The sequence below is a fragment of the Bradyrhizobium sp. ARR65 genome (genome assembly GCF_000472385.1).
Taxonomy (GTDB): Bacteria; Pseudomonadota; Alphaproteobacteria; order Rhizobiales; family Xanthobacteraceae; genus Bradyrhizobium.
The window spans coordinates 1-57,671 of record NZ_AWZU01000002.1 but is presented as its reverse complement, the minus strand read 5'-3'; the positions used below and the strand labels follow the sequence as shown (position 1 = coordinate 57,671).

Here is a 57,671-nt window from a genome sequence, read left to right as displayed (position 1 = left end):
CCGCGCCATCCTCCGCCACGGCGTGCCGGTCAGCCCACGCAACATCTTCCCTTCCAACATCCAGGGCCTGCCGACCTGGTACGAGGTGCGGGTAACCGAAGCCGGCCATCTCGGCGCGCGCGGCGGCGTCGACATGATGGTAGCAATGAACCCGCAGACCTGGGACAAGGACGTCGCCGGAATCGAGCCCGGCGGCTATCTGTTCTACGACTCGACCAAGCCGATGCCATCCTCGAAATTCCGCGACGACATTACGGTGATCGGCGTGCCGCTGACCGCGATCACCAATTCCACCTATACCGATCCGCGCCAGCGCCAGTTGTTCAAGAACATCATCTATCTCGGCGCGCTCTGTGCGTTGCTCGACATGGACCCGAAGCTGGTCGAGCAATTGATCGGCGAGCAGTACAAGGGCAAGGAGAAGCTCTTGTCCTCCAACGTCCACGCCCTGCATCTGGGCCGCGACTGGGCGCTGCAGAACCTGAAATGCCCGATCGGCTTGCGGGTGAAGAAAGCCGACAAGGTCGGCGACCGCATCTTCATCGAGGGCAACAGCGCGGCTGCGTTGGGAGCCGTCTACGGCGGCGCCACGGTGTGCGCTTGGTATCCGATCACGCCGTCGTCGTCGCTCGCGGACGCCTTCGCCGCGCATTGCAGAAAATATCGCCACGATCCGGAAACAGGCAAAGCGAAATACGCCATCGTCCAGGGTGAGGACGAATTGGCCTCGATCGGTATCGTGATCGGCGCCTCCTGGAACGGCGCCCGCGCCTTCACCGCGACCTCCGGCCCCGGCATTTCGCTGATGACCGAGTTCATCGGCCTGTCCTACTTCGCCGAGATTCCGGCGGTAATCATGGATGTGCAGCGCGCCGGTCCCTCGACGGGCATGCCGACCCGCACCCAGCAATGCGACATCATCGCCTGCGCCTACGCCTCGCATGGCGATACCAAGCATGTGCTGCTGTTTCCGGAGGATCCGGCGGAAGCGTTCGAGTTCGCGGCCACCGCCTTCGACCTCGCCGAGCGGCTGCAGACCGTAATCTTCCTGATGCTCGATCTCGACATTGGCATGAACCATCGCCTGTGCCGTCCGCTGAAATGGGACGATGCGCGGCAATATGACCGCGGCAAGCTCATGACAGCGGAGATGCTCGAGGAGGGACGCGACTTCGGCCGCTATCTCGACGTCGACGGCGACGGCATCCCCTATCGCACCCTGCCCGGCACGCATCCGACCAAAGGCTCCTACTTCACCCGCGGCACGTCGCGCGATCGCTATGCGCGCTATTCCGAGGAAGGCCCTGTTTATGCCGACAACATGCAGCGGCTCATGCGCAAGTTTGAGACCGCGCAGGACCTGGTGCCGCGGCCGCTGCAGGCCAATGCCGGCAAGCCGACCAAATACGGCGTGATCTATTTCGGCTCCACCGCGCCCGCGATGGATGAGGCGATCGGACTGCTGGAGGCACGGGGCCACCACCTCGATCGCCTGCGCATCCGCGCCTTCCCGTTCCATTCCAGCGTAGCGAGCTTCATCGCCGATCATGATTTCGTTTACGTCGTCGAGCAGAATCGCGACGGGCAGTTGCGCACGCTGATCGTCAACGAGAACGGCATCGACCCGGTGCGGCTGGTGTCGATCGTGCACTACGACGGCACGCCGATCACCGCGCGCTTCATTGCCAATGCCATCGGCGATCACCAGGATCACCTCAAGGTGACGCCTCTCCGCAAGGCCGTGTCATGACTTATATTGCAAAACCCAGATTTCATCACCCGGGCCTGAAGAAGAACGCGCTCGGCTTCACCCATCGCGACTACGAGGGCAAGATCTCGACGCTGTGTGCCGGCTGCGGCCACGACTCGATCACCGCCTCGATCATCGAAGCCTGCTTCGAGCTCTCGATCGAGCCGCATCGCGTGGCGAAAATCTCCGGTATCGGCTGTTCGTCGAAGACGCCCGACTATTTCCTTGGCAATTCGCACGGCTTCAACTCCGTGCACGGCCGCATGCCCTCGGTCCTCACCGGCGCCAATCTCGCCAACCGCGACCTGATTTATCTCGGCGTCTCCGGCGATGGCGATTCCGCCTCGATCGGCTTCGGCCAATTCGCGCATTCGATCCGGCGCGGCGTCAACATGACCTATATCGTCGAGAACAATGGCGTCTACGGCTTGACCAAGGGACAGTTCTCCGCCACCGCCGACCGCGGGTCGAAATCCAAGAAAGGCGTCATGAACACCGATAACGCCATCGATCTCGTGGCGATTGCGCTGCAGCTAGGAGCGACTTACGTGGCACGCAGCTTCTCCGGCGACAAGCGTCAGCTCGTACCCGTGATCGCGGGCGCGTTGCAACACAAGGGCGCCGCCTTCATCGACGTGATCAGCCCATGCGTCGCCTTCAATAATCACGCCGGCTCGACCAAAAGCTTCGATTATGTCCGCGAACATAATGACGCGGTGAACCGCCTCGATGTCATCACCGGTCGCGATCCGATCACCGTCGACTATGCCCCGGGCACCGTGCAGATCGTCGAGCAGCACGACGGATCGAGGCTCGCATTGCGCAAGATCGACGCCGATTACGACGTGCATGACCGTGTTGCCGCACAGGCTTTCCTGCAGAAACACGCCGCGAAAGGACAGATCGTCACCGGGCTGCTCTATGTCGATCCCGAGGCGGAAGACCTGCACAGCCACCTCAACACGGTGGATGCGCCGCTCAACTCGCTCGAAGCGCAGGATCTGTGTCCAGGCTCAACGGTGCTGGACAAGATCAACGCGAGCTTGCGGTAGCGCGGCTCTCAATTTGACGCGAAGAACGTCGCTCCCCTTGTCCCCGCTTGCGGGGAGAAGGTCGAGATGAGGAGGACTCTCCGCAATGTCGGTGGGTGGATAGTCCCCCTGTGTATCCGCACGACCAGAATTTGTGGGATGGAGGCGACTTAGCGCTTTGGCCGGTCGCCACCGACCAAAGCGCGTGGCGAGGTGAACAGAGCCCGCTGGCCCGATCGATCGAGGAAGGCGACTATGTGGCCGGCTTTCCGCTTCGCTCAGGCGGCCGCCCACTCAGGCGGCCGCCGGTTGTATCCGCGGATTGAGAACGTACTCCTTCAGGACCTTGTCGGTGCTGGCATCGACTTCCACCAGGGATACGTCGTAGCTCCAGAGGTCCGCCAGATGCTGCAGCACGCGCTTGGCATCCAGCTCGTTGAGCTGGGCGCCTTTCACGACCGTGTGGCGCAGCATCAGTCTGCGATCGCCGGCGAGATCGACATCGACAACCTCGATGTTGGGGTCGATGTAGCCGATGTCGTACTGGCGCGACAATTCGCGGCGGATGCGGCGATAGCCGCGTTCATTGTGGATGGCGTCCACCTTGATGCCGGCGCGCTCTTCCGGATCGTCATGCAGGTGGAACAGCCGTAGCTGACGGATCAGATTGGGGCTCAGGAACTGGCCGACGAAGCTCTCGTCCCGATAGTTGGCCCAGATGCCGCGCAGCACATCCTCGACATCGCCGCAGCCGGCTATTTCCGGAAACCACTCGCGGTCCTCGTCCTCCGGATTGGTCACGATGCGCTCGATGTCCTGCATCATCGCAAAGCCGAGCGCGTAGGGATTAAAGCCGGAGAAGCGTGGATCATCGAACTCCGGCTGGAACACCACGTTGGTGTGCGATTGCAGGAATTCGAGGAAGTTGCCGTCGGAGATGCGCCCCTGCTGGTGCAGTCGGTTCATCATCCGGTAATGAACATAGGTCGCGGTGCCCTCGTTCATAACCTTGGTCTGGCTCTGCGGATAGAAATATTGCGCGATGTGGCGCACGATACGCAGGAGCTCGCGCTGCCAGGGGGCGAGACGCGGAGCGCTCTTTTCCAGGAAGTACAGGAGATTTTCCTGGGGCAGGCCGAGCAGTTTGCGGCGTCGCTCGATATTGAGCACCTGGCGGCTCTTGGCGGGTCCGGTCGGAACCGTGCGCCACAGGTCGTTAAAGGCGCGTTCCTCATGCAGACGGCGCTTGCCCGCGCGCTTCTCTTCATCACGCAGGTCGAGCTTCTTCTTGCCGGGATAGCGATCGACGCCGTGCGACATCAAGGCGTGCGCGGCATCGAGCGTCTGCTCGACCGCGACATGGCCGTAGCGCTCCTCGCACTGGGTCACATAGCGCTTGGCGAACTCCAGATAGTCGAGAATGCCGTCGGCGTCGGTCCATTGCTTGAACAGATAGTTGTTCTTGAAGAAATGATTGTGGCCGAACGCGGCATGCGCGATCACCAGCGCCTGCATCGTCGCGGTGTTTTCCTCCATCAGGTAGGAAATACAGGGCGACGAGTTGATGACGATCTCGTAGGCAAGCCCCATCAGCCCCTTGCGGTAGGAGGCTTCGTGGAAGGCAAAGTGCTTGCCGAACGACCAATGCTTGTAGAACAGCGGCATGCCGACGGACGAATAGGCGTCCAGCATCTGCTCGGCGGTAATGACCTCGATCTGGTTGATATAGGTGTCGAGGCCGAGTTCGGAGCGCGCGATCTCCTCGCATGCATCGTGGATACGCTGCAGCGTGGCAAAGTCCCAATCCGCACCCTCGAAGAGACGTTGCCCTGTCATGAAGCGGCCTTCTCCTGCTTGGCGCGGCGCTGAAACAGATCATGGAAGACCGGGAAGATCTCGCTGCGGTCCCGAACCTTGCGCATCGAGAGCTCCGCGCCGTTCCCGCGCAGCCGCTCGTAGAGCGACCACAGCGAGGAATCCGGCATTTCGAACGAATAGCCGCCGGCCTCGCCGACCTCGAGATAGGCGAAGAACTGACAGACCGGCAGGATGTGCTCAGTCAGAATGCGGGACACGGGCTCGCTGTCGGAGATCGAGTTGTCGCCGTCGGATGCCTGCGCGGCGTAGATGTTCCAATCCGAGGGACGGAAGCGCGAGCGGACGATCTCGTGCATCGCCTGCAACGCGCTGGAGACGAGCGTGCCGCCCGAGGCCGGGCCGTAGAAGAAGGTCTGCTCGTCGACCTCTTCGGCGCGATCGGTATGACGGATGAACACGATCTCGACATGGCGGTAACGCCGCTTCAGGAACACGTAGAGCAGCATGTAGAACCGCTTGGCGAGGTCCTTCATGTGCTCGGACATCGAGCCCGAAACGTCCATCAGGCAGAACATCACCGCCTGCGCCACCGGCTTCGGAATGGTCTCGAACCGGCGGTAGCGGATGTCGATCGGATCGATGAAGGGGATTCGTTTGGCTTTAGCCTTCAGCGCCTCGATCTCGGCGATCAGCTCGGCGCGGCGCGCTTCGTCTTCGCATTCGGCGAGTTCCGCCTCGAGCGCGGCTATCTCTTGCGGCCGCGGCCGGCGCAGTGCCACGCGGCGCATCAGCGCACGGCTCACCGTGCGGCTGATCGAGATGTTGGCGGGCGAGCCCGAAGTGGCATAGCCGGCGCGCTGCAGACCCTCGCTTTCCGTATCGGCAAGCTTGCGCTTGGCGAGATCCGGCAGCTCCAGATCATCGAGGAACAGGTTGACGAACTCTTCCCGGCTCAGCACGAAGCGGAAGGCATCTTCGCTGTCGCCCTGCCCCGGCTGGGATTTCCTCCCGCCGCCTTCGTTCGAACGCGGCAGGATGTCACCCTCCACGAACTTCTTGTTGCCGGGGAGCACCATATCGCGCGTGCCGCCCTCGCGGCGAAAGCGCGGCTCGTCCATGCCGTCGAGCGCGATACTGACCTCGCCGCCCTCCAGGACATCCTTGATGTCGCGATCCTGCGAGGACTTCTTGACCGCGCTTTGAACCTGAGCCTTGGCCCGCCGCAAAAAACGCTGGCGGTTCTCGAGGCTCTTGCCTCCCGGGTTCAGGCGCCGATCGATGATATGAAAGGCCACTGTTACATCCGCCTCCGCCTATCCGGCCTGCTTCACGCGCATGTACCACTCGACCAGCCGCCGGACCTGCCGCTCGGTGTAACCGCGTTCGATCATCCGCGCGACGAAATCGGCGTGCTTCTTCTCGGTCTCGCCGTCCTTCTTGGACCCGAACGAGATCACGGGAAGCAGGTCCTCGACCTGCGAGAATATCCGTTTTTCGATCACCTCGCGAATCTTCTCGTAGGAGGTCCACTTCGGATTCTTCCCGCCGTTCTGGGCCCGCGACCGCAGCGAGAACTTGACCACCTCGTTGCGGAAGTCCTTGGGATTGGCAATTCCGGCGGGCTTTTCGATCTTCGTCAGTTCCTGGTTGAGCAGTTCACGATCCAGAAGCTGGCCGGTGTCGGGATCCTTGAAGTCCTGATCCTCGATCCAGGCGTCGGCATAGTCGACGTAGCGGTCGAAGAGGTTCTGGCCGTAATCGGAGTAGGATTCCAGATAGGCCTTCTGGATCTCGTTGCCGATGAACTCCGCGTAGCGCGGCGCCAGCTCCGCCTTGATGAATTCCAGATAGCGTTTCTCGAGCTCCTCGGGGAGCTGCTCGCGACGGATCGCGTGCTCCAGCACATACATCAGATGGACGGCGTCGGCGCCGACCTCCTGGGTATCGTGGTTGAAGGTCGCCGCGAGAACCTTGAAGGCAAAGCGGGTGGAAACTCCATCCATGCCCTCGTCGACGCCGGCCGCGTCCCTGTATTCCTGGACGCTGCGGGCCTTCGGATCGGACTCCTTCAGACTCTCGCCGTCATAGACACGCATCTTGGAAAAGAGCGTCGAGTTCTCGTGCCTGCGCAGGCGCGACATCACCGAGAAGCGAGCCATCGTATCGAGCGTCGCCGGCGCGCAAGGCGCATTCGCAAGCTCCGAACTCTGGATCAGCTTCTCGTAGATCTTGCGCTCCTCGGTGACACGCAGGACGTACGGGACCTTGATCACACAGATGCGGTCGATAAAGGCCTCGTTGTTCTTGTTGGCCTTGAAGCTCTGCCATTCGGCCTCGTTGGAGTGCGCGAGGATGATGCCGCTGAAAGGAATGGCGCCGATGTTTTCGGTGCCGATGTAATTGCCCTCCTGCGTCGCCGTCAGCAGCGGATGCAGCATCTTGATCGGCGCCTTGAACATCTCGACGAATTCGAGAATGCCCTGGTTGGCGCGATTGAGGCCGCCCGAATAGCTGTAGGCGTCGGGATCGTTCTGGGCGAAGGTCTCGAGCTTGCGGATGTCGACCTTGCCGACGAGCGAGGAGATATCCTGGTTGTTCTCGTCACCTGGCTCAGTCTTGGAGATCGCGATCTGGCGCAGGCGCGAGGGCTGAATCTTGGCGACGCGGAATTGCGAGATGTCGCCGCCGAAGGATTCCAGCCGCTTGTAGCACCACGGACTCATCAGGCCGGTGAGACGGCGGCGCGGAATGCCGTATTTCTCCTCGAGCATCGGCCCGAGCGTATCGGGGTCGAACAGACCGAGCGGAGACTCGAACACCGGGCTCAGCTCATCGCCCGCCTTCAGCACATAGATGGGATGCACTTCCATCAATTGCTTCAACCGCTCGGCGAGAGAGGACTTGCCGCCGCCGACCGGGCCAAGCAGATAGAGGATTTGCTTGCGCTCTTCGAGCCCCTGCGCGGCGTGGCGGAAGAATCCGACGATACGCTCGATCGTATCTTCCATGCCGTGGAAGCCGGCGAAGGCCGGATAGCTGCGTATCGTGCGGTTCAAAAAGATACGGCCAAGGCGTGGGTCCTTGGCCGTGTCGATCATCTGGGGCTCACCGATCGCCGCTAGTAGTCGTTCGGCCGCATTTGCATATCGCATCGGATCTGTTCGACACGATTCCAGATATTCCGCCATCGACATGTCGGTCTGGCTTCGCGCCTCGAACGATCGAGCGAAAGCATTGAATAGAGAATCGTTGTACATGATCCCTCTCTCTCCGCGATATGTCCCGCTGCACTTTGAAACGGGCTGAGTAGGGGTGCGTTCCTGCTCAACGACGAATCAAACTGAGCACGCTGCCTCTATTGAACGCTCGCTGAGCTCCTCTTCGCAATGCGTACCGCATGCAGTGATTGCCATATCAACAAGCAGTTCGCTCAATAGTTCGGCAAAAACCCTTCCAGCGCATTAGTTTTGGCCTATTGTAGCGGGTTCGCAACATCCGTACGAATCCGGAGATATGCTTTTCCGAGGCTTTTCCCTGCGCCGCACAACGGTTTGTGAAGACGCGTGAAGGCGCCTCCGCCCGACCAAAATGAACACGAAATGAACGCTTTTGAGCGTCGGCGCCAGGCAGCCGAACGTGACGCCCCGCGGCACGACGAATTTCCTACGCAATCGCCCGTCACCGCCAATCCAGTTTTGAAATGGGTGAGCGGAAGAGAAGCAATACTGGAAGATTAGCATAAGATGTCTGCGGAGTGTCGCGCTTGTTTTTGTTCTCGCGGAGGCGGCGTTTGCCGGCCTGCACGCACGGGCCACGCTTAGGACATGATTGCGACGACCAAAGCCGAGGCGTTCGATAAACAAATGTTGGCGCGGCACAGAACCGCAAGGTCTGTGCGCACATTTATGCGCCGCTATGACGCAGGTCGCCGGCATACCCCAAACAGGAAGTTGCCGCGGCGAAGCTCTGGAGAGCACCGAAATGCCGGCTATCCGCTCCGCCTTGGCATCACATACCGGCGACGGTTGCAATTGTGCGTTCGTCGAAAAAACAATGACGACATTCGTTTCGCTTGCGGGAGCCCGGCGATCCCGTCCGCGCCGATACGGGCAGCGTAATGCGCATCGCTGAGCTGCAGCAGCGGGGCCTCTTACCGCCTTGAATAGGATTGCGGCCCTAGCGACCCGCAGGCCCGGCATTGTCACGAAATTGTTCCGCAATTGCCGCTAAGTGGGGGCAGATTTTCTGGATCGAAGCGGCGCGACCAGCGTTACCTTTCCTCGGGCACTATTTTCCGTCCGCGGCGGTAGGCCGGTTGACAATCCATTGTGGCGCCAGAAAGCTGGCGGAGTTCCGGAAGTAGAACCAGCTCGAACGGAAAAAGGCATCATGAATCCCGTCAATCCCGTCAAAGCACTCGAAAAGCACGGCCAGTCGGTCTGGTTGGATTTCCTGGCCCGCGGCTTCGTCGCCAAGGGCGACCTAAAAGAACTGATTGACGAGGATGGCGTCAAAGGCATCACCTCCAATCCTTCGATCTTCGAGAAGGCGATCGGCTCCTCCGACGAATATGACGGCGCGATCGGCAAGGCGCTGAACCGCGCCGACCGGCCGGTGACTGAGCTGTTCGAGGAGCTCGCGGTGGCCGATATCCAGCACGCCGCCGACGTGCTGCGCCCGGTCTATGACTCGATGGACGGCAAGGACGGCTTTGTCAGCCTGGAGGTCTCACCCTATCTCGCCACCGACACCAAAGCCACGATCGCGGAGGCGCGCCGGCTCTGGAAAGACGTTCACCGAAAGAACCTGATGATCAAGGTGCCGGCCACGCCCGAGGGCTTGCCCGCCATCGAGCAACTGACCAGCGAAGGAATCAGCGTCAACATCACGCTTCTGTTCTCGCAAAAGGTCTATCTGCAGGTGGCGGAGGCCTATCTGACGGGACTGGAGAAGTACATCGAAGGCGGCGGCGATCCCTCCCATGTCGCCAGCGTCGCCAGTTTTTTCGTCAGCCGTATCGACACGATGGTCGACAAGCAGCTTGACGAGAAGATCGCCAAGGCCAACGATCCGACCGAAAAGGAACGGCTTGCCGCGCTCAAGGGCAAGGTCGCGATCGCGAACGCAAAACTCGCCTATCAGGAATACAAGAAGCTCATCGCGGATGCCCGCTGGGAGAAGCTCGCCGCCAAGGGCGCCAGGCCGCAGCGGCTGCTGTGGGCCTCGACCGGCACCAAGAACAAGGATTACAGCGACGTCCTCTATATCGAAGAGCTGATCGGTCCCGATACCGTCAACACCATGCCGCCGGCGACGCTCGACGCCTTCCGTGACCACGGGAAGCTGCGCGACAGCCTGGAAGAGAATATCGACGAGGCGAGGCAGGTTCTCAGCGAGCTGGAGAAATCCGGCATCTCGCTTGACGCCATCACGGCCGAGCTGGTGAAGGATGGCGTCAGGCTGTTCGCCGACTCCGCCGACAAGCTCTATGGCGCGGTCGCGCACAAGCGCGTCACCGTATTGGGCGGCGCCCTCGATCCGCAGCACCTTGCGCTGACGAGCGAGCTTGGCAAGGCGGTCGCCAAGGACACCGAGGAATGGCGTGCCTCTGCGAAGGTGCGCAGGCTTTGGCACCACGACGAGACGGTGTGGACCGGCACCGACGAGGACAAATGGCTGGGCTGGCTGACCAGTCCCGCCAAGGCCGACGTCGCCGATTACGAGGACTTTGCCCAGCGCGTGAAGGGGCAAAATTTTTCCGACGCTGTCGTCCTGGGGATGGGCGGTTCGAGCCTCGGGCCAGAGGTCCTTGCGATGACCTTCCCGAAAAAGCCGGGCTTCCCGAAACTGCACATCCTGGATTCGACCGATCCGGCCGAAGTGCGCGCCATGGAGGCGCGGGTCGATATCGGAAAGACCCTGTTCATCGTCTCCAGCAAATCCGGCTCAACCACCGAGCCTAACGCAATGAAGGACTATTTCTTCGATCGCGTCGCCAAGACGATCGGCGCCAAGAAGGCCGGCCACCGCTTCATCGCGGTCACCGACCCCGGCTCCTCGCTGGAGAAGACGGCGATCAGGCAGGGCTTTGCGCGCGTTTTTCACGGCGAGCCTTCCATCGGCGGCCGGTATTCCGTGCTCTCGCCCTTTGGCCTCGTGCCGGCGGCAGCCGCCGGCATCGACGTCCGCAGCCTGATTGCGCACGCGCTCTCCATGGTGCGCTCCTGCGCCGCCGACGTACCGCCCCATGAAAATCCCGGCGTGCAGCTCGGGCTGGCTCTGGGACAGGCCGGCCTTGAAGGCCGCGACAAGGTGACGATCATCTCGTCCAAGAAGATTGCCGATTTCGGCGCCTGGGCGGAGCAGTTGATCGCGGAGTCCACGGGCAAGGAAGGCAAGGGGCTGATCCCGATCGACGGCGAGCCGCTGGGCGAACCTCACCTTTATGGCGACGACCGCTTCTTCATCGATATCCGCACCGAGGGCGAAGACGACCCCGGCCACGACGACAAGCTCACGGCGCTGGAGAAGGCGGGGCACCCGGTGGCGCGCATCGTCATGAAGTCGATCGAGCACCTCGGCCAGGAATTCTTCCGCTTTGAAATGGCGACCGCCGTCGCCGGCGCCGTCCTTGGCATCAATCCTTTCAATCAGCCGGACGTCGAAAGCGCCAAGATCAAGACGCGCGAATTGACCGGGGCGTTTGAGAAAACCGGCAAGCTGCCGGCGGAAAAACCGGTGGTGGCCTCCAAAGCGGCCGATATCTTCACGGACGACGGCAACGCGACGGATCTGCGCAAGGCCGGCGCCAATGGCGAGCTCGGCTCATGGCTGAAAGCGCACCTGTCGCGCGTACAGAGCGGCGACTATGTGGCGCTGCTCGCCTATATCGAGCGCGACGCCGAACATATCGATGCCCTGCAGCGTATGCGGCTGAGGCTACGCGACAACCGCCGTGTCGCGACCTGCGCCGAGTTCGGCCCGCGTTTCCTGCATTCGACGGGACAGGCCTATAAGGGCGGTCCGGACAGCGGTGTGTTCCTGCAGATCACCGCCGATGACACCAAGGACCTGAAAATCCCCGGCCAGAAGGCCAGCTTCGGCGTGATCAAGGCGGCGCAGGCGCGCGGCGATTTCGACGTGCTGACCGAGCGCGGCCGGCGCGCGCTGCGCGTGCACCTCAAGGGCGATCTCGAAAAGGGCCTGAAAATGCTCGATGCGGCCATCGAGCAGGCGCTGGCTTAGAGGTGGTCACATGCAGCTTGGTATGATCGGCTTGGGACGGATGGGAGGCAATATAGTCCGCCGGCTGATGCGGAACGGACATACGGCCGTCGTCTACGACAAGGATTCCAGGGCGGTCGCGAGCCTTGCGGAAGACGGCGCAACGGGCGCCGCCACGCTGGAAGACTTCGTCGCAAAGCTCGACAAACCACGCACCGCCTGGGTGATGTTGCCGGCCGGCGCCATCACCGAGGCCACGATCGACGCGCTGTCGAAGCTGATGGAAAGCGGCGACGTCGTCATCGACGGCGGCAACACCTTTTGGCAGGATGATGTCCGCCGCGGCAAGGCGCTGAAGGAGCGCGGCATCCATTATGTCGATGTCGGCACCTCCGGCGGCATCTGGGGCATCGAACGCGGCTATTGCATGATGATCGGCGGCGACAAGGCCGTGGTCGACCGGCTCGATCCGATCTTCGCCAAACTCGCGCCGGGCGCCGGCGACGTTCCGCGCACGCCCGGGCGGGACGGCCGTGACCCCCGTGTCGAGCAAGGTTATATCCACGCCGGTCCGATCGGTGCCGGTCACTTCGTCAAGATGATCCACAACGGTATCGAATACGGCCTGATGCAGGCCTATGCGGAAGGCTTTGACATCCTCAAGAACGCCAACAGCGAGGGGCTGCCGCCCGACCATCGTTTTGACTTCGACATCGCCGATGTCGCCGAGGTCTGGCGGCGCGGCAGCGTCATTCCCTCCTGGCTGCTCGACCTGACCGCGACGGCGCTGGCCGACAGCCCCAGCCTGAGCGGCTATTCCGGCTATGTCGAGGATTCCGGCGAAGGCCGCTGGACCGTGAACGCGGCCATCGACGAGGCGGTGCCGGCCGAAGTCCTCACCGCGGCGCTGTTTGCGCGTTTTCGCTCCCGCAAGGAACACACCTTTGCGGAAAAAATTCTCTCGGCAATGCGCGCCGGATTTGGCGGCCATAAGGAGCCGCAACAGCACGCCGACCCGGCGCGGCAGAACGCACCCGACATCGTCAAACCCAAGGCCGGCCGTTCGTGACAGACTTCCAGCCCAACCAGAAGCCACCGCCCTGCGCTTTCGTCATCTTCGGCGTCACCGGTGACCTGACGCACCGCCTGGTGATTCCCGCCCTCTACAATCTCGCGGCCGGCGGGCTTTTGCCGGATCCATTCTGCGTGGTCGGCGTCGCCCGCCGCGGCATGTCGCATGACGCACTGCGCGACAGCCTCATGAAAGGCCTGCGGCAGTTCGCCACCCGTCCCGTGGACGACAAGATCGCGAACCGTCTGCTTGAATGCGTGACCTCGGTCGAGGCCGATCCCGGCGATCCACGTTCGATCGATCGCCTCAAGGAGCGGATCGAAAAGCTGGAAGCCAACCGCAATACCGGCGGCAACCGCCTGTTTTACCTTGCGACGCCACCCAACGCGTTCGCTCCGATTGCCCAACAGCTCGGCCGCGTCGGCCTGCTCAAGGAAGATCACGGCGCCTGGCGCAGGCTGGTCGTCGAAAAGCCGTTCGGGACCGATCTTGCCTCGGCGCGCGCCCTCAATGCGGAGCTGCTCGGCATCCTGGACGAGCACCAGATCTACCGGATCGATCATTATCTCGGCAAGGAGACGGTCCAGAACATCCTGGTTCTGCGCTTCGCCAACGGCATGTTCGAGCCGATCTGGAACCGGCATCACATCGATCACGTGCAGATCACGGTCGAGGAGAAGCTTCCCGTCGTTCCCCACCGCGGCAGCTTCTATGACTCGACCGGCGCGCTGCGCGACATGGTGCCGAACCATCTGTTTCAGCTCCTATCCCTGATCGCGATGGAGCCGCCGGCGCGCTTCGACGCGCATACGGTGCGTACGGAAAAGGGCGAGGTGCTGGCCGCGATCCAGACCGAGAGCGAGCAAGACGCGCTGAAAAATTCCGTGCGCGCCCAGTACACCGCCGGCAAGATCGGCGACACTGAGGTCCCTGATTATCGCAAGATCAAGGATGTCAGGCCCGACACCACGACGGAAACCTATGTCGCGCTGAAACTCAACATCGACAATTGGCGCTGGGCCGGCGTGCCCTTCTATCTTCGCACCGGCAAGTCGCTCAGCGCCAAGCGGACGGAAGTCGCGATCAAATTCCGCGAGGCGCCGTTCGCGATGTTCCAATGCACGCCGGTCGAGCAGCTCACTGAAAATTATCTCGTGATCGGCATCGAACCCACCGAAGGCATCACTCTGCAATTCAACACCAAGGTGCCGGGGCCGACGGTCCGGATCGACGGCGTGCAGATGAAGTTCCACTATAAGGACTATTTCAAAGCCGAGCCGGCAACGGGTTACGAGACGCTGATCTATGACTGCATGATCGGCGACAATATTCTCTTCCAGCGCGCCGACAGCGTCGAGGCCGGCTGGCAGGCTGTGCAGCCCTTCCTGGACGCCTGGAAGAAAGCCGGTGCGAAGGGGCTGGAATCCTACGCGGCCGGCAGCGAGGGCCCGCAGGGCGCAGTCGACCTGTTGAAGCGCGACGGCCGTAGCTGGCGGAAGCTCTGAAATGGGCTTGGGCGACCATCGGCGGCTGATTACAGTTTCCGATCCGGACGCGCTTGCGCAAACCGCCGCCGAGCGGCTGCTCACAAGAATCGCCGGCAATCCCGGACGGATCGCGATATGTCTGACCGGCGGTTCGAGCCCGAAGCGGCTCTATGGTCTTTTGGCGCAGGACCCCTATCGCAGGCGGATCCCCTGGGAGCGCGTACACTGGTTCATTGGCGATGAACGGCTTGTCGCGCCCGGCGATCCCCTGCACAACATGAGCATGGCGCGAGAGATCTTGCTCGATCGGTGCGCACCGGCCGATAACATCCATCCGATTCCGACCGATCATCCGAGCCCGGATGAGTGCGCCCGTCGCTATGAGCGCGAGCTGAAATCCTTCTATGGCGCCGAGCAACCGGACCCCGCAAAACCGCTCTTCGATGTCGTGCTGATGGGCGCCGGGCCCGACGGCCATACCGCCTCGCTATTTCCGGGTTATGCCGCGCTTGACGAGCGCGCGCGCTGGGTGGTGGGCGTGCCGACCGCGCCGGTCGAACCGCACGTGCCGAGGGTGACCCTGACCTTCCCGGCACTCGAGGCCTGCCGCGAAATGCTGTTCGAAGTGGCAGGCGGCGAGAAGCGTGCGATCTTGACGCGCCTGCTCGCCGGGGAGAACCTGCCGGCGAATCGCGCGCAATCGGTCGGCGAGACGGTCTGGCTGATCGACAAGGGCGCGCTCCCGGAGAGCTTTGGCGGTGAATGAGGGCGAGGAAATACCCTGCGCGCTGGTGGTCATGGGTGTGTCGGGATCGGGCAAGAGCACGATCGGCCAGGCCCTGGCGGCGCGGCTCGGCTGGCGCTTCGAGGATGGCGACGCCTTTCACCCACCGAGCAACGTCGCCAAAATGAGCGCGGGACAGCCGCTCACGGACGAGGACCGCTGGCCCTGGCTGCGCGCCATCGCCGCCGAGATCGACCGCGCCTCTGCGGCCGACGAGCGTGTCGTTATCGCCTGCTCTGCGCTACGGCACGCCTATCGCGACATCCTCGTGCACGGTCGAACTGACGTCCGGATCGTCTATCTTAACGGCACGGAACCCCTGATCGCGAGGCGGCTCGGTCGCCGCAAGGGCCACTTCATGCCAGCCGGCCTGCTCGCGAGCCAATTCGCCACCCTGGAGCCGCCAGGCGCGGACGAGCGCCCAGTGACGGTCTCGATCGAGCCGCCGGTGCAGGACATTGTCGATGCTATCCTGGGTCAGCTCGGTTTTGGCCATCCCGAGACCATCCTGCCGCGCCGGAGCCGCACATGAACCGTATCGAACTCGTGGTCTCCGACGTCGATGGCACGCTGTTGACCAGAGACAAAGCCCTGACCGACCGCGCAAGGGCCGCCGTGCATCAATTGCACCAGCGCGGCATCGGCTTCACCATCACCTCCAGCCGGCCGACCATCGGCATGCATTTTCTCGCCGCACCGCTGGCAATCAGCTTGCCGATTGGCCCGTTCAACGGCAGCTCGATCGTCGATCCCCAGATGAAGCCAATCGAGCAGCACCTGCTGCCCGCCTCCGCCACGCAGAGCAGTCTCGATCTGCTCGCCGAGTACGGCATCGACATCTGGCTGTTCACGAACGAGCTGTGGCTCACACGCAACGGCCATGGCGAATACGTTCCGCACGAGAAACGGGCGATCAAGGCCGATCCGACCGTGATCGACGATTTCACGCCCTACGTCACGCGCGCCTGCAAGGTGGTCGGCTCCAGCTCGGACCCCGACCTCTTGATCCGCTGTGAACAGCTCATGCAAGAAACCCTGGGCGGCCAGGCAACCGCCGTCCGCTCCCAGAGCTACTATCTCGACGTCACTCCGCCCGGCCACAACAAGGGCACCTTCGTCCAGGCCATCGCAAAGCGGCTCGGCATTGCGACCGACGCTGTCGCCAGCATCGGTGACATGCAGAACGATTTGGCGATGTTCGACGTCAGCGGCTTTTCCATCGCGATGGGCAATGCCACCGACGAGGTCAAGAAACACGCCGATCGCGTCACCGCCTCCAACGACGAGGAGGGATTTGCGATAGCGATGGAGATGATCCTGGAAGAAAATTCGAAGCGGTAGCCGTCGCCCTTCGCGTTCCTTGCATCGCACAAAATCAGCCGCCCGGGCGCACCATGCCCCGGGGATGGGCTTCTATTCATTGGCCGGCGAGCGGAATTCAGGCATTGTCAGGCGCCAGCCTTTTACCAAAATAGCTCCTCAGGGCGCCCGATGAACTGGATATTTCGCCCGTCGATCAGGAGGAAGATCGTCGGAATCGCGATCGGGCTGATCGCCCTGATGATATTTACGTCAGTTCTTTCCGTGTTCATGGCGAACACAGTCGGCCATCTGCTGGACGAGCTGCTCGCAAAATACATACCCGCCTACGGCCATCTGGCCCGGGTCGATATCCGCTCGCTCGAGCGCGCGCTCTCGTTGCGCCAGATGATGATCGCCCGGATGCAGAACCCGCCGGACGAGCAGGCCTATACGGCGCGGCTGCGTATGTTTCAGAGCAAGAATGCCGAGGTCGAGCAAGAGGCGGAAGCAGCGCGCAAGCTCATTATCTCCATTATCGAAGACCCCAGCACGCCTTCCGACAACGCTGCGTTGGGCCGCATCGAGACCCGAATTGAAGACGTCACCAACGATTTCCGTCGTCACTTGAACGACGAGGATGCGGCATTGATGCGGCAGCTCGAGGCGAAGAACTATACGGAGGTCAGAAACTCGCTTGCACGAGCCGATTCGCTTCGCGATGAATACACGCAGAAAATCGATGAAATACGCGCCGACATGCTGAAGCAGGTCTATGCCAGCACGTCGACCATCATCCGCAAGCAGCAACAAGCCATATTGATCTCCACGGCGGTCACCGCGCTGGCGGCAACGATCGGATTGGGCTTTGCCCTGCTGGTCAGCAGCGGCATCACGCGCCCGGTGCTCCGCCTGTTGCAAGGCGCGCGCGAGGTCGAGGCCGGTCATCTCGACCGGCCGATCAGCGTGTCGACGACAGACGAAATCGGCCAGCTCTCCGCCGCCTTCAATCGCATGGTCGAACGGCTCCGCCGCAACGAAAAGATCAGGGAAACCTTCGGCAGATATTTCGACCCCAAGATCGCCGAAGGAATGATTGGTGACACCGAGCTGAGCGCCACCAAGGGGCAGCGCCGCGTCATGACGGTGCTGTTCTGCGACATGAAGGGCTTCACGCCTCTGAGTGAGGGCGTCACGCCGCAAGGCCTCGTCAAGATCATAAACTGCTATCTGTCGACCATGTCCGGTCCGATCCGAAAGCACCGGGGAATTATCGACAAATATATTGGCGACGCGATCATGGCCTATTGGGGCCCGCCATTCGTGGACGAGAAGGACCAGGCCGGCCTTGCCTGCCTCGCCGCGATCGACATGATCAACAGCCTCGAGACCTTGCACAAGCGACTGCCTGATCTGCTCGACGTGCGCTCGATCTCCTTGGAATGCGATATCCGGATCGGCATTGCCACCGGCGAAGTGCTTGCCGGCAGCATCGGCTCGGAATTCATGATGAGTTACACCGTGATGGGCGATGCGGTGAATCTCGCATCCCGGCTCGAGGCGGTGAACAAGGAATACGGCACCCGCGCGCTAGTCTCGGAGGCTACGATAGCCGCGGCGGGCTCGATGGTGGAGGTAAGGGAAATCGATCGCTTGGCCGTGGTCGGACAAACCCATGCGCAGCCGGTGTTCGAGCTCATGGGCAGGAACGGGGCGCTTACGCCAGACCAATTGGCTTTGCGCGCCAGATATGCCGAAGGGCTCGCCGCCTATAGAGCTCAGAAGTGGGCGGAGGCCCGCAGCGCCTTCACGGCCGCGCTTGAGGCGGTCGACAACGACGGGCCTTCACTGGCGCTTTTGAAGCGGATCGACGATTTCCAGAGCAAGCCGCCGGCGGCCGACTGGAACGGCTCCTGGCACATGGAGCGCAAATAGCCTGATACGGCGGCTATTGCGAGCGCTGCATCGCAGGCTTTTCGCTGGAGATGCGCGCTTCGTCCAGGTTGTGGGCCGTATTGATCAGCGCGATGTGCGTGAGCGCCTGCGGGAAATTGCCGAGCTGACGGCCGACGTCCGAATCGAATTCCTCCGCGAGCAGCCCGAGATCGTTGGCGATCTTCACGATCCGATCGAACAGCACCTGCGCCTTCTCGATATTTCCAGCCAGCACATGGGCGTCGGCAAGCCACAGCGTGCAGGCGAGAAAGGCGCCCTCGATCGGCTGTCGCTCGTCGCTGACCTCGCGCGGATCATGGCGCAGGACAAAACCATCGCGCATCATGTGCTGCTCGATCGCGGCGATCGTGCCGCGCACCCGCGGGTCCGACGGCGGCAGGAATCCGACCGAGGGCAACAGCAGGATGCTGGCATCGAGCAGGCGCGAGCCGTAGGATTCGACGAACGTGTTCTGCGCGCTGTCAAAGCCCTTCGCACAAACGTCGCGGTGAATGCGCTCGCGCAGCGATCGCCAATTCTCGAGCGGCGCCTTGAAGCCGAAAGTCTCGGCACTCTTGATACCGCGGTCGAACGCGACCCAGGTCATCACCTTGGAAAACACGTAGTGCTTGGGATCGCCGCGCCGCTCCCAAATACCGTGATCCGGCTTGTCCCAGACCTCAGTGAGATGGTCGAGCACCGCGCATTCCAGGCCCCAGCTTTCCTCCCCGAGCTGCAGTTTGGTCATGCGCGACTGGTGAAATACGTCGATCAACTCGCCATACACGTCCAACTGAAGCTGCGCATGCGCGGCATTGCCGATCCGCACCGGCTGGGCGCCTTGGTAGCCGGGTAGCCAATCCGCCTCCCACTCCCAGAGCCGGCGCTGGCCCTTGATGCCGTACATGATCTGCATGTTGGCCGGGCTGCCCGCGGCGGCACGCAACAGCCAATTGTGCCAGGCCATGGCTTCTTCGGTGTAGCCCGAATTCATCGCGGCCAGCAGGGTGAAAGTGGCATCACGCAGCCAACAGAAGCGGTAATCCCAGTTCCTGGCGCCGCCGAGCTTTTCAGGCAATGAGGTCGTGGGTGCGGCGACGATGCCGCCGGTCGGATCATAGGTCAGCGCCTTCAGGGTCATCAGGGACCGCATGACGAGCTTGCGGTGCTCGCCCCGGTAAGTGGAACGGCTGCACCAGTCGGTCCAGAAATCTTCGGTTTCCTGCAACGCGGTTGCGGGATCGATCGGGTCGGGCGGCGGCAGATGCGACGGACCGTAGGAGAGCACGAAGGGAATGGTCTCGCCCGCGCCGACGTCGAAATCGGCGACCGTGGTCAGGTCCTCGCCTCGCGTCTCCACGGGCGTACGCAACACCGTCATATCCTGCCCACAGATCGCAAGCAACGCGGAGCGGTCCTCGCTGCGCTTGACCCAGGGAATGTCGTTGCCGAAGCCGAAGCGGATGATCAATTCCATCCGCATTTTGACCCTTCCGCGCAAGCCCCGCACCAGACGAACGATATCGGAGGCCTTCCCGCGCGGGGGCATGAAATCAATCAAGGCCACGGCGCCATCGGCAGTCTCGAACTGAGTCTCCAGAATCAGCGTGTCGTCCCAATAGCGGCGCGAGGATCTTGTAACCTCATCGGCTGGCGCGATCCGCCAGCGGCCGTTTCTCCTGTCGCCGAGCAGTGCGGCAAAGCAGGCGTCCGAATCGAAAGCAGGCCAGCATAACCAGTCGATCGATCCGTCGCGGCCCACGAGAGCTGCGGTTTCGCAATCGCCGATCAGGCCATAATCTTCAATTCTCGAGGACAATTTCGTTCACCGATGCCGTCCCGCTCTAGCCCTTGATGTGCGTGCGTTCCCCCGTTGCCGCCTTCAGCGCCGCGACGTCAACGGCCGAGGCGATCTGATCGACCGCAACGGGCACCCGCTGCCGCCAGTTCGGGTGTTCATTGATCGTGCCGGGAATGTTGGGCTGGTCGATGACGCCCAACAAATCCTCCAACGAGATCGCAAGCAGGCGCGATCTGGTCCGCGCCAGGAAGCTCACGACCGAATAGAGGTCATGCCCTCCGATGCCGCAACTGCGCAGCGCCTCGTCCAGCATGCCGAGCGCATACCAGCGCGCGTCCTCGCTTTCGCCCGGATCGATCCCGAGCGAGCGCTTCAGCTTGAGATCGCTGAACGAGCGCCAGCCGGCGTAACTTGCCAGATCGTGGGTGTTGAAGGTGATGAGCGCATTAGCCGAATAATGATCAATGCCGCGAAAGCGTCCCTGCTCGTCGCGCTCGAACATCATCACCTGGTAGGACCAGACGCCCCAATCAGCCATCTGCTCGCGAAAGCCCGCCGGCACCGTGCCGAGGTCCTCGCCAATGATGACGCAGGCGTGCGCGACGCTCTCCAGCGCGGCAACGGCAAGCAGCGCCTCGAAGGGCATTTGCACATAGGCGCCATTGTCGGGACGGAAGCCGCGCGGCACGAGATAAAGCCGCTTCAACCCGAGCACGTGGTCGAGCCTGATTGCGCCGGCATAGCGCATTGAGGCGCGGAGCATGTCGCGGAACGGCTGGAACGAGTGGAGCTCCAGGCCCGCCGCATTGAAGCCCGCCAAGCCCCAATCCTGGCCTTGGGTATTAAGGGCATCGGGCGGCGCGCCAACCGCGAGTTGTCGCGAGATCGCGTCCTGCTCGTTCCAGGCATCAAACCCATCGGATTGCACCCCGACGGCGACATCGAGATAGAGCCCGACCTTCATCCCGAGCCGACCGGCAAAATCCTTGCAGGCTTGGAGCTGCCGATCGGCCGTCCATTGCACGAATTCGATGAATTCGATCTCCCGCCCATCGGCGCCCGCGCGCATGTCGGCGCATTTGGCCTCGCTGGGGCGCCGCCACTCCTCCGGCCATTCCCACCATGGGATACCGAAACGGTGCCGCAGCACTTCGAAGCAGGCGAAGCGCTGCAAGAGCGCGCCACGTTCCTTGCGGAATTGGTCAAAATCACGCCGACGTTCGAGCGCAGGACTAGACGTGAAATGCTCGAAAGCAAGCCGCAGCGCCGACCACTTCAGCTCGGCAACCGCAACATAATCGACAACATCGAGCGCGCGCAGCCGCGTCAGCGTCTCGCGGTTGCGCGAAGCCGTATCGTGCGCCAATTCGGGGATTCTCTCCACATCGACATAGAGCGGATTGAGAAACAGCCGGCTGTTCGGCGCGTAAGGACTGCAATCCGCGGGTCGATCATCAAACAACACATGCAGCGGATTGAGACCGACGCCATCCGCGCCGAGGTGGCAGGCGAGCCTCAGCAGCGCTTCAAGATCGGTGAAATCGCCAATGCCCCAGTTGCGCTGGGAACGAACGCCGTAGAGTTGGACCGCGAGCAGCCAGCAGCGGTCGAAATCACCCCCGAACGCCCGGCGCGGCGTCACGATCAGCGGCAGGTCTTCGTTGCTCCCCGCAGCATCGGCCAAATGCAGGCGGTAGACGCCGATTGCGAGATCATTGGGCCAGTGCACGGCCGGCTCCGCCGCCTGCCCCTCTGCGACAGTTTGCCCGCCTGCGACAATTTTCCAGCGCAAGGCCGCCTCCCGGCTGAACTCGCTTTGCGAGGGATGTCCTTGTCGGATCACCACCGGGCCCGGCAAGAGGCGACACGGCGCCGACGCCGGCATGGCGTCGACAATAATCTGGAGCGCGGCCTGATCCGTCACACGGGCGCGACCTTGACCGTCGATATATTCGCTCTGGATTCCGAGATTTCTGGCTGTAGCGTAGATGTCCATTCGGCACGCGCTTTGCACGCGAGGCCCTCGCGGGCCGTCGCAAATTTCTCCAAATACCGGAAGAGGATAGCCGTGTCTAACTCTCAGATATCCTCGGCGTTCCCCGGGGAACCAATGGCCGGGAATAGGCTTTTTATATGGGTTGCGAGCGTCTCCTTGTCTGTCTGACGAAACGGGACCTCAATTCCATGTCTATGGCATCACCGTGAACAAAACTGCTCAAATTGTCGAGGGCGCCACGACCAGCGGCGCCTTCCATATTGAAGACGTCTACCCATTGATCGACGGCGGCCGCTTTCCGGTGAAACGGATCGTCGGCGAGCGTATCGAGGTGTGGGCGGATATCTATCGTGACGGACATGACGTCACTGCGGCGGCGCTGATCTGGCGACCCGAGAATGAGCGCGAGTGGCGCCGCACGCCGATGACTCTGCACAGCAACGATCGCTGGTTCGCCGCTTTCGTGCCCGACACGCTTGGTCGCCATGTTTATGCCATCGAAGCCTGGACCGATGAATTCGCGACCTGGCGCCACGGTTTCGAGTTGAAGCAGAAGGCGGGTGTCGACGTGAGCGTCGACGCCATCGAAGGCGCGGGCATGCTGACGAAGGCGGAAGCTCCGGACCCGGAGACAGCTGCCCTGATCGTCCGGCAATGCGAACTGTTCCTGCAGAACGGCGATAGCTCCGCCCTGCTCACGGCAGAGTTGCAGGATGCGATGGCTGCAAGTCAGGCGCGGCCGGACCTGACGCGGTCGCAGCTCTTTCCACTCGTGATCGACCGGCCGCGGGCGCGCTACGGCACCTGGTACGAGATGATCCCGCGCAGCCAGAGCACGGTCGCGGGTCAGCACGGCACCTTCAAGGACTGCATCGCGCGCCTTCCGGATGTCGGGGCCATGGGCTTCGACGTGATCTACTTCACCCCGATCCATCCGATCGGCCGGATCAACCGCAAGGGCCGTAACAATTCAGTGACCGCTGCGGAAGGCGATCCCGGCAGCCCCTATGCCATCGGTGCCGCCGAGGGCGGCCATGATGCCGTGCATCCGGAATTGGGCAGCTTGCAGGATTTTCGCGAGTTCGTCGCGGCCTGCACCGCGCTTGGCATGGAAGTCGCGCTTGATTTTGCGGTGCAGTGCTCACCCGATCATCCCTGGCTCAAAGAGCACCCGCAATGGTTCAGGCGACGGCCCGACGGCTCGATGCGCTATGCGGAAAATCCGCCGAAGAAATATGAGGATATCGTCAACCCCGATTTTGCATCGGAGGACGCCGGAAGTCTGTGGAATGCGCTGCGCGATGTCGTGCTGTTCTGGGTCGATCAGGGGGTCAAGATCTTCCGGGTCGATAATCCGCACACGAAGCCGTTGCGGTTCTGGGAATGGCTGATCAAGGAGGTGCAGCGCCGCCATCCCGACGTCATCTTCCTGGCCGAAGCTTTTACCCGCCCGAAACTGATGAAGGGCCTCGCGAAGCTCGGCTTCACCCAGTCCTACACTTATTTCACCTGGCGCACGCAGAAGTGGGAAATCGAGCAATATCTGAGCGAGCTCACCGGTTATCCGGAGCGGGATTTCTACCGCCCGAACTTCTTCACCAACACGCCGGATATCCTGCCCTACCATCTGCAGGGCGGCGAGCCCTGGATGTTCAAATCGCGCGTTGCGCTCGCGGGCACGCTCTCGTCGACCTACGGCATTTACAACGGCTTCGAGCTGCTGGAGTACGAGCCGATCCCGGGCCGCGAGGAATATCTCGATTCCGAGAAATACGAGATCAAGGTGCGCGACTGGAATAAGCCCGGCAATATCAAGCCTTATATCAGCGAGCTCAACCGCATCCGGCGCGAGAACTCGGCGCTGCAGCAGACCTCCAACCTGCGCTTCGTCGGGATCGAAGACGGCAACGTCACTGCGTTTGTGAAGCAGTCGGTCGACCAGACCAATACGGTTGCGGTGGCGGTCGCGCTGTCGCACGGCATTCACGAATTCTGGCTGCCGCTTGGTGATACGCTGGTCACCGTGAATGGCGAGCGCCGGCACGTGGCGGCGGTGGAGAACCTTGTCACCGGCGAACGATCCGCGCTGGATTGGGGCGGCATCCGCTTGCGGATCGATCCTGATCGCGACCCCGCGCTGTTCTTCCGCTGCCTTGCATGAGTGGCGCCATGAACGTGCTGTCAGCCATCGATACCGAAGAGCTACCCGTCACCGCTCTTGACGGCGACGAGCTCTGGTACAAGGACGCGATCATCTATCAGTTGCACGTCAAGGCCTTTGCCGACAGCAACAATGACGGCATCGGCGATTTTGCTGGCCTGACCGAGAAGCTCGGGTATTTACAGGATCTCGGCGTCACCACGTTGTGGCTGCTGCCGTTCTACCCCTCGCCCGGGCGCGATGACGGCTATGACATTTCCGATTATGGCTCCGTCAATCCCGATTTCGGGACGATGAAGGATTTCAAGCGCTTCATCCAGGAGGCGAAGAAGCGGGGCTTGCGGGTGATCACCGAACTCGTGATCAACCATACTTCCGACCAGCATCAATGGTTCAAGCGCGCCCGGCGCAGCCATCCCAATTCGAGCGCGCGCAACTGGTATGTGTGGAGCGACACCGATCAGAAATATACGGGCACGCGCATCATCTTCACCGATACCGAGAAATCGAACTGGACCTGGGATCCGGAAGCCGGCCAGTTTTACTGGCATCGTTTCTTCTCGCACCAGCCCGATCTCAACTTTGACAATCCACGCGTGGTCAGCGCCATCATGCAGGTGATGAAGCGCTGGCTCGATGCGGGCGTTGACGGATTCCGGCTCGACGCTATTCCTTATCTGTGCGAGCGCGAAGGCACCAACAACGAGAACCTGCCCGAGACCCACGCCATCATCAAGCGCCTGAGGGTCGAGCTCGACGCTTATTCCAAGAACAAGGTGTTCCTGGCGGAGGCCAATCAATGGCCGGAGGACGTCCAGGAGTATTTCGGCCAGGGCGACGAGTGCCACATGGCCTATCACTTCCCGCTGATGCCTCGCATCTACATGGCGATTGCGCAGGAAGACCGCTTTCCCATCACCGACATCCTGCGCCAGACGCCGGATATCCCGCCGAACTGCCAATGGGCGCTGTTCCTGCGTAACCATGACGAGCTGACGCTGGAAATGGTCACGGACGTCGAGCGCGACTATCTGTGGTCGACCTACGCGCATGACCCCCGCGCGCGCATCAATCTCGGCATCCGCCGGCGGCTTGCGCCGCTGATGGACAATGACCGGCGCAAGATCGAGCTGATGAACTCGCTTCTGTTCTCGTTTCCGGGCACGCCGATCATCTATTACGGCGACGAGATCGGGATGGGCGACAACATCTATCTAGGCGACCGCAACGGCGTGCGCACGCCGATGCAGTGGAGTCCCGACCGCAATGGCGGCTTCTCGCGTTGCGACCCCGCGCGGCTTTATGCACCGCTGATCATGGACCCGGTCTACGGCTATGAGGCGGTCAATGTCGAGGCGCAGTCGCGCAGCCTGTCCTCACTGTTATCCGCCACCAAACGACTGATCTCGGTGCGCAAATCGACGCTGGCCTTCGGCCGCGGCAGCATGACCTTCATCCGCCCGACCAATCGCGCGGTGCTGGCCTATGTCAGGCAGTACAAGGACGAGGTCATTCTCTGCGTCGCCAACCTCTCGCGCGCGGCGCAGGCGACCGAGCTCGACCTGTCGCCCTGGAAGGAGCGCATTCCGCTGGAAATGCTCGGCCGCACGCGCTTTCCGGCAATCGGCGAACTGCCTTACATGGTTACGCTCGCGCCCTACGGCTTCTATTGGTTCCAGCTGCAGGAGCGCGACAAATCGGAGCCGCCGCCGCCGCGCGCGCTGCCCGAATTCGAGACGCTGGTGGTGCCGGTCAATTCGACCTGGGTGTCGCTCGCCCGCACGCGCGGCGTATTCGAGCGCGACGTGCTGCCGGGGCACTTGGCGCGGACGCGCTGGTTCCCCGAGCGCGACCCGAAGCAAATCCACCCTCACGTGACGTCCGCGGTGCCGTTCTGCGACATCGGCGACAATCGCCCCTGGCTCGCATTCTTCGAGACTACGCTACACGGCATCACCAGCCGCTACGTACTGCCCATGCAGATCGAATGGGTGCGCTTCGATCGCGAGCGCTATAATCCCAAGGCGTTGGCGGCCGTGCGCCAGGGCGCGCGCGAAGGCACGCTGCTCGATGTTGCGAGCGATCATATCTTCATCGCCCTGTTCCTGCGCAATTTGCGGCAGCACCTTGTAGTCGACGAGAACGGCCTGAGACTGGAATTCCGGCCGACCAGCAAGTTTTCGGACCGGCCGATCCACCAGCCCCACAGCGTTCGCGCGGTCGAGACCGAACAGTCCAACTCCACCGCCCTGGTCGACAACGACTACGTCGTGAAGATCTATCGCAAGCTGGAGCCTGGCATTAATCCCGAGATCGAGGTCGGCCGCTTCCTCACCGAAGTCGCGGGCTTTGCCAACACCCCGGCGCTGCTCGGGAGCTGCGAATTCACCGAAGGCGATCAGCACAGCGCGATCGGCGTGGTCCATGCCTTCGTGCAGAACCAGGGCGATGGCTGGACCGTGACGTCGGCCTATCTCGATCGCTTCGTCGACGAGCAGCGCGTGCTGGCCGCGAGCGAGCATCCCAGTGAAAGCGAACAACTGCCGCCCTATCTGCGCCTGATCTCGCAAACCGGGCGGCGGGTCGCCGAGATGCACCTGGCGCTTGCGAGCAATTCCGAGCTTGCCGACTTTGTGCCTGAGCCGACCCGGCCGGAGGATACCGAGCGCTGGATCGCCGACGTCATGACGCGGGTCGAGCGCGTATTCGACACGCTGAAGCAGCGCCGCGATAGCCTCAAGGAGGCCGATCGTCCGCTGGTCGATCAACTGCTCGCGCAGCACCCCAGGCTGGAAGACCAGCTCCGGGCCCTGTTGCCGCCCGACATCGACGGGCTCAACATCCGCCATCACGGCGATTTTCATCTGGGCCAGATGCTGATCGTCAAGGACGATATCTTCATCATCGATTTCGAAGGAGAGCCGCGCCGGTCGTTGATCGAACGGCGGCGCAAGGCCCCGGCCGCGCGCGACGTCGCGGGCCTGATCCGCTCCATCGACTATTCGGTGACGGCCGCGCTCGAGCGCGCGCTGAAGGTGGCGGCGGACGAACAGGGCAAACTGGCCGCGGCGCTGGCCGATTGGCGCGACCGCTCGACCGCCGCCTTCATAGCCGGTTACCGCGAGATCATGACCAACCAGCGGCTGTGGCCGGCCGATCCGCGCGCCGCGCAAGAGCTCTTGAACTTCTTCCTGCTGGAAAAAGCGTTCTACGAGATCGAATATGAGCTGTCGCACCGGCCGGAATGGCTGCGCGTCCCGCTCACCGGAGCCATTCGCATCTTGACCCCCGAACCCGTCCACGAGGCCTCATGAACAAGCTCTCCGCGGAGGCCTACGCCATCATCGAAGGCCGCCACTCCGATCCGTTCCGCTACCTCGGCCTGCACAAGGAAGGCGACAAGACCGTGGTGCGCGCCTTCCTGCCCGAAGCCTCCAAAGTCGAGGCGATCGGCGAGCGCGGCGACGTCGCATCGCTCGCCCGCATTCATGACGCCGGCTTGTTTGCAGGCGCGCTGCCGAACGGCCCAGAACGCTATCAATTGCGCGCCCAGTTCGGCGACAACGTCGTCGATCTCGAAGACCCCTACCGCTTTCCTCCCGTCTTGAGCGACTTCGATCTCTATTTGCTCGGCGAAGGCACGCATCAGCGGCTCTATGACAAGCTCGGAGCCCACCCGCTCATACTTGACGACGTCGAGGGCATCGCCTTCGTGGTACTGGCGCCGAACGCGCGGCGGGTCAGCGTGGTCGGCGATTTCAATTTCTGGGACGCGCGGCGGCATCCGATGCGCGTGCGCGGCGTCGGCTACTGGGAGCTGTTCATCCCGCACGCCAAGGTCGGCGATCACTACAAGTTCGACATTGTCGGCCCGCAAGGCCAGCCGCTGCCGCTGAAGGCCGACCCGCTGGCCTTTGCGACGGAGGTGCGCCCCAAGACCGCATCGATCGTTTTTGACGAGAGCAAGATTCCGCATCCGCGTCCGCTGCCCGCGGGCATCAACGCGCTGGGCGCCCCGATCTCGATCTATGAGGTGCACCTGGGCTCCTGGCGCCGCAAGGGCAACAATGAGTGGCTGACCTATCGCGAACTGGCCGAGCAGCTACCCGCCTATGCCCGCGATCTCGGCTTCACACACGTCGAGTTTCTGCCCGTCAGCGAGCATCCCTTCGACGGCTCCTGGGGCTATCAGCCGACGGGCCTGTTCGCACCGACCAGCCGCTTCGGCCAGCCGCAGGACTTTGCCGCTTTGGTCGATGCCTGCCATCGCGAGGGGCTTGGCGTCTTGATCGACTGGGTGCCCGGACATTTTCCGGACGACCCGCACGGGCTCGGGCATTTCGACGGCACCGCGCTTTATGAGCACGCCAACCCGCTGCAGGGCCGGCACCTCGACTGGGGCACGTTGATCTACAATTATGGCCGCACCGAAGTGGTCAATTTTCTGGTGTCGAATGCGCTGTTCTGGCTGGAGCGCTATGGCGTCGACGGGCTTCGCGTCGACGCCGTCGCCTCCATGCTTTATCTCGACTACAGCCGCCCGGCCGGAGCCTGGATTCCCAATAAATATGGCGGCAGAGAAAATCTCGAGGCCATCGAGTTCCTGCGCCGCTTCAATACCGAAGTGTTCGCCCGTTTTCCGCACGCCACCACGGCGGCCGAAGAATCCACGGCCTGGCCACAGGTGTCGCGCCCGGTCGAATTCGGCGGCTTGGGCTTCGGCTACAAGTGGAACATGGGGTGGATGCACGACACGCTGCGCTACATCGGCAAGGATCCGATCTATCGCAGACATCACCATGGCGACATCCTGTTCGGCCTGCACTACGCCTTCTCGGAAAATTTCATCCTGCCGCTGTCGCATGACGAGGTCGTCCACGGCAAACGCTCGATCCTGGGACGCATGCCCGGCGACGAGTGGCGGCGCTTTGCGAACCTGCGCGCCTATTACAGCTTCATGTTCGGCCATCCCGGCAAGAAGCTGATGTTCATGGGCTGCGAATTTGGCCAGGAACGCGAATGGGCGCATGAACATTCGCTCGACTGGCACCTGCTCGAGCAGAAGAAATACGCCGGCATCCAGTCGCTGGTCCGCGATCTCAACCGGCTCTATCGCGCACTGCCCGCGCTACACGAGCTGGATTGCGATCCCGCAGGCTTCGAATGGCTGATCACGGATGACGCCGACAACAACGTGTTTGCCTGGATGCGCAAGGGCAATGAGGCGCGGGCGCGTTGCCTGGTCATGGTGAATTTCTCGCCAAATGTCTATTATAATTACCGCGTCCGCGTGCCGTTTGCCGGCAAGTGGTACGAGGTTTTCAATTCGGACTCGGCGCATTACGGCGGCAGCAATGTCGGAAATATCGGTGAGGTTCTCGCTTCAGAGGAGCTCGTACCCGAGCTCAGCCTCACGATCCCGCCGCTGGCAGCGATATTCCTGGTACCGGAAAACTAAAACATGCGATTGAGCGCCGGAACCCATGCCCGCCTCGGTGCAAGCTGGGACGGCCGGGGCACCAATTTTGCCTTGTTCTCCGCCAACGCCACCAAGGTCGAACTATGCCTCTTCGACAGCCAGGGCCGTCGCGAGCTTGAACGTATCGAATTGCCCGAACGCACCGAGGATGTCTGGCACTGCTATCTCAACGACGTTTCGCCGGGACAGCTTTACGGCTATCGCGTTCACGGCCCCTATGAGCCGGAGCATGGGCATCGCTTCAATCCCAACAAGCTCCTGCTCGATCCCTACGCCAAGCGCCTCGCAGGCAGGCTGGTGTGGAGTGACGCGCATTTCGGCTACCGCACCGGGAGCCCGCGCGAGGACCTTTCCTTCGACCGTCGTGACAATGCGCGCGGCATGCCGAAGGCCGTCGTGGCGGACGAGACCTTCAACTGGGGCCGTCGCGAAATCCGCCCGAGCATTCCCTGGGAGGAGACCATCATCTATGAGGCGCACGTCAAGGGACTGACGCAGAAGCGCGAAGATGTGGCGCCCAATCTGCGCGGCACCTATGGCGGCCTGTCATCGCCAGCTGTGATTGCGCATCTGAAGCGGCTCGGCGTCACCACGATCGAGCTGTTGCCGATCCACGGCTTCATCGACGATCGGGCGCTGGTGGAGCGGAAGCTTGCCAATTACTGGGGCTACAACACGCTCGCCTTCTTCGCGCCGGAGCCGCGCTATGCGCAGGACAATGCGCTCGATGCCTTTCGCACCACAGTGGCGCGCCTGCACGATGCCGGCATCGAGGTGATGCTCGACGTCGTCTATAATCACACCGCGGAGGGCAATCACCTCGGCCCCACGCTCTGCTTCCGCGGCATCGACAATGCCTCGTATTATTGGCTGATGCCGGACAACCCGCGCTATTATGACGACTTCACCGGCTGCGGCTCATCGGTGAATCTCAGTCATCCGCGCGTGCTGCAAATGGTGATGGACTCGCTCCGTTACTGGGTCGAGGTTTGCCATGTCGACGGCTTCCGCTTCGATCTTGCCACGACGCTGTGCCGCGGCCCGAACGGCTTCGATCGCCGCTCTTCCTTTCTGACTGCGGTGCGCCAGGACCCGGTGCTGGCAAGTGTAAAGCTCGTTGCCGAGCCGTGGGACCTTGGGCTCGGCGGCTACCAGGTGGGCGCATTTCCCTCGCAATGGTCGGAATGGAACGACCGCTATCGCAGCGCGATGCGGCGTTACTGGAGCGGCGAAGGCAGCCTGATCGGGGAGATCTCGGGACGCATGACCGGCTCCTCCGACCTGTTCAATCACGATGGCCGCGTGCCGCGCGCGAGCATCAATCACATCACCGTCCACGACGGTTTCACCTTGGCCGATTTGTTCAGCTACAACCAGAAGCACAATGAGGCCAATGGCGAGGACAACCGCGACGGCTCCAACGACAACCACAGCAATAATTGCGGCGTCGAAGGGCCGACCGACGATCCCGACATCCTCGCGCTACGGCGCCAGCTTCGCAAGAACCAGCTAACCTGCCTCTTTATGGCGCAAGGCGTGCCTCTCATCTTAGCAGGCGACGAGGTCGGCAACACCCAGTTCGGCAACAACAATGCCTATTGCCAGGACAATGAGGTGGGCTGGGTATTGTGGGATGGGCTCGGCCGCGAAGGTGACGATCTGATAGATTTCGTCGGCCACATGACCGAGTTGCGCCGCCGCTTTCCGCAGTTGCGCAACCGGCGCTGGCTCGACGGGCGGCGCTCCGATGGCTCCTTCGGCGTGTTGTGGCTGCGGCCGGACGCCGAAGAAATGAAGGAGGAAGACTGGAAGTTTCCCGAAGGGCGTTTTCTCGCCTATGTGCTCGGTCCTTTGGAACAAGGACGGCCGCCGATCTTTATCGTTTTGAATGCCGCCCTCGAAGAGATCGCCTTCAAGCTACCGACGATGACCGAATACAAGAGCTGGCGACAGGTCCTCAACACAACCGAGGCTAAACAAACCCCGGCCGATTTTGTCGCGGGCGCCGATCACAAGGCGCCACCCCGCTCGGTGCTGGCCTTTGCGGGTTCGGCATGAGGGCGCGGCAATTTGGCGCCAGCCTGACCGACGCTGGGGCCATGTTTCGCCTCTGGGCGCCAGCCGCAAGGCGCGTGGACCTGATCCTGGACCAACCGCAGCCAATGCAGCGCGGCCAAGACGGCTGGTTTTCCGCCGGCGTTGCCGGACTCAAGGGCGGCACGCGCTACAAATTTCGCATCGATGACGAGATCGATGTGCCCGATCCGGCCTCCGACTTCCAGCCGGAAGACGTCAACGGGCCGAGCGAGCTGATCGACCACAATCGCTTCCAATGGAGCGCAAGCGACTGGCGTGGACGCCCCTGGCACGAGGTTGTTCTACTGGAAAGCCATGTCGGCACCTTCACACGCGAAGGCAGCTATCGCGCCATGATCGGCAAGCTCGACCACCTCGTCGAGACCGGCATCACCGCGCTCGAGCTGATGCCGCTCGCCGATTTCGCGGGACAGCGCAACTGGGGCTATGACGGCGTGCTGTGGTACGCCCCCGACAGCGCCTACGGCCACCCCGACGATCTCAAGGCGCTGATCGATGCCGCACATCAGCGCGGATTGATGATGTTTCTTGACGTGGTCTATAACCATTTCGGCCCGGAGGGGAATTATCTCGGCCGCTATGCACCGAGCTTCTTCACCGACGCGCATACGCCTTGGGGTAGCGCGATCGACTATCGCGTGTCGGAGGTGCGCGCCTTTGCCATCGAGAACGCGCTGCATTGGCTGCGCGACTATCGCTTCGACGGCTTGCGGCTGGATGCCATCAACCAGATCCTCACCGAGCCGGGCGAGGTCCCGATGCTGCATGACTTGAGCCGCGCGGCCGGCGAACTCGCCGCCGAAACCGGCCGGCACATTCATCTCGTGCTGGAGAATGGCGACAATATCGCAAGCCTGCTCGACACCGTCGAGGAGCCGCCGCGCGGCAAGTACCGCGCTCAATGGAACGACGATTATCACCATGTCTGGCATGTGCTCTTGACCGGCGAATCCCACGGCTACTACGGCGACTATCAGCGTTCGCCGCTCGCCGACATGGCGCGCTCGCTTGCTTCCGGCTTTGTCTATCAGGGTGAAGTCTCGGAGTTTTGGGGCGGCAGGCCGCGCGGCGAGCCGAGCGGCCATCTCGCTCCCACCGCCTTCGTGAATTTCCTGCAGAACCACGATCAGATCGGTAACCGGCCGCTGGGCGATCGGCTCGAGTCGCTGGCTGGCGCAAAGGGCATCGAGGCGGCGCTGACTGTAACCCTGCTCGCGCCGATGACGCCAATGCTGTTCATGGGCGAGGAATGGGGCTCGAAAGCGCCATTTCCTTTTTTCTGCGACTTTCACGGCGAACTCGCCGAGGCCGTCCGCAAGGGACGTCGCCGTGAATATGCCTGGGCCTATGCGCGCTATGGCGAAGAGGTACCCGATCCGCTCGACATCACCACCTTCCAATCCGCCGTGCTCGACTGGCAATCGCGCCACACGCCGGCAGGACAGGCGCGGCTGGCGCTGGTGCAGCGGCTGCTCAAGGTGCGCCAACGCGAGATCGCGCCGCGGCTGTCGGGCGCGAGTTTTGGCAAGGCGCAGGCGCACGACGACGGCTTGTTGATGGCGGACTGGCGCATGGGCGACGGTGCGCGCCTGCATCTCCTGGCCAACCTGTCCTCCGCCGAGATCACCCACCACGCAACACAAAGCCAGGGCTCGCCGATCTGGGGCGGCGAACCCGGCGACCGGCTCCCGCCCTGGTCGGTGTTCTGGCGTCTCGGAGGGTGACATGCCTCCCGCCATCCCGCGGGCGACCTACCGCTTGCAGCTCTCCGCCGATTTCGATTTCGCCAAGGCGGCCGACATCATCCCCTATCTGCAAGCGCTCGGCATCACGCATCTCTATGCCTCGCCCTTCATGAAGGCGCGCCACGGTTCGACCCACGGCTATGACATTGTCGATCACACCAGGCTCAACCCGGAGCTTGGCGGGGAGAAAGGCTTTGAACGGCTGAGCCGGGCGCTGAAGGCGCACGATCTCGGCCTGATCCTGGATTTCGTGCCCAATCATGTCGGGGTGCATTTTGCCGACAATCCCCGGTGGCTTGATGTGTTGGAATGGGGCGAGGCCTCGCCCTATGCGGTCTCGTTCGATATCGATTGGGAGCAACTGCCCTATCGCGCACGCGGCGGGGTCCTCATTCCGATCCTCGGCTCCGCTTATGGAGAGGCGCTGGAAGCCGGCGAGATCGAGCTGCGCTATGATCCCGATGAAGGCAGCTTTTCCTGCTGGTATTTCGAACACCGCCTGCCGATTGCGCCAGAACGCTATGGCGAAATCTTGCGCGTGATCGTCAAGCACGCGGAGGCAGACAACAGCGAATCGGGCAGGCGCATGCTCGAGCTTGGCTCGCGCTACCGGGGCCTCCGTCATCCCAACCGCAAGGAAGCGCCCGCCTTCAAGGCGGAGCTGAGAGGCATCGAAGGCTCCGCCGACATCATCGCCCGCGGCGTTTCCGCCTATGGTGCAGGTCCCGGTCGCACAGCGCAAACGCTCGCCCTGCACCATCTGCTCGAACGCCAGCATTACAAGCTCGGCCATTGGCGGCTCGCTTCGAGCGACATCAACTATCGGCGGTTCTTCGATATCAACACGCTCGCCGGCCTGCGCGTCGAAGATGCCGGCACGTTTGAGGCCATCCACCGCCTGGTCAAGCGCCTGGTCGCTGAGGACAAGCTGCAGGGCATTCGGCTGGACCATATCGACGGCCTGCGCGATCCCGCGCAATATTGCCAGAGGCTGCGTCGCCTGATCCGCGAAGCGCAGGGAAAGCACACTGCGCCCCTCTATGTCGTGATCGAAAAGATCCTTGGCGAGGGTGAGCAGGTGCCCGCCTTCTCCGGCGTGCATGGCACGACCGGCTATGAATGGATGAACGCCATCACGCAGGTGCTGATCGAGGCCAACGGATTGCGATCGCTCGACGAGATCTGGCGCCAGATCAGCAACACCCCGCCGAGGCTCGATCCGGTGTTGAAGCAAGCCAAGCGGCGCGTGCTCGAAACCTTGTTGACCAGCGAATTTATCGTGCTGTCGCGCCTGCTTGCCAGGATTGCCAACGGTCATTATTCGACCCGCGACTATTCTGCAGACAGCCTGCGGCAGGCGCTGGAGCTCTACATCCTGCATTTCCCCGTCTACCGCACCTACATCACCGTGCCGGGCCCGACCGCACACGACCGAGCGCTGATCGACCGGACGATCGAGCTGGCGCGCGCGGACTGGTTTGCCGCCGATGACGGCATCTTCGATTTTCTGCGCGATACCATCACCATGGACCTGCTCAAGCCGGGGCGGCCGGCGCACAGCGCGCTGCGCGTGCGCCGCTTTGCCCTGAAGCTGCAACAGTTCACCGGTCCGGTGATGGCGAAGTCGCTCGAAGACACGGGCTTCTATCGCTACCATCGCCTGCTGGCACTCAACGAGGTCGGGGGCAATCCTGCCTCAAACGGGCTCTCGATCCCGGCATTTCACGCGATGATGTCGGCGCGCAACGAGCAATGGCCGCATGGAATGACGGCCACGGCAACGCACGATACCAAGCGCGGCGAGGATGCGCGAGCGCGATTGGTCGCGCTCACCGAAATTGCCGATGAATGGGCGGCGATCGTGGGCCGATGGAAGGTTTTGAACGCGCAGCACCTTTTCATCACGGGCGAGATGCGCGCGCCTTCGGTCACCGCGGAATACATGGTCTACCAGTCCCTTCTCGGCGCCTGGCCGGTGACTGGCCACGATCCGACCTTCCTGGAGCGCTTCCAGGCCTATGCGTTGAAGGCGGCGCGCGAGGGCAAGCAGGAGACGAGCTGGCTCAATCCCAACGCGGCCTATGAGGCGGGATTGCGAGACTTCATCGCACGCGTTCTCGATCCCTCCATCTCAGGCGAATTCTTGAGCGCGCTGGACGCGGTGGCCCAGCGGCTTGCGCTGCTCGGGGCACTCAATTCCTTGAGCCAGCTTTCGCTGAAAGCGACGCTGCCGGGCGTACCCGATTTCTACCAGGGCACCGAGCTCTGGGACTTTTCCCTGGTCGATCCCGACAACCGCAGGCCCGTCAATTTTGCCGCGCGCGAGGAGCTCCTGGCCATGATCGAAAGGCCTGACTGGGGCGGCCTTGCGGAAAAGTGGCGAAGCGGCGAGGTCAAATTCGCCTGGACACGGTATCTATTGAAATTGCGAAACGAACTCGCCGACGTTTTCACGCATGGTGATTATCGGCCGCTCGATGTCACAGGCCGTGATCGCAATCACGTTATTGCCTTTGCGCGACGCCGCGGCCGCGATGCGGCAATCACCGTGGCAGCAAGATCATTCGCACCATTCACGCAAGACGGCCGTACCTGGCCGCGCGCCGAACAGTTTGAGGGCAGCATCGATCTGCGTGGTTTGAGGCTCGAAGGCGCACAGGCGCGCAGCGGCGAGATCAGCCTCTCCTCGCTGTTTGTGCATTTTCCTGCCGCCGTCCTGAAAGCGCGAAGCGAAGCGCCGACCAAACGAATTCGACAGCGCGCGAGTGCCTGAAAAGCGAAAGGCCGTCCGGGATCGAACGGCCGGACGGCCCGGCGGATCTCGTGCCGACTCCAGGTCGGTTCCCTCCCTCCGCGCGTACTTCAGTATTTTGAGAGTTGGTTAACGACAAGTTAATGCCGGCGCGGAGCGACGATTTACACAGACTTCATTGCTGCAACGCGGCGAGATGAGGGTGTGATCGGAAGACCGTCGCGCCAGTGCGACGAAGCGAAGCGTTCGCGCGCAGAAGATGCTCAGCTCTTCTTGCCCAGAAGCAACTGTCCGCGATTGCGAATCGCAGCCTGCGCGACCTCGGCAAATCGCTGCAGCAGCCAGGGCAACATCACTTCCAGCCGAACTTGATCATCGGTGACATCGACCTGGCCTGAAGCGGTTTGCCCGAGCGCGCGCACACGAAAGAACATGCGGTTCTCCTCCCAGCGTTCTTCATCGACCTTCAGAACAGGCACGCTCGCAGCCGCACGCGTCAATCCGCCCTTGAGGCGGCGCGTTGCCTCCTCGCGGCCGAGCTGATGCGGAATCGAGACGACGAGCGGTGCGGACATCTCGGTGAAGTCCTTGCAACGCCCATCGATGTAATTGCCCACGGCTCGAAATAAAGATCACGGCGCGAATTATCGCATCGCAACACCGGAACCTTCAACTTTGGAATCGGTTTTCCGCCCGAGGCGCTCGCTCAACGGCGAGCTCGAGGAGGTGTTTATGTCGATTGGAACGATTGTCCTGATTATTCTCATCATCGCCTTGCTCGGCGGATTCTCCGGCGTCGGCGGCGGACCGTTCTATGGCACCGGCTATTACGGCGGCGGCGGACTCGGGCTCGTCATCATCATCCTGCTGATCCTGATTTTGTTGGGCAGGATTTAGAGCTCACTCCTTTTTCCCAGGCTGGATGGCCCGCGAAAGCGGGTGATCCAGTATTCCGCAGAGCCGCGGCGGTCCGCCTTCGCGGAGGATGACGGGCGAGTGCGCCGCAATCAGCCTGCCTTCTTCTTTGCGAGCTTCGCGATCGCCGCCTTGATCGAGTACGCCGCGTCATCGTAGCCCTGCCACGCTTTGCTTTTCGCAAGCAGCGTCGGCACAGTGCGCATGGTGAAGCGCTTCGGATCGAGATCGGCTTTCACCTGCGTCCACGTCAGCGGCATCGAGACGGTGGCGCCCACGCGCGCCCGCGGCGATAGTGGCGCGACCGCGGTCGACATGCGGTCGTTGCGCAGGTAGTCCAAAAAAATCTTTCCCTTGCGCAGCCGCTTCGACATGTTGAGGAGGTAGCGCTCCGGCGCGTCGCTCGCCATCCACCGGCAGATGCCCTGCGCGAAGGACTTTGCTTCTTTCCAGCTCACCTTGTCCTTGGCGCCGTGGAGCAGCGGCACCACGACGTGCAGGCCCTTGCCGCCGGTTGTTTTGCAGAAGCTCTCCATGCCGACATCGGCGAGGCGCTGCCGCATCTCCCTGGCGCCCGCAACCACCTCAGTGAAGTCGACGTCAGGCGCCGGATCGAGATCGAACACCAGGCGCCCGGGCGTATCGTACGCATAAGGCGCGCAATTCCAGGGATGCAGCTCAAGTCCGCCAATCTGCGCCACAGCGGCAAGTCCTTCGATCCGGTCGATCTGCAAATATGGCTTGCGATCGCCCGAGACTTTGGCGAGGTCCAGATATTTCGGCGTTCCCTGCATCGCGTGCCGCTGGAAGAAGCATTCGCCGGTGATGCCGTCGGGACCGCGGATGATCGAGCAGGGCCGGCCCTTGATGTGAGGCATCAGCCAGTCGCCGACCGCTTCGAAATAGCGGGCCAGATCGAGCTTGGTGATTGGCTCGCCATCGCCGCCGTCGGGCCAGAACTCCTTGTCGGGCTTCGAGATCACAACGCCCATCACTTCGGAGCCGTTGCGCTCCGGCCGCGCGGTGCGCTGCGGCGAAGCCGTGCTTGCGCGCGCAACCGGCCTGGCGACCTTGGTCATCACGGGCTCTTCCGCCTTGACCTCGCTCGCCGGCTTGTCCTGCCGCAAGCCCTTAAACGACGCCTGCCGGATATTGCCGTCGCCGGTCCAACCTGCGAATTCGATTTCGGCAACGAGCTCGGGTGTCAGCCAATGCACCTCGCGCGTCTTGCGCGGCGCGTTCTTGCCACTGAACGGATTCTCATCGGACTGCGCTTTTTTGAGCGCCGGCATGATCCGCCGCACCGTATCCTGTCCAAAGCCGGTGCCGACCGTTCCGACATAGGCAAGATGGCCGTCGCGATAGGCGCCGGCGAGCAGCGAGCGGAATTTGCCGTTGGTCGTCTTGTAGCCACCGAGGACGACCTCATGCCCCGGCCGCGTCTTCGTCTTGGTCCAGCTTTCCGAGCGGCCGGAACGATAGGGCGCGCTGAGCTTCTTGGAGATGATCCCTTCCATCGCGAGCTTTCGCGCCGACTCCATCACCGCCTCGCCGTCTGCCTCGAAATGCTCGACATAGCGGATGCATTTCGCCTTGCCCCGCTGCGCGTCAAGGACCTGCTTGAGCCGCGCCTTGCGCTCGGAGAGCGGCAGGCGCCGCAAGTCCATGCCCTCCGCGAACAGCAGATCGAAGGCAAAAAAGATCAGCTTGTCGGTTTTGCCGTCCGCGATTGCGGCTTGCAACGCGGAGAAATTCGGCACGCCTTTGGCATCGAGTGCAACGATCTCGCCATCGATCATCACATCGGGCAGCGCGCTTGCCTCCTTGGCGATCGAGGCAAACTTGTCGGTCCAGTCCAGTCCCTTGCGCGTCTTCAGAGTGGCCTCGCGGTTCTCGACCCGCAACTGCACCCGATAACCGTCGAACTTGATCTCATGGCCCCATCCGTCTCCGCTGGGCGGATGCTCCACCGAGGTGCACAGCTCCGGTGCCACGAAGTCGGGCATTAACGAGACCTTCCTGGCCTTCGCGGACGCCTTGGTTGTGGGACGGGCAGCGGCACCATCGCCGCGATTGGAATGCCAGACGGCGTCGGGCTTGCCGCGGCCGTTCTTTGCCGTCATGAACGGTTTGGGCGACCTGCCCCTTCCTTCCGCGATCTCTTCCATGGTCCGGCCTGAGGCGACGGAGCGATCTTCCTCAAGAATATCGTTGGCCTCGCCTTCGCGGACAAACTCGTCCCGGTGCTTGATGAGGAGCCAGTTGGTGCGCTTGCCGCCGGTGCGGTCATGACGCATGCGCACAAGCACCCAGCTCCCATGCAGCTTATCGCCGTCGAGCGTGAACTTCAGGTCGCCCTTCTTGAAGCCGCGTGCGGGATCGTCGCCTTCCCAATAGCCGCGGTCCCAGATCATCACGGTGCCGCCGCCATATTCGCCTTTTGGAATGGTGCCTTCGAAATCGCCGTAGTCGAGCGGATGATCCTCCACCTCGACCGCCAGCCGCTTGTCATGCGGATCGAGCGAGGGCCCGCGGGTCACCGCCCAGGATTTGAAGACGCCATCGAACTCGAGCCGCAGATCATAGTGCAGCCGCGTCGCAGCATGCTTCTGGATCACAAAACGCAACCGCTTGGATGGCGAGACCGGCGTCTCGCCCGACGGCTCGGAGGTCTTCCCGAAATCCCGCTTCTTCCGATAGGTAGAGAGCTCTCTCAGCAGCACGATCGATCTCGCTGGTTCGGACGGCGCGAAACTCTATCACGCACCTATCCGGAACCAAAACCCGCAACACCCGTTGGGGTTCCTGTAACGTGCTGGAAACGTTCGGAGATTGTGAATGGCCCCCCGCGCCTATTGGAAAGGCTCGCTCAAGCTTTCGCTGGTGACCTGTCCGGTCGTCCTTTATCCGGCAACAACTGCGGTGGCAAAGACCCGCTTTCATCTCATCAACAAAGAGACGGGCAACCGGCTGAAGCAGCAGATGGTGGATTCCGAGACCGGCGACGTCGTCGAGGGCGAACAGAAGGCGCGCGGCTATGAAATCAGCAAGGGCAACTATGTCGAGATCGACAAGGAGGAGCTGGACGCCATCCAGATCGAAAGTACGCATACGATCGACATCGACAGTTTTGTACCCAAGGACGAGATCGACGAACGCTACCTCAACCATCCCTACTACATCGCCCCGGACGGAGCGGCCGGTGTCGATGCCTTTGCCGTCATTCGCGACGCCATGAAAGACCAGGACCGGGTGGCGCTTGCCCGGATCGTGCTCACTAACCGCGAGCATGTGATCGCGATCGAACCCTGCGGCAGGGGCCTGCTCGGCACGACGCTGCGCTTTCCCTACGAAATGCGCGACGCCGGCGACTATTTCGAGGGCATCAGGAATCCAAGGATCACGAAGGACATGGTCGAGCTTGCAGGACATATCCTGCGCAGCAAGGCGGCGCATTTCGATCCCTCGCAGTTCAAGGACGAGTATGAAAACGCATTGAAGACGCTGGTGCGGCGCAAGGCCGCCGGCAAACCGATCAAGCTGCCCGAGCCGGAGGAGCGGCCAAGCAATGTCATCAATCTGATGGATGCGTTGAAGCAGAGCCTGAAGGGCAGAGCCGCCGCAAAACGGCCAAGCCATGCGGCAGAACGCCGTCGCACCTCGCACCGCCGCGCGGCAAGGAAGGCACAGCGCTCGCCCGCAAGACACCGCAAGGCCGGCTAAATCGCTATTGCGAGCCAACGGGTGGGCGCGAAGCTCCCTCCGATGAAAGGCTCCGCGAAGCAATCCAGAGCCGCGATTTGGGCTCTGGATTGCTTCGCCGCTTCGCTCCTCGCAAGGACGGAGCCTACCTCTTCGACTTCCGCTTCTTCGACGTCTTCCGCTTTTTTGCGCCCTTTCGCTTTTTCGAAGACTTCTTGGGCGGCACTTTCTTGCCTTCCCGACGCGCTTCCGACAGCCCGATCGCAATCGCCTGTTTGCGGCCCTTGACCTTGCGGCCCGAACGTCCGCTTCTCAATGTGCCGGCTTTGCGTTTCTTCATCGCGCGGCCGACCTTCGCGGATGCTTTTCTGGAGTATTTCCGTGCCATGGTGATCCTCCCGGTAGCGATGGTGTAAATCGTTGCCGCAGGCGTTGGTTCCACATTTGCAACAAGGACGACGCTAGTCGGGCGCGCGCAGGCGATAGCCGATGCCTGTCTCGGTCAGCACGAATTGCGGACGTTCGGGATCGGCTTCGATCTTCTGCCGAAGCTGACGCACATAGACGCGAAGATATTGCGCGTCGGTCAGCTCGTCCCAAAGCTCCTTCAAGAGGAAGCGGTGAGTCAGCACCTTGCCGGCGTGCTGCACCAGCACGCGCAAGAGCTCGTATTCCTTTGGTGACAGCTTTATATCGCGGTCGCCGACCTTGACCATGCGACGCACCAGATCGACCGAGAGGTCGCCTGTGCGAAACACCGGCCGCTCGCCCTGGACCTGCAATTGATGCCGCAGCGCCGCGCGCAGGCGCGCCAGCAGCTCGTCCATCCCGAAAGGCTTCGTCAGGTAGTCGTCGGCGCCGAGATCGAGCGCCTGCACCTTGCCGGCCTCATCGCCCCGGCTCGACAATACCACGATCGGCACGCTCTCGTCGCGTGCCCGGATCACCCGCAACAGTTCATGCCCCTGGATGTCCGGCAGACCCAAGTCCAGAATGATCAGCGCGGGGCGCTGCGCGAGCAATTCGAGCGCCGTCTTGCCGTTCGGCGCCTCGAGAATTTCATAGCCTTGGGTGGTCAGGCCCATCCGCAGCAATTTGCGGATCGGCGGCTCGTCGTCAATGACAAGCACCTTGATCAGGGGCGCACTCATGCCGCGGTGTCCAGAGTCTTGACTTGCGCCGGAATCGGCAAGCGGATGGTCAGCACGGCGCCGCGGCGGTCGCTGCGGTTGGCGGCAAAGATCTTGCCATGCATCGCTTCGATAAAGCCGCGCGAGATCGCAAGGCCCAGACCGGTGCCGGGACGCACATGGTCGGTCTTCTGTACCCGATAAAACTTGTCGAACACGCTCTCGAGCTCTCCCGGCGGAATGCCCTCGCCTTCATCGGCGACCTGCAGCGACACCGAATCCTTGTCGCGCAAAGTCCGGATCGAGATCGTGGTGTCCGGCGGCGAATATTTGGCGGCATTGTCCAGCAGATTGAACAGCACCTGTTCGAACAGCACGGCGTCAAGCTCCAGCATCGGCAGATCCGCGTCCGACTCCAGCGAGATCTTGTGCCGCGCCAGGATCTTGCCGGCGCGCCGAAGCGCGCTGCCCACGATCTCGCCGACATCATGGAGCGCGGTGTTCGGCACGATGGCACCGGATTCCAGCTTGGTCATATCGAGCAAATTGGCGATGAAACGGTTGAGCCGTTCGGATTCGTCGATCACCGTGGCCAGCAGGTCGCGCTTTTGCTGGTCGGAAAGACCGCTCTCGAGATCACGCATAGCGGACGCGGCGCCGAGCACTGAGGCGAGCGGCGTCTTCAAATCATGGGAGATCGAGGTCAGCAGCGCCGAGCGCAGCCGCTCCGATTCAATCGTGCGCTTGACCTGATCCATGTCCTCCACCAGCAGGACCCGTTCGATCGCAAGCGCTCCCTGGTCGACCAGCGCGTCGAGCAGCCGGCGCTGGTCCGGCGTCAGCAATGGCCCGGTTCGGTCGTTATCGATGCCGATCACGCCGATCGAGCCGCGGCCGGTGCGCATGGGCAGGAACAAGCGCTTGGCGCCCGGCAGCGTGTCCGAACCGCGGCCCGCGGGCCGGTCGTTGCTCCACGCCCAGTTCGCGGCGGCAAGATCGGCCTGGTCGAGCTGATCCTCGGGCGGATAGCCGGCCTTCACCGTCAGCACGCCCTGTTCGGGCAGCAACAGCACGACGCGGACCTTCAGCATCAGCGCGGTCTGATACGCGGTTGCCCACAACACGTCATCCAGAGTCGCCGTACCCGCAAGCTTGCGGCTGAATGCATAAAGTTGTTCGGTCATCCTGATGCGGCCGATCGCCGTGTCGGCTTGGGTGCGCACGCGGCCCGCGACATTCGACACCAGGATCGCGATCAGCATGAAAAAGAAGAAGGCCGCGATGTTGGTCGGGTCGGTGATCGTGAAGGTATAGACCGGTGGCAGGAAGAAGAAATTGTAGCACAACGAGGCCGCGACGCTCGCCAAGAGCGATGGCCACAAGCCGTAGCGCACGGCAACCACTACCACGGCGGTCAGGAATACCAAATCGACGTTCTCGACCCCGAACCATGGCTGGATCAACTCAGCGACGGCAAGACCAACTGCCGAGATAGCAAGCGCCATCAGATAGGGCCGCGCATTAAAGGGTTCACTGCGCGCGGCCGTCTGCACCGTATTCTTCAGAACCGGCGCCGCCGGCAATTCCTCGCCGGCGATCACGTTGATGGTGATATTCCCGGCACGCCGCACCAGATCATGCACCACCGAGCCGCGCATGATCTCGAACAGTCGCGAACGTGTGGATTTGCCGATGATGATCTGCGTGACGTTATTGGCCTGCGCGAATTTGATGATGTCGTCGGCGATGCGCCGCTCCACGCCCGGAATGGTGAGGGCCTCGCCCCCCAGCGCCTCGGCGAGCCGCAAGGTATCCGCCAGCCGATCACGCTCCTCATCGGTCAGTTGCAGGCTGCGCCGGGTTTCGATGCTGATCGCGGTCCAGGGCGCGTGCACCCGATCGGCCAGCCGCTTGGTATAGCGCACGAGCCCCGCCGCGCGCGGGTCCTCACTGACGCAGACCAGGATGCGCTCGCCGGCGGCCCACGGCCCGGCGATCGCATTGGCTTGCATGTGCGTGAGTAGCTGCTCATCGACCCGCTCGGCGGTGCGGCGGAGCGCCAGCTCGCGCAGGGCGGTCAGGTTTCCCGGCGAGAAATAATGCTCCAGCGCGCGCTCGGCCTGTTTGGGGACATAGACCTTGCCCTCCTTCAGCCGCTGGATCAGATCGTCCGGCGTGAGATCGATGAGCTCGATCTCATCCGCACGGTCGAACACCGAATCCGGCACGGTCTCGCGCACCCGCACATGCGTGATCTGGGCGACCACGTCGTTGAGACTTTCAATGTGCTGGATGTTGACCGCCGTATGGACGTCGATGCCGCGCGACAGCAGCTCCTCGACGTCCAGGTAGCGCTTGGGGTGGCGACTGCCTGGCGCGTTGGTGTGGGCCAGCTCGTCGACGACAGCGATCTGCGGGTGGCGTGCGATCACTGCATCAAGGTCCATCTCCTCGATGATCTGGCCCCTATATTCGAGCCGCTTGCGGGGAATGATTTCGAACCCACGCAGCAATGCCTCTGTCTCCGCGCGGCCGTGGGTCTCGACGAAGCCGATCAAGATATCGGCCCCGCCCTTCAACCGGGCATGCGCGCTCTGCAGCATCTCGTAGGTTTTGCCGACTCCAGGCGCGGCGCCGACGAAAATCTTCAGCCGTCCGACGCCGCCATGCTCGCGCTTTGCTGCCTGCAGCAGGGCTTCCGGCAGGGGCCGTTGTTCGGGATCGCGACGCTGATTTGCCATGGACTATTATAGGCACAGGCAAGGTGGCTGCGCGAGCCTCGCATGCCTCATTTGGCCGCCGCGTCGAGCGCAAGATTCAGCGCCAGCACGTTGACCCGTGGCTCGCCGAATAATCCGAGCAGGCGGCCTTGCGTGTTCTGGGTGACCAGGTCGCGGACGCGCTCCTGCGGCATGTTGCGCGCCTTTGCGACCCGAGGCACCTGGAACAGTGCAGCCTCAGGCGAGATATCGGGATCGAGGCCGCTGGCCGATGTCGTGACGAGATCGACCGGGACGGGGCTCGCAGGATTTTCCGCTTTCAGTTTTTCGACGCCCTCCTTGAGACGATCGCTGAGCACCTTGCTGGTCGGACCGAGATTGGACCCGCCCGAATTGGCCGCATTGTAAGGCGCCGCTACGGTCTTGGTCGAATCGTTCGGGTCCGGCGCCGTAGTTGCGGACGGACGGCCATGGAAATATCCCTCACTCTTGAACTCCTGGCCGATCAGGGCGGAGCCGACCACCTTGCCGTCTCTATCGATTAGGCTCCCTTGCGCCTGCTGCGGAAAGATCGCGCCGGCGACGCCGGTCATGACGAGCGGATAGGCCACGCCCGTGATCAGCGTGAGTGCCAGAAGCACAAATATCGCGGGACGAATTTCTCTTAACATGTTTGTCTCCTAATGTCGTCCGTCATTACGCGGCGATGCCAACGGGTCCGACCCATGGCCGGCCCGGGCTCGCCTCCTCCAGGCGCCCTGGAATGGCACCTGCGTAATATTCCGCATCTCCTTCATCCCTTCGCTCGCAATGCCGATCAGGCCAAATGCAGGGCCGCGACCGCGAGGTCGATGGCCTTGATGCCGATGAAGGGAATAACGATGCCACCCAGACCGTAGATCAGCAGGTTGCGCCGCAAGAGCGCGCCGGCACCTATCGCACGGTAGGCCACGCCTTTCAGAGCGAGCGGAATCAGCGCGATGATGACTAGCGCATTGAAGATGATCGCCGACAGGATCGCGCTCTGCGGGCTCGCCAAGTGCATGACATTGAGCACGCTGAGCTGCGGATAGAAGGCAAGGAACATCGCGGGGATAATGGCGAAATATTTCGCGACGTCATTGGCAATCGAGAACGTCGTCAGCGCACCGCGCGTCATCAACAGTTGCTTACCGATCTCGACGACCTCGATCAGTTTGGTCGGATTGGAGTCGAGATCGACCATGTTGCCGGCCTCGCGGGCGGCCTGCGTGCCCGTGTTCATGGCAACGCCGACGTCGGCTTGCGCCAGCGCAGGCGCGTCGTTGGTGCCGTCGCCGCACATCGCCACCAGCTTGCCCTTGGCCTGTTCGTCGCGGATCAGCTTCAGCTTGTCCTCGGGCGTCGCCTGGGCAAGGAAGTCGTCCACTCCGGCTTCGGCGGCGATAGCGGCCGCCGTCATCGGATTATCGCCTGTTATCATGATGGTGCGGATGCCCATACGACGCAGTTCGGCAAACCGCTCGCGGATGCCTCCCTTGACGATGTCCTTGAGGTGCACGACGCCGAGCAGCCGGCCGTCCTTCGCTACCGCAAGCGGCGTTCCGCCCGACTTGGCGATCTCGTCTGCAATCGACTGGACCTCACGCCCCACGTCCGATAGCGCCGCCGGCTGCACCATCCGCGCAACGTTGCCGGAGGCCACGAGCTGGGTACCGTCAGTGACATAGTTGAGGATGGCGTCGACCGCGCCTTTGCGCACCGACGAGCCGCCCGCATCGACGCCGCTCATGCGGGTCTGCGCCGTAAACGGAACGAAGATAGCGCCAAGTTCGCCCATATCGCGACCGCGGATACCGTACTTCTCCTTCGCGAGCACGACAATCGAGCGACCCTCCGGGGTCTCGTCGGCGAGCGAAGCAAGCTGCGCCGCATCCGCAAGCTCCTGTTCGGTCACGCCGAGCACGGGGCGGAAGGCGGTGGCCTGACGATTGCCAAGGGTGATGGTGCCGGTCTTGTCGAGCAGCAGGGTATCGACGTCGCCGGCAGCTTCGACCGCGCGGCCGGACATCGCCAGCACGTTGAAGCGTACCAGGCGATCCATGCCCGCGATCCCGATCGCCGACAACAGCGCGCCGATGGTGGTCGGGATCAGGGTCACGAACAGCGCGACCAGGATCACGACCGAAATCTGTCCGCCCGCATAGGATGCGTAGCTGGGGATGGTAACGGTCGCAAAGACGAAGATGATCGTGAGCCCCGCGAGCAGGATGTTGAGCGCGATCTCATTCGGCGTCTTCTGCCGCTCCGCACCTTCGACCAGCTTGATCATGCGGTCGATGAAGGTCGAGCCCTGCTCGGCCGTGATGCGGACGCGGATCCAGTCCGACAGCACCTGGGTGCCGCCGGTGACGGCCGAACGGTCACCGCCGGATTCGCGGATCACCGGCGCGGATTCCCCGGTGATCGCCGCCTCGTTGACCGACGCAACACCTTCAATGACTTCGCCGTCGGACGGAATGATGTCGCCGGCCTCGACCAGAACGATGTCGCCCATCTTGAGGCTGGTGCCGGGCACCAGATGATAGGTCCCGTCGGAGCCGTTCAGCAGCTTGGCCTGGCTTTCCGTTCGCGTCTTGCGCAGCGATTCAGCCTGCGCCTTGCCACGCCCCTCGGCGACCGCTTCGGCGAAGTTGGCGAACAGCACCGTGAACCACAGCCAGAGAATAATCTGGAAGGTGAACCCGAGATCGGCACTCCCTGTCACGAGATCGCGCAGAAAGATCACGGTGGTCAACGCAGCCACGATCTCGACCACGAACATCACCGGGTTCTTCATCATTACTCGCGGATCGAGCTTGATGAAGGAGGCCTTGATCGCGGGCACCACGATCTTCGGATCCAGCATCGTAGCGACTGGCATCCGCTTATTCATCTTAACGACAGGTTCCATGGATGTAGCTCCAAATGCGCTCGCTCAGAACAGCGCGCCCGCGGTCATCGCGAGGTGTTCGACGATTGGCCCAAGCGCGAGCGCCGGGAAGAAGGTGAGGCCGCCGATGATCAGGATCACGCCGACGACGAGACCGACGAACAGGCCGCCAGTGGTTGGGAACGTACCCATCGACGGCGGAATCGATTTCTTGCCGGCCAATGACCCCGCGATCGCCATCGCGGGGATGATCATGAAGAAACGGCCGACGAACATCGCGCATGCGAGCGTCAGGTTGTAAAAGAAAGTGTTGCCGGAGAGGCCCGCGAATGCCGAGCCATTATTCCCGGTCGACGAGGTATAAGCGTAAAGCACCTCGGTAAAGCCATGCGGGCCGGCGTTGTTCATGGCGGACACCGGTCCTGGCAACACCACGGCAACCGCGGTCCAGCCGAGATACATCAGGGGCAGCACCAAAATTGCCAGCATCGCCATCTTCACTTCGCGCGCCTCGATCTTCTTGCCAACATATTCCGGCGTGCGGCCGACCATGAGCCCTGCTACGAAAATCGAGATGGTGACGAAGAGCAGCATGCCGTAGAGACCGGCGCCGACGCCGCCGACGATGATTTCGCCGAGCTGCATATTGATCAGCGGGATCATGCCGCCGAGCCCGGTGAAACTGTCATGCATGGCGTTGACCGCGCCGCATGATGCGGCAGTGGTGATGACAGCAAACAGCGAGGAGGCAACGATGCCGAAGCGGACTTCCTTGCCCTCCATGTTGCCGCCGGTCAGCCCCAGCGTATGCATCATCGTGGTGCTATTTGCTTCCGCCCAATAAGTGATGGCGACGCCGGCGATGAACAGCACGCCCATCACGGCCAAAATCGCCCAGCCCTGGCGCTGGTTTCCGACCATACGGCCGAACACGTTCGTCAGCGCGGCGCCGATCGCAAAGATCGAAATGATTTGCACGAAGTTGGAGAGCGCCGTGGGATTCTCGAAAGGATGCGCGGCGTTGGCATTGAAGAAGCCGCCACCATTGGTGCCCAGCATCTTGATCGCGACTTGCGAGGCAACCGGGCCGACCGCAATGGTCTGCTTCGCGCCTTCCAATGTGGCGGCTTCGACGTAATCGCCGAGCGTCTGCGGCATGCCCTGCCAGACGAGGAAGAGCGTGTAGACGATACAGATCGGCAGCAGCACATAGAGCGTGCAGCGGGTGATGTCGATCCAGAAATTACCGACGGTTCGCATCGAGGCACGTGCAAAGCCGCGAATCAACGCGACCGCGAGCACGATGCCGGTAGCCGCGGACAGAAAGTTCTGATGTGTTAGACCGACCATCTGCGTCAAGTAGGAAAGCGTGCTTTCTCCACCGTAGTTCTGCCAGTTGGTGTTGGTGATGAAGCTGATCGCCGTATTGAACGACAGGTCCTCGGCAACAGCGGACTGACCGGCCGGATTGAACGGCAACAATGCCTGCAGCCGCATCAGCCCATAGATGATGAGGAAGCCGCCGACATGAAAGAGCAGCATGGCAGCCGTATAGGTCAGCCAATGCTGCTCGCGCCTCTCATCGACGCCCCCGATCCAGTAGATACCTGCCTCCACTGGACGCAATACCGGCGACAGGAAGGTGCGCTCGCCGTTGAAGACCCGCGTCATGTACCAGCCAAGCGGTTTGACCAGCGCGACTATGACGATGCAATAAAGGATGATTTGAAGCCAACCGATCACGGTCATGGGAGTGAGCCTTTGGGAAGACGCGCTTTCAGGACCGGCGGATCAGAACCGCTCGGGTCGCAGTAGGGCGTAGGTCAGGTAGATCAAGAGGCCACAGGAGACGAGGCCAGCGAGCGAATAGTCGAATATCATGGCTTGATCCGTTACAGCCGTTCGCAGGCATAGGTGTAGCCAATCCCGACCGCGAAGAATAACAGCGCCAGCGCCAGCATCAGGACATCCATCATGGCTTGCTCCTTGTTGCACCAAATCGGTGCGCAATGATTTGCTCGACTCCGGAAGGGACGGCTTGCGAAATCAACGACCCTAGTCGTGACCGTGCGCCTGCCGGTATCGCTGGCCGTGAGGTGCCACTCCGCGCATATGTTTTCGAGACGGGGGCATCGGCCACGTTATAAGAATCTTATAAAGATTCAGCGTCCCGGAACGACCATCCGATGCGCGTCCGCGTTAGAAGCGCTCGATTTCATCGGCCGATCAACGCAGTTGCAACGTCACTCGGTCTACATGCGGAGGACCAGCCACGGCTAGAACCATAAACATCCGCCGGTCTTGCGACATTTACGCCTCGCCTATATTTCGCTGCCTCGCCTCATCTCGTTTTCAAACGCGCTTCTGACCATCTTGTCGACAGGAGCCGCTCGTTGAGGGCTGGCACTTGTTCATGCGTGATGATGTCATGCCGTTTTCCGAACATTCTGATCCTCTTGCCATCTGTGACCGGCTCCGCAATGCAACAATCGTCACGCCGGGGCTGATGATGGAAATCGTCGAAGCCGCTTGCCGGCGTCTTCCAGCCGGCAGACAGACCACCAACCCGGCGCGGATCAGAGGCTTGATCGATGCGCACGCCTGGACCGACGCGGCGCTGGCCTTGGTCGATCTGGAACTGCCGTCATGGCGAATCCGCCGCATCGCCTATGATGCCGGCGACTGGTACTGCGCGCTGTCGCGGCAACGCGAACTTCCAGATTGGCTGGATCAGTCGATCGAAAGCAGGCACGCCGACCTGGCGATTGCAATCCTGAGCGCGCTCGTTGAAGCCCAAATCACCGAAAAGCAACCTTCGGGGCCCGGCGTTCCGGCCGCTCTTCGAAACATGAGTTCAGATCACATTTCGCTTTGCTGCGAGAACTTCGCGTAAGTCGAAAAGAGTCAACATCGGAGGCCGCATCGTGGCGCAGCCGCAAAATCTACCGCAACAGAGTTCAGGCCAGGTGCTGGCCCGCTTCGGAGCGCGAATGGCGATACTGTTTGCCTTTGCCGCCTTCGGCAGCATCGGCCTTGCCAGAAGCCTTGCGACGCTGATGTGGATGGCAGTCGTGTTCACCGCGCTGCTTGCGATCATCAAGCGTGAGCAGCCCTTTACAGGCGCGCTCAACCATTGGGACGAGGTGGTGGCCTGTGCAGCCGTGTTCTGCCTGGCCAGCGCCGTCAGTCATTCAATGCCGGTCTGACGCCGGGCTCTTATGCAACGCTTATGCGATCGGCGTCCCGGCTCTCTCGAATTCATACTTGGCCAGAAAGATCTTGGGCATGCGCGAGTCAAGCATGACTGCGGCCGAGCGCCTTCGGACATCGGCAGAAATTGATGATGGGCCAAGCGGCCGGCTGCAGTGGAGCATGGTGATCATGACCTTTGGAAGGACTAATACCATGAAGCTCTTCGAACCTCCCTCCCGCAGCTCTGCTTCATCTACCCTCGTCCTCATCGGCAGGAACCGCCGCGGCGAATGGGTTGCTCGTGAACAGCACGGCCTCTTCGGCGGCCTGTTCATCAACCGCGCGCAAGCCATTAAATATGCGCTGTTCGAGAACGGCCATCATCCGGAAGCTATCGTGGAGCTGCCGCGCGATGTCGAGATCGACATTCTCTCTCCGAGTCCGCGGCTCGTCGCGTTGGGCGAGCCGGCCCAAGCTGATGTCGCTGCAGCGCTTCCGCCGATCGCGGATCGACAGTGAAGAGCGATACCTATGGATCAGACGGGTTCAGCCGAATGGCACGCGAGGATGCTGCAAGCCTGGCATCTGGCGCTTCTGCGCTTTGCCGTCATGCGAGACAATGCCGACAGGCTAAGCGTGCTTGCTATCGCCAATGAAATGGACAGGCTTGGGCGACCGCAGGATACGACGTCGGATTTCGGTTTCTTTCGCAGGATCAGCGCAGAGTTCTGCGCGGCTGTGCTCGCATCAAACGATGCTGCCACGCACGTATTGCGACAGCACCTGGCCCGAATTGACAGTCCCCGCTTGCAGCGCGCCCTTGCCGCGGCGCTCGAAATCGACCAGTGCGCGCCGGCGCCGATCAAGCGAGCCGTGAAGCCCGCGGGCGCGCTGTGGAAGGGGCTCCCTTCACGAAGCAATATGCGCGCCTGAACTCTGGCCATTGCCCGCAGCGCGCTATCCACCCTCTTTATAGCTTTCCTGCATATGCGTGCCGGCCTTGCTATTTGCCGCAGCAGCGCTTTGGCGGAATCATCGCGCTGAAGATGGCGATCTACTCTCTCGCGCTTTGGTTTTGGTGCACCTGAGACGCCGACCACCGCTTGCAAATTCGCGGCGTCGCGCCGAGGTCAAGCGGTCCGCCTTTGGGTGGGAGGGGCGACTTATTCCCGAATTATTTCAAAAAATTTTACTGACGTAACGCGAAACCAAACGGCCCGGGATGATACTCAATGAGTGATGTTGGAAGTGCTCCTTACAAAGCGCGGCCGGGCGCGATGGGAATGGCGGGTCTGCGACTCGTCCGGCAAGACCATCATGGGCGCCTCGGAAATCAGCCGCGCCGAGGCCAAATATCAGGGCGAACGGGCCCTGTTTCTGCTCCTGTTGACGACCGCCAGGACCCTTGATCCCGGCCAGGTCGCCGTGGGGCTCGCCCCGATTGCGGCACGCCGGAGCCGTCCAAAGCGGGATCGCGATGTCGGCGACGCCGCAAGCCGACCGCCCGGTCTGTAACCGGGCAGGTCCGGCGCGGCCTACTCCGCCGCAGTGCGTATCTCGACCGGTTCGACCCGCACCGCGCAGAATTTGAACTCCGGAATTTTTCCGAACGGATCGAGCGCGGGGTTGGTCAGCAGGTTGGCCGCCGCCTCCGCGTAACAGAACGGCATGAACACCATGTTCTGCGGCACGTCGCTGTCGGCGCGCACTTTCACTTCCACCGCGCCGCGGCGCGTTTCCAGCCGAATGAAGTCACCGGGCGAAAGCTGCATCCGCCGCATGTCCTTCGGCGACATGAAGGCGACCGCCTCGGGCTCGATCTCGTCGAGCACGGTGGCCCGCCGCGTCATGGCGCCGGTGTGCCAATGTTCGAGGACACGTCCCGTCGACAGCACCATCGGATATTCGTCGTCGGGCAATTCGTCCGGCGGCCGCACGTGCGCCGGCACGATCTTGCCGCGCCCGCTTTCGGTGGGGAAACCGGTCGTGAAGATGATCTCGTTGCCGGGCCTCTCCGGATCGTCGGCCGGATAGGTCACCGCGCCTTCGCGCACCAAGCGCTCCCAGCTAATGTTGTCGAGCGAGGGCATCAGTTGCGCCATCTCCGCGTAGACATCGGCCGGGCCATTGTAATTCCAGGGCAGTCCCATGCGCCGCGCGATCTCCTGGATGATCCAGAGATCCTGCCGCGCATCGCCCGGCGGCTTGATCACCTCGCGCGCGAGCTGCACGCGGCGGTCAGTGTTGGTGAAGGTGCCCGCTTTCTCAGCAAAGGCCGAGGCCGGCAGGATGACATCGGCATGGAATGCGGTCTCGGTGACGAAAAGATCCTGCACCACCAGATGCTGGAGTTTTGCCAATGCCTCGCGCGCATGCTGCAGGTCGGGGTCGGACATCGCGGGATTCTCGCCCTCGATATACATGCCCCGGATTTCGCCGGCGTGGATCGCATTCATGATCTCGACCACGGTGAGCCCGCGCACCGGATCGAGATCTTGCTGCCACATCTTCTCGAACGCACCGCGCAGATCGGCGCGGCCGACCGGCTGATAGTCGGGCAGGAACATCGGAATGAGACCGGCGTCGGACGCGCCCTGCACGTTGTTCTGGCCGCGCAGCGGATGCAGGCCGGTACCGGGACGGCCGACCTGACCGGTGATCAGCGCAAGCGCGATCAGGCAGCGCGCATTGTCAGTGCCGTGCACATGTTGGCTGATACCCATGCCCCAGAAGATGATGGAAGCACGCGAGCGCGCATACAGCCGCGCCACCTCCCGCAGGGTCTCCGCCGGAATGCCGCAGATCGGCGCCATCTTCTCCGGTGTGAAATCCTTGATCTTGGCCTTCAGCTCCTCGAAGCCTTCGGTATAGCCCGCGATATATTGCTCGTCGGTCAGGCCCTCGGTGATGATGGTGTTGATCATCGCGTTCAGAAGCGCGACGTCGCTGCCCGGCTTGAAGGCGAGATGCTTGTAGGCATGCCGCGAGAGCGCTTGCCGGCGAGGATCCATCACGATCAGCTTGGCGCCGCGCTTGGCGGCGTTCTTGATGAAAGTCGCCGCGACCGGGTGGTTTACCGTTGGATTGGCGCCGATGACGATGATCACCTCGGCTTCGAGCGCAGCGGAGAACGGCGCCGAGACCGCGCCCGAGTTCAAGCCCTCGGTGAGTGCAGCCACGGAGGAGGCGTGGCACAGACGCGTGCAGTGGTCGACGTTGTTGGAGCCAAAGCCGGTGCGCACCAGCTTCTGGAAAAGATAAGCCTCTTCGTTCGAGCCCTTGGCCGAGCCGAAGCCGGCGAGCGCCTTCGGCCCCTTCTCGTCTCGGATCTTGACCAGGCCTTTGGCGGCGATGTCGAGCGCCTCTTCCCAGCTCGCTTCACGGAAATGGGTGAAGGGGTTGGCGGGATCGACCTGGTCGTTTGCATCCTTCTTCGCATTCGGCAGCCGCACGAGCGGCTTGGTCAGGCGATGCGGGTGATGGATGTAGTCGAAGCCGAAGCGGCCCTTGACGCAAAGGCGATTGTGATTGGCCGGGCCGTCGCGGCCCTCGGCATAGATCACCTTCTCGTCCTTGACGTTGTAGGTCACCTGGCAGCCGACGCCGCAATAGGGGCAGAGCGAGTCGACCTTGCGATCCGGATAGACGACGCGGGTCTGCTTTTCATCCAGCATCACCGCCGGCATCAAGGCGCCGGTCGGGCAGGCCTGCACGCATTCGCCGCAGGCAACGCAGGTGGATTCGCCCATGGGGTCGTCGAAGTCGAACACGACCTTGGCGCCGTGGTTGCGATAGGCCATGCCGATGACGTCGTTGACCTGGACCTCGCGGCAGGCGCGCACGCACAAGCCGCATTGGATGCAGGCATCCAGATTGACCCGCATCGCCGAATGGCTGACGTCTGGTTCCCAGCGCTCGGCCCCGGGAAAGCGGCTCTCGGTGACGCCCACCTTTTCGGCCCAGTGCCAGAACTTTGAATCCGGATCGTGCGAGGTCTCGCGCGCGGGCTGGTCGGCGACCAAGAGCTCCATCACCATCTTCTGCGCCGCAACGGCGCGGGAGCTCGCGGTCCTCACCTTCATGCCGACGGTCGGCGTGCGCTTGCAGGAGGCGGCGAGCACGCGCTCGCCTTCGATCTCGACCATACAGGCGCGGCAATTGCCGTCGGGACGATAGTCCGGCGCCGGCGAATAGCAGAGATGCGGGATATCCTGGCCTTCGCGCTTGGCGACCTGCCAGATGGTCTCGCCGGGTTTCGCTTCGACCAGTTTGCCGTCGAGCTCGAACTGGATTTTCGTCATTCCGCTGCGTCCTTGAACTCGTCCGCGAAATATTTGATGACGGAAGTAAGTGGATTGGAGGCCGCTTGGCCTAACCCGCAAATCGATGCATCCCGCATCGCCTGGCTCAATTCTTCGAGCAATTGCCGGTTCCAGACCGGCCGTTCCATGAGCTGCGCCGCCTTCTGAGTTCCGACGCGGCAGGGCGTGCACTGGCCGCAACTCTCATCCTCGAAGAAGCGCATCAGGTTGAGCGCGGCCGTCCTCACGCTGTCGTGCTGCGACAGGATGACGATCGCCGCCGAACCGATGAAGCAGCCGTATTTCTCCAGCGTACCGAAATCGAGCGGGATGTCGTCCATCGACGCGGGAAGGATGCCGCCGGAGGCGCCGCCCGGCAGATAAGCGTAGAAGGTATGGCCGTCGGCCATGCCGCCGCAGAACTCGTCGATCAGTTCACGTACCGTAATGCCTGATGGTGCGAGCTTCACGCCGGGGTTTTTGACCCGGCCGGAGACCGAATAGCTGCGCAGGCCTTGTCGACCATTGCGGCCGTGGCTCTTCCACCAATCGGCGCCTTTCTCGACGATGTCCCGCACCCACCAGAGGGTTTCGACATTGTTGATCAATGTCGGCAGGCCGAACAAACCGACCTGGAACGGATAAGGCGGCTTGTGCCGCGGCAGGCCGCGCTTGCCCTCGATGCTCTCGAGGAGCGAGGATTCCTCGCCGCAGATGTAGGCTCCGGCGCCGCGGCGCAAATGCAGGACCGGACCGCCCGGCGGCAACTTCGCAATTTCGCGATCGAGGATGTCGCGACAGGCCGGATATTCGTCGCGGATGTAGATGTAGACGTCGCTCGCCTCGACGATATGTGCGCCGATCAACGTCCCCTCGAGAAAGCGGTGCGGATCGCGCTCGAGATAATAGCGGTCCTTGAACGTTCCGGGCTCGCCCTCATCGCCATTGATCGCCATCAGCCGCGGTCCCGGCTCGCCGAGCACGGCGCGCCACTTGCGTCCGGTGGGGAACCCCGCGCCGCCAAGGCCGCGCAGGCTCGCGTCGTCGAGTTGCTTCAGCACATCTTCCTTGGACAATTCGCCCGCGCGCAGCCGCTGCAGCAGCTTGTAGCCGCCATCCGCGACATAGGCCTCATAGCCGATGTATTCGGGCAGATGCGCATGGGTCTCGCCGGCTTTCGCGGCCGCGAGGACGCTCTCGACGCTGGCATGATCGACGAAGTTGTGGCCGATCTCGGCCGCAGGGGCCGTATCGCAGCGGCCGACGCACGGCGCACGCACCACGCGGATGCCCCGCCCTGATTTGCTCTGCAGGTCCTGCAGCAATTGTTCGCCGCCCATCATGGCGCAGGTCAGGGAGTCGCAGACGCGGATGGTCAGCGGCGGAATGTTTGGTTCGCCCTCCTTCACCACGTCGAAATGCGCGTAGAAGGTCGCGGTCTCGAACACTTCGGCAAAGGATAGCCGCATCGCTTCCGCGAGCGCCGCGAGATGGGCCGCGGAAATCTGCTTGTAGGTGTCCTGGATCAGGTGCAGGTGCTCGATCAGAAGATCGCGCCGCCGCGGCCGGTCGCCGAGCAACTGCTCGATTTCATGGGCGGCGACCGGATCGACTTGGCGTCCCTTCGGCGTCGCCTTCGCCCGTTTCCGCCCCTGACCCGGATGCTCGAACGAGCGAACCTGATGGACGTCATGACTCATGAATGTGTCTCGTTCCCTCACGTCTGTTTAGAACGACTCTAACTGCTGGCATGCCAGATGCCAAGAAGAAATTATAATGTCTGAATAATGATTTAAGGGGCGGAGAGGGCTGCTGCCATGCCCCTTTTGGATGACGGCCCGCGCCGGGCCCTTCAAGTCTTTTCCATGCAGTCGGCGATGTAGAACCAACGGTCGTCGCCGGCAAGTCCCTTGGCCTTCACCTCCTTGCGGCAGGCGGCGAGCTTGGGCTTGTTGGTGCTCCATTTGGCCTTCATCGCCTTCAGCTTTTGGACCGTCAGCTTCATCTTCGAGGGCTTGGCCTCGCTGCTGGCCGCTGGTGCCGTGGCGGTCTGGGCGGATGTGGTTTGAAGATGGACGGTCAAGATCAGGATCGCCACAACGCAACCGATGATGCGAAACATGAATTCCTCCTGAAATGATTTTTTGCTCTTCAGATCGGAGGGACGCGCGCTCTGCGGGCGTCCCTCCGTCAAGCAAGCCGCTGGCCAGAAATGGCGGTCAGAAGATATTGGCCGCGCTCAGCAACGTGCGGTAAACGCCCCAGGCCAGCGGGATGCCGACGAAGGCCCAGAACAGCGCGGCCTTGAGGTCGAGACCGCCCTTGCCGATGCCGAACGAGCCATGCTGGACCGCGGCCTCCTTTTGCGC

At 62.4% G+C, this 57,671-nt stretch carries 40 protein-coding genes (1 of these 40 running past the window's edge); 22 read left to right on the top strand and 18 right to left on the bottom strand.

The window, feature by feature from the left end:
- Together F758_RS0102920 and F758_RS0102915 are read left to right on the top strand one after the other, a co-directional pair.
- Positions 1-1,750 carry the 3' portion of a 2-oxoacid:acceptor oxidoreductase subunit alpha gene (locus tag F758_RS0102920; protein WP_024506441.1) on the top strand. Its footprint begins 98 nt before the window's first position, so 1,750 of the gene's 1,848 nt are visible here — the last part of the coding sequence; the start codon falls outside the window, past its left edge; the stop codon is at positions 1,748-1,750.
- Positions 1,747-2,802, top strand: coding sequence for a 2-oxoacid:ferredoxin oxidoreductase subunit beta (locus tag F758_RS0102915; protein WP_024506440.1), 1,056 nt, complete (start codon positions 1,747-1,749; stop codon positions 2,800-2,802). Before F758_RS0102920 ends, F758_RS0102915 begins: the two co-directional genes overlap by 4 nt.
- A 273-nt stretch (positions 2,803-3,075) precedes the next feature.
- On the opposite strand, the gene F758_RS0102910 is transcribed toward F758_RS0102915, so the two are convergent.
- The 3 genes from F758_RS0102910 to F758_RS0102900 are packed head-to-tail and all read right to left on the bottom strand — an operon-like array spanning position 3,076 to position 7,856.
- A complete protein-coding gene (locus F758_RS0102910; protein ID WP_024506439.1) occupies positions 3,076-4,617 on the bottom strand; it encodes a SpoVR family protein in 1,542 nt (513 codons plus the stop codon).
- Positions 4,614-5,894: a YeaH/YhbH family protein gene (locus F758_RS0102905; protein ID WP_024506438.1), complete on the bottom strand. Its 1,281-nt coding sequence runs from the start codon at positions 5,892-5,894 to the stop codon at positions 4,614-4,616. Before F758_RS0102905 ends, F758_RS0102910 begins: the two co-directional genes overlap by 4 nt.
- An 18-nt stretch (positions 5,895-5,912) precedes the next feature.
- Positions 5,913-7,856 carry a PrkA family serine protein kinase gene (locus F758_RS0102900; RefSeq protein WP_024506437.1) on the bottom strand — a complete coding sequence of 648 codons (1,944 nt, stop codon included), beginning with the start codon at positions 7,854-7,856 and terminating at the stop codon, positions 5,913-5,915.
- A gap of 1,132 nt (positions 7,857-8,988) precedes the next feature.
- On the opposite strand from F758_RS0102900, the gene F758_RS0102895 reads away from it, so the two are divergent.
- The 7 genes from F758_RS0102895 to F758_RS0102865 all read left to right on the top strand — a co-directional run bounded on the left by F758_RS0102895 (position 8,989) and on the right by F758_RS0102865 (position 18,400).
- Positions 8,989-11,844 carry a bifunctional transaldolase/phosoglucose isomerase gene (locus F758_RS0102895; protein WP_024506436.1) on the top strand — a complete coding sequence of 952 codons (2,856 nt, stop codon included), beginning with the start codon at positions 8,989-8,991 and terminating at the stop codon, positions 11,842-11,844.
- A 10-nt stretch (positions 11,845-11,854) separates the two neighbouring features.
- On the top strand, positions 11,855-12,892 hold the full coding sequence (gene gnd, locus F758_RS0102890; protein ID WP_024506435.1) for a phosphogluconate dehydrogenase (NAD(+)-dependent, decarboxylating): 1,038 nt from the start codon (positions 11,855-11,857) through the stop codon (positions 12,890-12,892).
- Complete coding sequence (gene zwf, locus F758_RS0102885) at positions 12,889-14,400, top strand: glucose-6-phosphate dehydrogenase (protein ID WP_024506434.1); 1,512 nt, start codon at positions 12,889-12,891, stop codon at positions 14,398-14,400. Before gnd ends, zwf begins: the two co-directional genes overlap by 4 nt.
- A 1-nt stretch (position 14,401) precedes the next feature.
- Positions 14,402-15,148 carry a 6-phosphogluconolactonase gene (gene pgl, locus F758_RS0102880; protein ID WP_024506433.1) on the top strand — a complete coding sequence of 249 codons (747 nt, stop codon included), beginning with the start codon at positions 14,402-14,404 and terminating at the stop codon, positions 15,146-15,148.
- Positions 15,141-15,698, top strand: a complete 558-nt coding sequence (locus tag F758_RS0102875) for a gluconokinase (RefSeq protein WP_245286407.1) — start codon at positions 15,141-15,143, stop codon at positions 15,696-15,698. The genes pgl and F758_RS0102875 overlap by 8 nt, the downstream gene beginning before the upstream one ends.
- Complete coding sequence (locus F758_RS0102870; RefSeq protein WP_024506431.1) at positions 15,695-16,507, top strand: Cof-type HAD-IIB family hydrolase; 813 nt, start codon at positions 15,695-15,697, stop codon at positions 16,505-16,507. The genes F758_RS0102875 and F758_RS0102870 overlap by 4 nt, the downstream gene beginning before the upstream one ends.
- Positions 16,508-16,657: 150 nt before the next feature.
- The gene (locus F758_RS0102865; protein WP_084305060.1) at positions 16,658-18,400 is read left to right on the top strand and encodes an adenylate/guanylate cyclase domain-containing protein; all 1,743 of its coding nucleotides are present in this window, start codon (positions 16,658-16,660) and stop codon (positions 18,398-18,400) included.
- A gap of 13 nt (positions 18,401-18,413) precedes the next feature.
- Here F758_RS0102865 and F758_RS0102860 read toward each other — a convergent pair whose 3' ends face one another.
- Together F758_RS0102860 and malQ are read right to left on the bottom strand one after the other, a co-directional pair.
- Complete coding sequence (locus F758_RS0102860; protein ID WP_024506429.1) at positions 18,414-20,219, bottom strand: glycoside hydrolase family 15 protein; 1,806 nt, start codon at positions 20,217-20,219, stop codon at positions 18,414-18,416.
- 25 nt (positions 20,220-20,244) lie between these two features.
- Positions 20,245-22,197, bottom strand: coding sequence for a 4-alpha-glucanotransferase (gene malQ, locus F758_RS0102855; RefSeq protein ID WP_024506428.1), 1,953 nt, complete (start codon positions 22,195-22,197; stop codon positions 20,245-20,247).
- A gap of 205 nt (positions 22,198-22,402) precedes the next feature.
- Between malQ and F758_RS0102850 the strand changes: the two genes are divergently transcribed.
- From F758_RS0102850 to treY, 6 genes are read left to right on the top strand one after another with little or no spacing between them, the layout of a single operon-like run.
- Entirely contained in the window at positions 22,403-24,358 is a 1,956-nt protein-coding gene (locus F758_RS0102850; protein WP_024506427.1) for an alpha-1,4-glucan--maltose-1-phosphate maltosyltransferase, read from the top strand.
- 8 nt (positions 24,359-24,366) lie between these two features.
- The gene (treS, locus tag F758_RS0102845) at positions 24,367-27,672 is read left to right on the top strand and encodes a maltose alpha-D-glucosyltransferase (protein ID WP_024506426.1); all 3,306 of its coding nucleotides are present in this window, start codon (positions 24,367-24,369) and stop codon (positions 27,670-27,672) included.
- Complete coding sequence (gene glgB, locus F758_RS0102840) at positions 27,669-29,816, top strand: 1,4-alpha-glucan branching protein GlgB (RefSeq protein WP_024506425.1); 2,148 nt, start codon at positions 27,669-27,671, stop codon at positions 29,814-29,816. Before treS ends, glgB begins: the two co-directional genes overlap by 4 nt.
- A 3-nt stretch (positions 29,817-29,819) precedes the next feature.
- Positions 29,820-31,895 carry a glycogen debranching protein GlgX gene (glgX, locus tag F758_RS0102835; RefSeq protein WP_024506424.1) on the top strand — a complete coding sequence of 692 codons (2,076 nt, stop codon included), beginning with the start codon at positions 29,820-29,822 and terminating at the stop codon, positions 31,893-31,895.
- The gene (treZ, locus tag F758_RS0102830) at positions 31,892-33,658 is read left to right on the top strand and encodes a malto-oligosyltrehalose trehalohydrolase (protein WP_024506423.1); all 1,767 of its coding nucleotides are present in this window, start codon (positions 31,892-31,894) and stop codon (positions 33,656-33,658) included. Before glgX ends, treZ begins: the two co-directional genes overlap by 4 nt.
- Before the next feature lies 1 nt (position 33,659).
- Complete coding sequence (gene treY, locus F758_RS0102825; RefSeq protein WP_024506422.1) at positions 33,660-36,452, top strand: malto-oligosyltrehalose synthase; 2,793 nt, start codon at positions 33,660-33,662, stop codon at positions 36,450-36,452.
- A gap of 242 nt (positions 36,453-36,694) precedes the next feature.
- On the opposite strand, the gene F758_RS0102820 is transcribed toward treY, so the two are convergent.
- Complete coding sequence (locus tag F758_RS0102820) at positions 36,695-37,006, bottom strand: polyhydroxyalkanoic acid system family protein (protein WP_024506421.1); 312 nt, start codon at positions 37,004-37,006, stop codon at positions 36,695-36,697.
- Positions 37,007-37,163: 157 nt separating this feature from the next.
- Between F758_RS0102820 and F758_RS43200 the strand changes: the two genes are divergently transcribed.
- Complete coding sequence (locus F758_RS43200) at positions 37,164-37,328, top strand: DUF3309 family protein (RefSeq protein WP_084305092.1); 165 nt, start codon at positions 37,164-37,166, stop codon at positions 37,326-37,328.
- A 110-nt stretch (positions 37,329-37,438) separates the two neighbouring features.
- Here the strand turns inward: F758_RS43200 and ligD are convergent, their stop codons facing one another.
- Positions 37,439-40,066 carry a DNA ligase D gene (gene ligD / locus F758_RS0102810; protein ID WP_024506420.1) on the bottom strand — a complete coding sequence of 876 codons (2,628 nt, stop codon included), beginning with the start codon at positions 40,064-40,066 and terminating at the stop codon, positions 37,439-37,441.
- A 118-nt stretch (positions 40,067-40,184) separates the two neighbouring features.
- Here ligD and ku point away from each other — a divergent pair, with 118 nt between their 5' ends.
- Positions 40,185-41,069, top strand: coding sequence for a non-homologous end joining protein Ku (gene ku / locus F758_RS0102805; protein WP_024506419.1), 885 nt, complete (start codon positions 40,185-40,187; stop codon positions 41,067-41,069).
- 124 nt (positions 41,070-41,193) lie between these two features.
- Here ku and F758_RS51545 read toward each other — a convergent pair whose 3' ends face one another.
- The 7 genes from F758_RS51545 to F758_RS47330 form a co-directional block, all read right to left on the bottom strand.
- Positions 41,194-41,388, bottom strand: coding sequence for a DUF6496 domain-containing protein (locus tag F758_RS51545; RefSeq protein ID WP_245286417.1), 195 nt, complete (start codon positions 41,386-41,388; stop codon positions 41,194-41,196).
- A gap of 121 nt (positions 41,389-41,509) precedes the next feature.
- Positions 41,510-42,199, bottom strand: a complete 690-nt coding sequence (locus tag F758_RS0102795) for a response regulator (RefSeq protein WP_024506417.1) — start codon at positions 42,197-42,199, stop codon at positions 41,510-41,512.
- Positions 42,196-44,919, bottom strand: a complete 2,724-nt coding sequence (locus tag F758_RS0102790; RefSeq protein ID WP_024506416.1) for a DUF4118 domain-containing protein — start codon at positions 44,917-44,919, stop codon at positions 42,196-42,198. Before F758_RS0102790 ends, F758_RS0102795 begins: the two co-directional genes overlap by 4 nt.
- Before the next feature lie 47 nt (positions 44,920-44,966).
- On the bottom strand, positions 44,967-45,569 hold the full coding sequence (locus F758_RS0102785; RefSeq protein ID WP_024506415.1) for a K(+)-transporting ATPase subunit C: 603 nt from the start codon (positions 45,567-45,569) through the stop codon (positions 44,967-44,969).
- Between the two features lie 146 nt (positions 45,570-45,715).
- The gene (gene kdpB, locus F758_RS0102780) at positions 45,716-47,830 is read right to left on the bottom strand and encodes a potassium-transporting ATPase subunit KdpB (protein WP_024506414.1); all 2,115 of its coding nucleotides are present in this window, start codon (positions 47,828-47,830) and stop codon (positions 45,716-45,718) included.
- A gap of 24 nt (positions 47,831-47,854) precedes the next feature.
- Complete coding sequence (kdpA, locus tag F758_RS0102775; protein WP_024506413.1) at positions 47,855-49,558, bottom strand: potassium-transporting ATPase subunit KdpA; 1,704 nt, start codon at positions 49,556-49,558, stop codon at positions 47,855-47,857.
- A gap of 42 nt (positions 49,559-49,600) precedes the next feature.
- Positions 49,601-49,690, bottom strand: coding sequence for a K(+)-transporting ATPase subunit F (locus F758_RS47330; RefSeq protein WP_084305058.1), 90 nt, complete (start codon positions 49,688-49,690; stop codon positions 49,601-49,603).
- Positions 49,691-50,222: 532 nt separating this feature from the next.
- On the opposite strand from F758_RS47330, the gene F758_RS0102765 reads away from it, so the two are divergent.
- From F758_RS0102765 to F758_RS0102735, 5 genes are all read left to right on the top strand, one after another.
- On the top strand, positions 50,223-50,702 hold the full coding sequence (locus F758_RS0102765; RefSeq protein WP_198026401.1) for a hypothetical protein: 480 nt from the start codon (positions 50,223-50,225) through the stop codon (positions 50,700-50,702).
- 97 nt (positions 50,703-50,799) lie between these two features.
- The gene (locus tag F758_RS0102760; RefSeq protein ID WP_245286406.1) at positions 50,800-51,015 is read left to right on the top strand and encodes a hypothetical protein; all 216 of its coding nucleotides are present in this window, start codon (positions 50,800-50,802) and stop codon (positions 51,013-51,015) included.
- A gap of 199 nt (positions 51,016-51,214) precedes the next feature.
- Positions 51,215-51,520: a hypothetical protein gene (locus F758_RS43195; protein WP_024506410.1), complete on the top strand. Its 306-nt coding sequence runs from the start codon at positions 51,215-51,217 to the stop codon at positions 51,518-51,520.
- Positions 51,521-51,637: 117 nt separating this feature from the next.
- A complete protein-coding gene (locus F758_RS0102745; protein WP_157449835.1) occupies positions 51,638-51,934 on the top strand; it encodes a hypothetical protein in 297 nt (98 codons plus the stop codon).
- Positions 51,935-52,240: 306 nt separating this feature from the next.
- Complete coding sequence (locus F758_RS0102735; protein WP_024506408.1) at positions 52,241-52,516, top strand: hypothetical protein; 276 nt, start codon at positions 52,241-52,243, stop codon at positions 52,514-52,516.
- Between the two features lie 20 nt (positions 52,517-52,536).
- On the opposite strand, the gene fdhF is transcribed toward F758_RS0102735, so the two are convergent.
- From fdhF to F758_RS53145, 4 genes are all read right to left on the bottom strand, one after another.
- Positions 52,537-55,302, bottom strand: coding sequence for a formate dehydrogenase subunit alpha (gene fdhF, locus F758_RS0102730; protein WP_024506407.1), 2,766 nt, complete (start codon positions 55,300-55,302; stop codon positions 52,537-52,539).
- On the bottom strand, positions 55,299-57,002 hold the full coding sequence (locus F758_RS0102725; protein ID WP_024506406.1) for an NADH-ubiquinone oxidoreductase-F iron-sulfur binding region domain-containing protein: 1,704 nt from the start codon (positions 57,000-57,002) through the stop codon (positions 55,299-55,301). Before F758_RS0102725 ends, fdhF begins: the two co-directional genes overlap by 4 nt.
- 152 nt (positions 57,003-57,154) lie before the next feature.
- Positions 57,155-57,424 carry a hypothetical protein gene (locus F758_RS0102720; RefSeq protein ID WP_024506405.1) on the bottom strand — a complete coding sequence of 90 codons (270 nt, stop codon included), beginning with the start codon at positions 57,422-57,424 and terminating at the stop codon, positions 57,155-57,157.
- Positions 57,425-57,521: 97 nt separating this feature from the next.
- Positions 57,522-57,671, bottom strand: a 150-nt coding sequence (locus F758_RS53145; RefSeq protein ID WP_198026400.1) for an MFS transporter small subunit, incomplete at its 5' end; no start/stop codon positions are given.

Coding starts and splice junctions, on each gene's coding strand:
- F758_RS0102915 (WP_024506440.1), top strand. CDS start 1,747: ATGACTTATATTGCAAAACCCAGATTTCATCACCCGGGCCTGAAGAAG.
- F758_RS0102910 (WP_024506439.1), bottom strand. CDS start 4,617: ATGACAGGGCAACGTCTCTTCGAGGGTGCGGATTGGGACTTTGCCACG.
- F758_RS0102900 (WP_024506437.1), bottom strand. CDS start 7,856: ATGTACAACGATTCTCTATTCAATGCTTTCGCTCGATCGTTCGAGGCG.
- F758_RS0102895 (WP_024506436.1), top strand. CDS start 8,989: ATGAATCCCGTCAATCCCGTCAAAGCACTCGAAAAGCACGGCCAGTCG.
- gnd (WP_024506435.1), top strand. CDS start 11,855: ATGCAGCTTGGTATGATCGGCTTGGGACGGATGGGAGGCAATATAGTC.
- pgl (WP_024506433.1), top strand. CDS start 14,402: ATGGGCTTGGGCGACCATCGGCGGCTGATTACAGTTTCCGATCCGGAC.
- F758_RS0102870 (WP_024506431.1), top strand. CDS start 15,695: ATGAACCGTATCGAACTCGTGGTCTCCGACGTCGATGGCACGCTGTTG.
- F758_RS0102865 (WP_084305060.1), top strand. CDS start 16,658: ATGAACTGGATATTTCGCCCGTCGATCAGGAGGAAGATCGTCGGAATC.
- malQ (WP_024506428.1), bottom strand. CDS start 22,197: ATGGACATCTACGCTACAGCCAGAAATCTCGGAATCCAGAGCGAATAT.
- treS (WP_024506426.1), top strand. CDS start 24,367: ATGAACGTGCTGTCAGCCATCGATACCGAAGAGCTACCCGTCACCGCT.
- glgB (WP_024506425.1), top strand. CDS start 27,669: ATGAACAAGCTCTCCGCGGAGGCCTACGCCATCATCGAAGGCCGCCAC.
- glgX (WP_024506424.1), top strand. CDS start 29,820: ATGCGATTGAGCGCCGGAACCCATGCCCGCCTCGGTGCAAGCTGGGAC.
- treZ (WP_024506423.1), top strand. CDS start 31,892: ATGAGGGCGCGGCAATTTGGCGCCAGCCTGACCGACGCTGGGGCCATG.
- treY (WP_024506422.1), top strand. CDS start 33,660: ATGCCTCCCGCCATCCCGCGGGCGACCTACCGCTTGCAGCTCTCCGCC.
- F758_RS0102820 (WP_024506421.1), bottom strand. CDS start 37,006: ATGTCCGCACCGCTCGTCGTCTCGATTCCGCATCAGCTCGGCCGCGAG.
- F758_RS43200 (WP_084305092.1), top strand. CDS start 37,164: ATGTCGATTGGAACGATTGTCCTGATTATTCTCATCATCGCCTTGCTC.
- ku (WP_024506419.1), top strand. CDS start 40,185: ATGGCCCCCCGCGCCTATTGGAAAGGCTCGCTCAAGCTTTCGCTGGTG.
- F758_RS51545 (WP_245286417.1), bottom strand. CDS start 41,388: ATGAAGAAACGCAAAGCCGGCACATTGAGAAGCGGACGTTCGGGCCGC.
- F758_RS0102795 (WP_024506417.1), bottom strand. CDS start 42,199: ATGAGTGCGCCCCTGATCAAGGTGCTTGTCATTGACGACGAGCCGCCG.
- F758_RS0102790 (WP_024506416.1), bottom strand. CDS start 44,919: ATGGCAAATCAGCGTCGCGATCCCGAACAACGGCCCCTGCCGGAAGCC.
- F758_RS0102785 (WP_024506415.1), bottom strand. CDS start 45,569: ATGTTAAGAGAAATTCGTCCCGCGATATTTGTGCTTCTGGCACTCACG.
- kdpB (WP_024506414.1), bottom strand. CDS start 47,830: ATGGAACCTGTCGTTAAGATGAATAAGCGGATGCCAGTCGCTACGATG.
- kdpA (WP_024506413.1), bottom strand. CDS start 49,558: ATGACCGTGATCGGTTGGCTTCAAATCATCCTTTATTGCATCGTCATA.
- F758_RS47330 (WP_084305058.1), bottom strand. CDS start 49,690: ATGATATTCGACTATTCGCTCGCTGGCCTCGTCTCCTGTGGCCTCTTG.
- F758_RS0102765 (WP_198026401.1), top strand. CDS start 50,223: ATGCGTGATGATGTCATGCCGTTTTCCGAACATTCTGATCCTCTTGCC.
- F758_RS0102760 (WP_245286406.1), top strand. CDS start 50,800: ATGGCGATACTGTTTGCCTTTGCCGCCTTCGGCAGCATCGGCCTTGCC.
- F758_RS43195 (WP_024506410.1), top strand. CDS start 51,215: ATGAAGCTCTTCGAACCTCCCTCCCGCAGCTCTGCTTCATCTACCCTC.
- F758_RS0102735 (WP_024506408.1), top strand. CDS start 52,241: ATGTTGGAAGTGCTCCTTACAAAGCGCGGCCGGGCGCGATGGGAATGG.
- fdhF (WP_024506407.1), bottom strand. CDS start 55,302: ATGACGAAAATCCAGTTCGAGCTCGACGGCAAACTGGTCGAAGCGAAA.
- F758_RS0102725 (WP_024506406.1), bottom strand. CDS start 57,002: ATGAGTCATGACGTCCATCAGGTTCGCTCGTTCGAGCATCCGGGTCAG.
- F758_RS0102720 (WP_024506405.1), bottom strand. CDS start 57,424: ATGTTTCGCATCATCGGTTGCGTTGTGGCGATCCTGATCTTGACCGTC.